The organism is Janthinobacterium sp. GW458P (assembly GCF_002127585.1).
GTDB lineage: Bacteria > Pseudomonadota > Gammaproteobacteria > Burkholderiales > Burkholderiaceae_D > Janthinobacterium.
On record NZ_NEGZ01000003.1, the window covers coordinates 171,135 to 227,547 of the forward strand.

Annotated in this window: 53 protein-coding genes (2 of these 53 only partly in view); 29 read left to right on the plus strand and 24 right to left on the minus strand. The window is 63.5% G+C overall.

Going from position 1 to position 56,413, the window contains the following annotated elements:
* Positions 1–1,277, minus strand: partial view of an AMP-binding protein gene (locus CBW50_RS04275; RefSeq protein WP_086144361.1) — the 5' portion only. 655 nt of this gene lie to the left of the window's left edge; only the first 1,277 of its 1,932 coding nucleotides appear in the window; the start codon lies at positions 1,275–1,277; its stop codon lies off the left edge, out of view.
* 180 nt (positions 1,278–1,457) lie between these two features.
* On the opposite strand from CBW50_RS04275, the gene CBW50_RS04280 reads away from it, so the two are divergent.
* The 7 genes from CBW50_RS04280 to CBW50_RS04310 are packed head-to-tail and all read left to right on the plus strand — an operon-like array spanning position 1,458 to position 8,503.
* Positions 1,458–2,156 (plus strand): Crp/Fnr family transcriptional regulator, encoded by a 699-nt coding sequence (locus CBW50_RS04280; RefSeq protein ID WP_086144362.1) that lies wholly within the window; start codon positions 1,458–1,460, stop codon positions 2,154–2,156.
* Entirely contained in the window at positions 2,143–4,203 is a 2,061-nt protein-coding gene (locus CBW50_RS04285; protein ID WP_086144363.1) for a DUF4132 domain-containing protein, read from the plus strand. The genes CBW50_RS04280 and CBW50_RS04285 overlap by 14 nt, the downstream gene beginning before the upstream one ends.
* A gap of 46 nt (positions 4,204–4,249) precedes the next feature.
* Positions 4,250–6,073: an aminopeptidase P family protein gene (locus CBW50_RS04290; protein WP_086144364.1), complete on the plus strand. Its 1,824-nt coding sequence runs from the start codon at positions 4,250–4,252 to the stop codon at positions 6,071–6,073.
* Entirely contained in the window at positions 6,073–6,321 is a 249-nt protein-coding gene (locus CBW50_RS04295) for a hypothetical protein (protein WP_086144365.1), read from the plus strand. The genes CBW50_RS04290 and CBW50_RS04295 overlap by 1 nt, the downstream gene beginning before the upstream one ends.
* Position 6,322: 1 nt before the next feature.
* Positions 6,323–7,063 (plus strand): MgtC/SapB family protein, encoded by a 741-nt coding sequence (locus CBW50_RS04300; protein ID WP_086144366.1) that lies wholly within the window; start codon positions 6,323–6,325, stop codon positions 7,061–7,063.
* 15 nt (positions 7,064–7,078) lie between these two features.
* Positions 7,079–7,666, plus strand: coding sequence for a DUF924 family protein (locus tag CBW50_RS04305; protein ID WP_086144367.1), 588 nt, complete (start codon positions 7,079–7,081; stop codon positions 7,664–7,666).
* A gap of 9 nt (positions 7,667–7,675) precedes the next feature.
* Positions 7,676–8,503, plus strand: a complete 828-nt coding sequence (locus CBW50_RS04310) for a Rossmann-like and DUF2520 domain-containing protein (RefSeq protein ID WP_086144368.1) — start codon at positions 7,676–7,678, stop codon at positions 8,501–8,503.
* A gap of 5 nt (positions 8,504–8,508) precedes the next feature.
* On the opposite strand, the gene CBW50_RS04315 is transcribed toward CBW50_RS04310, so the two are convergent.
* A complete protein-coding gene (locus CBW50_RS04315; RefSeq protein ID WP_226936142.1) occupies positions 8,509–10,011 on the minus strand; it encodes a sensor domain-containing diguanylate cyclase in 1,503 nt (500 codons plus the stop codon).
* Between the two features lie 249 nt (positions 10,012–10,260).
* Between CBW50_RS04315 and CBW50_RS04320 the strand changes: the two genes are divergently transcribed.
* Positions 10,261–10,623, plus strand: a complete 363-nt coding sequence (locus CBW50_RS04320) for a hypothetical protein (protein ID WP_086144370.1) — start codon at positions 10,261–10,263, stop codon at positions 10,621–10,623.
* Between the two features lie 129 nt (positions 10,624–10,752).
* Here the strand turns inward: CBW50_RS04320 and CBW50_RS04325 are convergent, their stop codons facing one another.
* Positions 10,753–11,334 (minus strand): molybdopterin-dependent oxidoreductase, encoded by a 582-nt coding sequence (locus tag CBW50_RS04325; protein WP_086144371.1) that lies wholly within the window; start codon positions 11,332–11,334, stop codon positions 10,753–10,755.
* 224 nt (positions 11,335–11,558) lie between these two features.
* Here CBW50_RS04325 and CBW50_RS04330 point away from each other — a divergent pair, with 224 nt between their 5' ends.
* Positions 11,559–12,140 (plus strand): porin family protein, encoded by a 582-nt coding sequence (locus CBW50_RS04330; RefSeq protein ID WP_086144372.1) that lies wholly within the window; start codon positions 11,559–11,561, stop codon positions 12,138–12,140.
* A gap of 185 nt (positions 12,141–12,325) precedes the next feature.
* Here CBW50_RS04330 and ettA read toward each other — a convergent pair whose 3' ends face one another.
* Both ettA and rarD read right to left on the minus strand, forming a co-directional pair.
* Positions 12,326–13,993: an energy-dependent translational throttle protein EttA gene (ettA, locus tag CBW50_RS04335; RefSeq protein ID WP_086144373.1), complete on the minus strand. Its 1,668-nt coding sequence runs from the start codon at positions 13,991–13,993 to the stop codon at positions 12,326–12,328.
* 97 nt (positions 13,994–14,090) lie between these two features.
* Positions 14,091–14,975, minus strand: a complete 885-nt coding sequence (gene rarD, locus CBW50_RS04340) for an EamA family transporter RarD (RefSeq protein ID WP_086144374.1) — start codon at positions 14,973–14,975, stop codon at positions 14,091–14,093.
* Between the two features lie 238 nt (positions 14,976–15,213).
* On the opposite strand from rarD, the gene CBW50_RS04345 reads away from it, so the two are divergent.
* Together CBW50_RS04345 and CBW50_RS04350 are read left to right on the plus strand one after the other, a co-directional pair.
* The gene (locus CBW50_RS04345; protein WP_086144375.1) at positions 15,214–17,091 is read left to right on the plus strand and encodes a potassium transporter Kup; all 1,878 of its coding nucleotides are present in this window, start codon (positions 15,214–15,216) and stop codon (positions 17,089–17,091) included.
* A 167-nt stretch (positions 17,092–17,258) separates the two neighbouring features.
* A complete protein-coding gene (locus tag CBW50_RS04350; protein WP_086144376.1) occupies positions 17,259–17,720 on the plus strand; it encodes an FKBP-type peptidyl-prolyl cis-trans isomerase in 462 nt (153 codons plus the stop codon).
* Between the two features lie 73 nt (positions 17,721–17,793).
* On the opposite strand, the gene CBW50_RS04355 is transcribed toward CBW50_RS04350, so the two are convergent.
* Together CBW50_RS04355 and CBW50_RS04360 are read right to left on the minus strand one after the other, a co-directional pair.
* Positions 17,794–18,465 carry a diphthine--ammonia ligase gene (locus CBW50_RS04355; RefSeq protein WP_086144377.1) on the minus strand — a complete coding sequence of 224 codons (672 nt, stop codon included), beginning with the start codon at positions 18,463–18,465 and terminating at the stop codon, positions 17,794–17,796.
* Positions 18,462–18,929: a GNAT family N-acetyltransferase gene (locus tag CBW50_RS04360; RefSeq protein ID WP_086144378.1), complete on the minus strand. Its 468-nt coding sequence runs from the start codon at positions 18,927–18,929 to the stop codon at positions 18,462–18,464. The genes CBW50_RS04355 and CBW50_RS04360 overlap by 4 nt, the downstream gene beginning before the upstream one ends.
* Positions 18,930–19,240: 311 nt before the next feature.
* On the opposite strand from CBW50_RS04360, the gene CBW50_RS04365 reads away from it, so the two are divergent.
* Positions 19,241–19,831: a PEP-CTERM sorting domain-containing protein gene (locus CBW50_RS04365; protein WP_157792408.1), complete on the plus strand. Its 591-nt coding sequence runs from the start codon at positions 19,241–19,243 to the stop codon at positions 19,829–19,831.
* A 400-nt stretch (positions 19,832–20,231) separates the two neighbouring features.
* Positions 20,232–20,819 (plus strand): PEP-CTERM sorting domain-containing protein, encoded by a 588-nt coding sequence (locus CBW50_RS04370; RefSeq protein ID WP_086144380.1) that lies wholly within the window; start codon positions 20,232–20,234, stop codon positions 20,817–20,819.
* Positions 20,820–21,011: 192 nt separating this feature from the next.
* Here CBW50_RS04370 and CBW50_RS04375 read toward each other — a convergent pair whose 3' ends face one another.
* Entirely contained in the window at positions 21,012–21,437 is a 426-nt protein-coding gene (locus CBW50_RS04375) for an organic hydroperoxide resistance protein (RefSeq protein ID WP_086144381.1), read from the minus strand.
* Between the two features lie 283 nt (positions 21,438–21,720).
* Here CBW50_RS04375 and CBW50_RS04380 point away from each other — a divergent pair, with 283 nt between their 5' ends.
* The 3 genes from CBW50_RS04380 to CBW50_RS04390 all read left to right on the plus strand — a co-directional run bounded on the left by CBW50_RS04380 (position 21,721) and on the right by CBW50_RS04390 (position 24,516).
* Positions 21,721–22,980, plus strand: a complete 1,260-nt coding sequence (locus tag CBW50_RS04380) for a histidine kinase (protein ID WP_086144382.1) — start codon at positions 21,721–21,723, stop codon at positions 22,978–22,980.
* A complete protein-coding gene (locus tag CBW50_RS04385; RefSeq protein WP_086144383.1) occupies positions 22,973–23,755 on the plus strand; it encodes a LytTR family DNA-binding domain-containing protein in 783 nt (260 codons plus the stop codon). Before CBW50_RS04380 ends, CBW50_RS04385 begins: the two co-directional genes overlap by 8 nt.
* A gap of 179 nt (positions 23,756–23,934) precedes the next feature.
* Positions 23,935–24,516 (plus strand): hypothetical protein, encoded by a 582-nt coding sequence (locus CBW50_RS04390; protein ID WP_086144384.1) that lies wholly within the window; start codon positions 23,935–23,937, stop codon positions 24,514–24,516.
* A 97-nt stretch (positions 24,517–24,613) separates the two neighbouring features.
* On the opposite strand, the gene CBW50_RS04395 is transcribed toward CBW50_RS04390, so the two are convergent.
* The 7 genes from CBW50_RS04395 to CBW50_RS04425 form a co-directional block, all read right to left on the minus strand.
* Positions 24,614–25,657: a histone deacetylase family protein gene (locus CBW50_RS04395; protein ID WP_086144385.1), complete on the minus strand. Its 1,044-nt coding sequence runs from the start codon at positions 25,655–25,657 to the stop codon at positions 24,614–24,616.
* 25 nt (positions 25,658–25,682) lie between these two features.
* Complete coding sequence (gene gshA / locus CBW50_RS04400) at positions 25,683–27,284, minus strand: glutamate--cysteine ligase (protein ID WP_086144386.1); 1,602 nt, start codon at positions 27,282–27,284, stop codon at positions 25,683–25,685.
* A gap of 214 nt (positions 27,285–27,498) precedes the next feature.
* Complete coding sequence (gene prmC / locus CBW50_RS04405) at positions 27,499–28,329, minus strand: peptide chain release factor N(5)-glutamine methyltransferase (RefSeq protein ID WP_086144387.1); 831 nt, start codon at positions 28,327–28,329, stop codon at positions 27,499–27,501.
* Between the two features lie 8 nt (positions 28,330–28,337).
* Positions 28,338–28,808, minus strand: coding sequence for a disulfide bond formation protein B (locus CBW50_RS04410; RefSeq protein ID WP_086144440.1), 471 nt, complete (start codon positions 28,806–28,808; stop codon positions 28,338–28,340).
* Positions 28,809–28,993: 185 nt separating this feature from the next.
* Entirely contained in the window at positions 28,994–30,070 is a 1,077-nt protein-coding gene (gene prfA / locus CBW50_RS04415) for a peptide chain release factor 1 (RefSeq protein ID WP_086144388.1), read from the minus strand.
* An 88-nt stretch (positions 30,071–30,158) separates the two neighbouring features.
* The gene (hemA, locus tag CBW50_RS04420) at positions 30,159–31,433 is read right to left on the minus strand and encodes a glutamyl-tRNA reductase (protein WP_086144389.1); all 1,275 of its coding nucleotides are present in this window, start codon (positions 31,431–31,433) and stop codon (positions 30,159–30,161) included.
* A 92-nt stretch (positions 31,434–31,525) separates the two neighbouring features.
* Positions 31,526–32,215, minus strand: coding sequence for a response regulator transcription factor (locus CBW50_RS04425; protein ID WP_086144390.1), 690 nt, complete (start codon positions 32,213–32,215; stop codon positions 31,526–31,528).
* A gap of 168 nt (positions 32,216–32,383) precedes the next feature.
* Between CBW50_RS04425 and CBW50_RS04430 the strand changes: the two genes are divergently transcribed.
* Complete coding sequence (locus CBW50_RS04430) at positions 32,384–32,887, plus strand: hypothetical protein (protein WP_086144391.1); 504 nt, start codon at positions 32,384–32,386, stop codon at positions 32,885–32,887.
* A gap of 3 nt (positions 32,888–32,890) precedes the next feature.
* On the opposite strand, the gene minE is transcribed toward CBW50_RS04430, so the two are convergent.
* The 4 genes from minE to metE form a co-directional block, all read right to left on the minus strand.
* Entirely contained in the window at positions 32,891–33,142 is a 252-nt protein-coding gene (gene minE / locus CBW50_RS04435; protein WP_034752886.1) for a cell division topological specificity factor MinE, read from the minus strand.
* Between the two features lies 1 nt (position 33,143).
* Complete coding sequence (minD, locus tag CBW50_RS04440) at positions 33,144–33,959, minus strand: septum site-determining protein MinD (RefSeq protein WP_034783730.1); 816 nt, start codon at positions 33,957–33,959, stop codon at positions 33,144–33,146.
* Between the two features lie 37 nt (positions 33,960–33,996).
* Positions 33,997–34,746, minus strand: a complete 750-nt coding sequence (gene minC / locus CBW50_RS04445; protein WP_086144441.1) for a septum site-determining protein MinC — start codon at positions 34,744–34,746, stop codon at positions 33,997–33,999.
* Between the two features lie 229 nt (positions 34,747–34,975).
* Positions 34,976–37,306 carry a 5-methyltetrahydropteroyltriglutamate--homocysteine S-methyltransferase gene (gene metE / locus CBW50_RS04450; protein WP_086144392.1) on the minus strand — a complete coding sequence of 777 codons (2,331 nt, stop codon included), beginning with the start codon at positions 37,304–37,306 and terminating at the stop codon, positions 34,976–34,978.
* A 118-nt stretch (positions 37,307–37,424) separates the two neighbouring features.
* On the opposite strand from metE, the gene CBW50_RS04455 reads away from it, so the two are divergent.
* The 5 genes from CBW50_RS04455 to CBW50_RS04475 all read left to right on the plus strand — a co-directional run bounded on the left by CBW50_RS04455 (position 37,425) and on the right by CBW50_RS04475 (position 42,767).
* Positions 37,425–38,333 carry a LysR family transcriptional regulator gene (locus tag CBW50_RS04455; RefSeq protein WP_086144393.1) on the plus strand — a complete coding sequence of 303 codons (909 nt, stop codon included), beginning with the start codon at positions 37,425–37,427 and terminating at the stop codon, positions 38,331–38,333.
* A gap of 129 nt (positions 38,334–38,462) precedes the next feature.
* Positions 38,463–38,948: a phasin family protein gene (locus CBW50_RS04460; protein ID WP_086144394.1), complete on the plus strand. Its 486-nt coding sequence runs from the start codon at positions 38,463–38,465 to the stop codon at positions 38,946–38,948.
* A 203-nt stretch (positions 38,949–39,151) separates the two neighbouring features.
* A complete protein-coding gene (locus CBW50_RS04465) occupies positions 39,152–40,330 on the plus strand; it encodes an acetyl-CoA C-acetyltransferase (RefSeq protein WP_034783723.1) in 1,179 nt (392 codons plus the stop codon).
* A 141-nt stretch (positions 40,331–40,471) separates the two neighbouring features.
* Positions 40,472–41,212 carry an acetoacetyl-CoA reductase gene (gene phbB / locus CBW50_RS04470; RefSeq protein ID WP_086144442.1) on the plus strand — a complete coding sequence of 247 codons (741 nt, stop codon included), beginning with the start codon at positions 40,472–40,474 and terminating at the stop codon, positions 41,210–41,212.
* Positions 41,213–41,330: 118 nt separating this feature from the next.
* Positions 41,331–42,767: a phage tail tape measure protein gene (locus tag CBW50_RS04475; protein WP_139842394.1), complete on the plus strand. Its 1,437-nt coding sequence runs from the start codon at positions 41,331–41,333 to the stop codon at positions 42,765–42,767.
* Here CBW50_RS04475 and CBW50_RS04480 read toward each other — a convergent pair.
* Positions 42,704–43,324: a LysE family translocator gene (locus tag CBW50_RS04480; RefSeq protein ID WP_226936140.1), complete on the minus strand. Its 621-nt coding sequence runs from the start codon at positions 43,322–43,324 to the stop codon at positions 42,704–42,706. The two genes, CBW50_RS04475 and CBW50_RS04480, sit on opposite strands and share 64 nt — an antisense overlap.
* A 164-nt stretch (positions 43,325–43,488) precedes the next feature.
* Between CBW50_RS04480 and CBW50_RS04485 the strand changes: the two genes are divergently transcribed.
* The 4 genes from CBW50_RS04485 (at position 43,489) to CBW50_RS04500 (ending at position 46,048) form a co-directional block, all read left to right on the plus strand.
* Positions 43,489–43,971 carry an Lrp/AsnC family transcriptional regulator gene (locus CBW50_RS04485; protein WP_086144396.1) on the plus strand — a complete coding sequence of 161 codons (483 nt, stop codon included), beginning with the start codon at positions 43,489–43,491 and terminating at the stop codon, positions 43,969–43,971.
* Positions 43,972–44,053: 82 nt separating this feature from the next.
* On the plus strand, positions 44,054–45,010 hold the full coding sequence (gene pip, locus CBW50_RS04490) for a prolyl aminopeptidase (RefSeq protein WP_086144397.1): 957 nt from the start codon (positions 44,054–44,056) through the stop codon (positions 45,008–45,010).
* Positions 45,011–45,107: 97 nt separating this feature from the next.
* Positions 45,108–45,548, plus strand: a complete 441-nt coding sequence (locus CBW50_RS04495; protein WP_086144398.1) for a DUF2721 domain-containing protein — start codon at positions 45,108–45,110, stop codon at positions 45,546–45,548.
* A gap of 44 nt (positions 45,549–45,592) precedes the next feature.
* Positions 45,593–46,048, plus strand: a complete 456-nt coding sequence (locus CBW50_RS04500) for a hypothetical protein (RefSeq protein WP_086144399.1) — start codon at positions 45,593–45,595, stop codon at positions 46,046–46,048.
* Position 46,049: 1 nt separating this feature from the next.
* On the opposite strand, the gene CBW50_RS04505 is transcribed toward CBW50_RS04500, so the two are convergent.
* Positions 46,050–46,631 (minus strand): SRPBCC family protein, encoded by a 582-nt coding sequence (locus CBW50_RS04505; protein ID WP_172404668.1) that lies wholly within the window; start codon positions 46,629–46,631, stop codon positions 46,050–46,052.
* A gap of 161 nt (positions 46,632–46,792) precedes the next feature.
* Here CBW50_RS04505 and CBW50_RS04510 point away from each other — a divergent pair, with 161 nt between their 5' ends.
* Positions 46,793–48,838, plus strand: a complete 2,046-nt coding sequence (locus tag CBW50_RS04510; RefSeq protein ID WP_086144400.1) for an NADPH-dependent 2,4-dienoyl-CoA reductase — start codon at positions 46,793–46,795, stop codon at positions 48,836–48,838.
* Positions 48,839–48,912: 74 nt separating this feature from the next.
* On the opposite strand, the gene ybaL is transcribed toward CBW50_RS04510, so the two are convergent.
* The 3 genes from ybaL to CBW50_RS04525 all read right to left on the minus strand — a co-directional run bounded on the left by ybaL (position 48,913) and on the right by CBW50_RS04525 (position 53,571).
* Positions 48,913–50,622, minus strand: a complete 1,710-nt coding sequence (ybaL, locus tag CBW50_RS04515; RefSeq protein WP_086144401.1) for a YbaL family putative K(+) efflux transporter — start codon at positions 50,620–50,622, stop codon at positions 48,913–48,915.
* Positions 50,623–50,834: 212 nt separating this feature from the next.
* Entirely contained in the window at positions 50,835–51,956 is a 1,122-nt protein-coding gene (locus CBW50_RS04520) for a beta-ketoacyl-ACP synthase III (RefSeq protein WP_086144402.1), read from the minus strand.
* Between the two features lie 175 nt (positions 51,957–52,131).
* The gene (locus tag CBW50_RS04525) at positions 52,132–53,571 is read right to left on the minus strand and encodes a S41 family peptidase (RefSeq protein WP_086144403.1); all 1,440 of its coding nucleotides are present in this window, start codon (positions 53,569–53,571) and stop codon (positions 52,132–52,134) included.
* A gap of 363 nt (positions 53,572–53,934) precedes the next feature.
* On the opposite strand from CBW50_RS04525, the gene CBW50_RS04530 reads away from it, so the two are divergent.
* Together CBW50_RS04530 and CBW50_RS04535 are read left to right on the plus strand one after the other, a co-directional pair.
* Positions 53,935–54,156 (plus strand): hypothetical protein, encoded by a 222-nt coding sequence (locus tag CBW50_RS04530; RefSeq protein ID WP_086144404.1) that lies wholly within the window; start codon positions 53,935–53,937, stop codon positions 54,154–54,156.
* Positions 54,157–54,348: 192 nt separating this feature from the next.
* Positions 54,349–56,413: the 5' portion of a M13 family metallopeptidase gene (locus CBW50_RS04535; RefSeq protein ID WP_086144405.1), read on the plus strand. It continues 20 nt past the right edge of the window; 2,065 of the gene's 2,085 nt are visible here — the first part of the coding sequence; its start codon is at positions 54,349–54,351; its stop codon lies beyond the right edge, outside the window.

The following is a 56,413-nucleotide window of genomic DNA, read 5'->3' on the forward strand; positions in this document are numbered from 1 at the left end:
AAGTAGCCGCTCATGGTGGCCGGCGACTTGACCAGCACTTCGCCGTTGTGCGCCAGCTTGACTTCCACGCCCGGCGCCGGCAAGCCTACGCTGTCGAACTTGATATTGCCATCCGGTTGCAGACATACATAGGCGCACGTTTCGGTGGAGCCATACAGCTGCTTGAGGTTGACGCCGATGGAGCGGTAGAAGCGGAACAGGTCGGGGCCGATGGCGGCGCCGGCCGTATAGGCGACGCGCACGCGCGACAGTCCGAGCACGTTTTTCAGGGGACCGTAGACCAGCAGGTCGCCCAGCTTGTAGCTGAGACGGTCAGCCAGCGAAACCGGCTTGCCATCCAGAATCTGCGCGCCGCAGCGTTTGGCGACGTCCATGAAATGCCTGAACATGTGGCGCTTGATGCTGCTCGCATCTTCCATGCGTATCATCACGCTGGTGAGCATGTTCTCGAACACGCGCGGAGGGGCAAAATAGCAGGTGGGGCCGATTTCGCGCATGTCGATCATCACCGTATCGCCCGACTCGGGGCAGTTGACGGTGAAGCCTGCCACCATGGCCTGTGCCAGCGAGAACAGGCAGTCGCCGACCCACGCCATGGGCAGGTAGGAGAGGATGTCTTCATCGTCCGTGAGCTTGTCGAAGGCGACGCAGCCAACGCCTGCGGCCAGCAGTGCGGCGTGGCTTTGGCACACGCCTTTCGGCTTGCCGGTGGTGCCCGAGGTGTACAGCATGACGGCCGAATCCTGACCGTTACCCAGCTCCACGGAAGCGTCGAAAAAGCCCGGATGTTCGCGATCGTAGACCCGGCCCAGCGCCTGCAGGCCGGCGAAGGAAATCAGCTCCGGCTGGCGGTAGTGGCGCATGCCGCGTTCATCGTCATAGGCGATGTGGGTGATGTGCGGGTACAGCGCCTTGAGTTCGAGCAGCTTGTCGACCTGTTCCTGGTCTTCGACGATGGCGTAATGGATTTCCGCATCCTGCAGCACATAGGCCATGTCGGCGGCCGGCGCATCCTGGTACAGTGGCACCGGCACGCCGCCCAGGCTTTGCGCGGCCAGCATGGCCCAGTACAGGCGCGGGCGGTTGTCGCCGATGATGGCCAGGTTCATGCCGCGCTGGAAACCGATGGCCGCCAGACCGCAGGCCAGCGCACGTACCTCGTCATTGACCTGGGACCAGCTCCAGGTTTGCCAGATGCCCAGGTGTTTTTCGCGAAATGCGGGCTTGTCAGCGCGGATTGCTCCGTGTTGCAATAAGCGCCGCGGAAAAGTTGGCATTGCTGCCGTGGTCGTTGTATGCACCAGTGTCTCCCTGTTGCGTGTCTCAGGCGCCACCTCGTCGTGTGGCGCTCTGTGTTTTTTATGTGTGCTGCGTTTGTGTAATGATAGTAGCTTGCGTTAGTTTGCCGAGTTGTCTTTTCGGGGACATTTACCCACTTTTCGATGGTGCATCGCACAATGACCAACCCTGATATCAGTCTCAAGGATGCCGTGCGCGCGGCAAACTGGGCGCAGCTGCTCGATCCCGTTCAACTGGCCCGGGTGGAGGCGGATGTGTTTGAAACCTTCGTGCCGAAAGGCGGTTTTGTCTGCCGCAAGGGCGAGCCGGTGGACAACTGGATCGGCGTCATCAGCGGCATGGTCAAGATGAATAATTTTTCCGCATCCGGCAAGGCCATGACCTTTATCGGCGTGCCGCCCGGCAGCTGGTTTGGCGAAGGCTCGCTGCTGAAGAACGAAATCCGCAAGTACGACACCATGGCCTTGCGCGACACGCGCGTGGCGCGCCTGCCCGGCGCCACCTTCCACTGGCTGCTGGAAACGAGTTTGCCATTTACGCGCTTTTTGCTGATGCAGTTGAACGAGCGCCTGGGACAGTTCATCGGCATGGTGGAAAACGAGCGCCTGCTGGACCTGAACACGCGCGTGGCGCGCTGCCTGGCGTCGATGTTCAATTCGCATTTGTACCCGGGCGTGGAAACCCTGGTGCAGCTGTCGCAGGAGGAAATCGGCCTGCTGTCCGGCTCCTCGCGCCAGCGCGCCAACCAGGCCTTGCAGGTGCTGGAAAAGAAAGGCTTGCTGCGCCTCGATTACGGCGGCATCCGCGTGCTGGATCTGGAAGGCTTGCGCCGCTACGAGGCCGATGATGCCATCTGAGTCCACTCGCGCCGCGGCGCTGCGCGCCCGCCTCGATGGCGGCTTTGTCGAGCATGCGCGCTTTACGGGGCCGCCGGTCGATTTCAGCGACTGGGCGCCAGAAGAACTGGGCGCCATCTGGGGTGCGCTGCACCGCGCGGCGCGCTTCGGCCATGACGATTATGCTCGGCGCGAACTGGCGCTGGCGCTATTGGAGCAAGCGAGCAGCATGAACCTGGCACCGGCGCTGGCAGGCGACATGTTCCTCGACGCGCTGGACGCGGCCCGCGTGCACGACTGGGACTACGCAATCGGCTGCCTGGCTTGCCTGCGCGGCACGCCACCGGAAGGCAGCGCGCAGCTGGCGCTGCGCGTCCTCGATGAACCGAAGCACTGGGGCGAACAGCATTTTGCCGCCTGGCTGCTGGCGCAGCTGGCCGGCGGCGACGCCCTGACCCAGTTCGGGCAGATGATGGACGAGCGCCATGCGCGCTACCCGATGCCCTTGACCTTGCAGGAACTTACCGTGCTGCCGCAGCTGGCGAAAACGTCGCTGCTGGCGCTGGCCGGCTCGCGCTACAGCGGCCACTGGAACCGCGACAGCATAGGCGAGGCGGACCCCGCCGAAGAGCTGGCCGATGATGCGGCGTATGTGGATTTTGCGCGTACGATACTGGAACAGGCGGCGCGCCATATCGCCGCCATTCATGATGGCAGCGTGCCGTATACGGCCGATGCCGCCTTTGCCACGGCAGACTCGCCGGTGCTGGCGCGTGCCGCGCGGGTGGCGTCCTATCGCGATGATGCATGGTTCAGGCCCGTGATCACCGTCCTGCTGCCTTTGGCATGCGTGGCACCCGGCGCGGCCAAGAGCGCGCCGTCGCAGTCGCTGGCGATGGCGCTGGGTCATGCGGTGGAAACCATCCCCACGCCCGAAAGCCTGCTGGCCCTGCGCGCGGCGCTGGCCCAGGTGCGCCATGCCGGCATCCGCAAGAAGCTGGAACGCAATCTGAAACCGGCCGAACGGGCGCTGGCCGAACGGCCCGATATCGCCTGGAGGATCGGCATGCCGGGTCCCATGGGAAAGCGGCGCCAGGCCATGCTGGCGCGACGCCTGGAGGCCGGCTACGCCAGCGAGGTGTGGTTTGGCCTGGACCAATGGCGTGCCCTGCGCGACGATGCCGATATCGACGCGGTGGCGCGCGCGCTGGTCTGGCGCACGGGCGATGGGCTGGCCTTTATGCTCGACGGGAAAGGCGCCATCGATGCGCAGGGGCAGCCAGTGGATTTGCCTGCGCAAGGCGAGATCGGCCTGTGGCACCCCTTGCATGGCAGCGGGGAGGAGCGCGCCGCCTGGCAAGCGCTGCTCGCGCAGCGGCGTCTGCGCCAGCCGCTGCGCCAGGTTTATCGCGAAATATATGCAGCGCCTGGCGACGGCAGTGCCGCATTTGCAGGCTACCAGCTGTCGCTGCGCACCTTGCTGGGGCTGGCGCGCCGCGAAGGCTGGCGCCTGGACTACGATGAAGGCCTGTCGCGCCAGTTCGGCGCCTGGCGCGTATTGCTGCGCATCCAGGGACGCGTGTATCCGGGGGCGGGCGGCGCCTGCACGTCAAACGGGCTGGCGCCCGCGCAGATGATGCCGATGGCGCCGGTGGCATATTCGGAAGCGTGCCGCGCGGTGGACCTGCTGGTCAGCGCCAGCGCGTTGGCGCTGGTGGAGGAAGAGCAAAGCGTGGAGCGCGAACAGCGCCTGTTTTACCTGGCCAACCTGGCACCGGGGCCGATGGCGGACATGCGGCGCGCCGTGCTGGAACAGGTATTCGCGGACCTGATCAAGGATGGCCGGATGACGCTCGAAGCGCGCCACCTGATGGTGGGCGGGCATGCGATCCACCTGAGCACCGGCAGGGTCACCAAGGATGGCGCCGAGGCAGTGATCGAGGTGGCAGCACAGGGGAACAAGCTGGGCGCCGTGCCGTGGCTGCCCTACGACGAGGCGCTGCTGGAAAAAATCGCGGCCGCGGCCGGGGCGCTGCTGGCGCTGCAGCGAGTGCAGCCCGGCTGCTAATCGCGGTATCATAGGCACTTCCCGGCACCGCTCCATTTTCGCTCCCATGCAGACACCAGACCAATCCACTCCCGCTTCCCGTTTATCGCAGCTGCGCGGCGCCATGCGCGCGCAGCATATCGACGCCTGCATCGTGCCCTCGGCCGACCCGCATTTGTCCGAGTACCTGCCGGCCCGCTGGCAGGGCCGCGAGTGGCTGTCGGGCTTTACGGGGTCGGTCGGCACCCTGGTCGTGACGCAGGATTTTGCCGGCGTGTGGACCGATGGCCGTTACTGGGAACAGGCTGAAGACGAACTGGCCGGCAGCGGCATCGTCCTGAAGAAAATCCCGTCCGGCGCCAGCGTGCTGTATATCGACTGGCTGGGAGAGACCATGCAGCCGGGGCAGACGGTGGCCGTCGACGGCGCCGTGCTGGGTCTGGCCAATGCGCGCCTGCTGCAGCAGGCGCTGGGCGCGCAAGTGACCCTGCGCACGGATACCGATGTGCTGCAAGCCGTGTGGCCGCAGCGCCCGGCCATGCCTGCCGCGCCCGTCTTTGAACATGTACCCGCCTATCCGGCCCTGTCGCGTAATGAAAAACTGGCGGCCCTGCGTGCCAGCATGGCGGCGCACGGCGCCAGCCACCACGTCATTTCCACCCTCGACGATATCGCGTATTTGTTCAACCTGCGCGGCGCCGACGTGAACTACAACCCGGTCTTCCTCGCCCATGCGCTGGTGGGCCCCGAGCGCGCCACCCTGTTCGTCGCCGACGGCAAGCTGCCCGCCGCCCTGCGCGCCACGCTGGAGAGCGAAGGCGTGGACGTGGCCGCGTATGACCGCGCGGCCGCCGCGCTGGCCGCCCTGCCGGCCGGCGCCACCCTGCTGCTGGACCCGCGCCGCATCACCTTCGGCACGCGCCAGGCCGTGGCCGACGGCGTGCGCGTGGTGGAGTCCATCAACCCCACCACACTGGCCAAGTCGCGCAAGACGGACAGCGAAGCGGCGCATGTGCGCGCGGCCATGGAGCAGGACGGCGCCGCCCTGTGCGAATTTTTCAGCTGGTTGGATCGCACCCTGGCCGACCCGCAGCGCGCGCCGTTGACGGAAATCGGCGTCGATGAGCACCTGACGGCCGCCCGCGCGCGCCGCGCCGGTTTCGTCAGCCCCAGTTTCGGCACCATCGCCGGCTTCAATGCGCATGGCGCCATCATGCATTACCACGCGCATGCGGATTCGGCCGCCACCATCGAAGGCGACGGCTTGCTGCTGATCGACTCGGGCGGCCAGTACTGGGGCGGCACCACGGACATCACGCGCGTGGTTCCCGTCGGCACGATCACGGCAGAACACCGGCGCGATTTCACCCTCGTCTTGCGCAGCATGATTGCGCTGTCGCGCGCGCAGTTCCCGCGCGGCGTGAAGTCGCCCATGCTTGACTCCATCGCCCGCGCGCCCCTGTGGGCCGAGGGCATCGACTTTGGCCACGGCACGGGCCATGGCGTGGGCTTTTTCCTGAACGTCCACGAAGGGCCGCAATCGATTTCGCAGTCCGCCATGCCGGAGCCGCAGACGGCCATGGAGATAGGCATGATCACCTCCATCGAACCGGGCATTTATCGCCCTGGCCAGTGGGGCATCCGCATCGAGAACCTGGTGCTGAACGTGCCGGCGGGGACGACGCCATTCGGCGAATTCCTGCGCTTCGAAACCTTGACCCTGTGCCCGATCGACACGCGCTGCGTCGAGCGCTCGCTGTTGCGCGACGACGAGGCGGCCTGGCTCAACGACTACCACGCCACCGTGCGCGCGCGCCTGGCGCCGCACCTGGCGGCGCCGGCCGATGCGCCTGCGCTGGCGTGGCTGGAACAGCGCACGGGAGCCATCTGATGCGCTCGACCCGCGCCACGTCCGCCATCGAGCGGCTCAAGGAACGCAGCGGCCACCGCCTGTACACGATGGCGCGCACGGGCGATGAACTGTTCTTCCTCACGGAAGGCCCCGGCTTGCCGCCTTTGTGCCCGCCGCTGGAACTGGACGCCTTTGTCGCCTTCGTCAATGGCCTGGGGCCGCAAAAGGCGCGCCGCGTCAGCAAGCTCGATGTGGCGTTTGAAAAGCAGCTGACGAAAAAGCCCTAGCATGCCGACCATCGACTTCCTGCGCGCCTACTGGTCGCCGGCCGAGCTGGCGACGAATGGCGTGATCCTGCTGAATTTGCTGGGTGCGCTGTTGCTGGGCTTGCTGGTGGGCTATGAGCGCTCGTATCACGGGCGCGCGGCCGGCATGCGCACCTACAGCCTGGTCTGCATGGCCTCGGCCGCGTTGACGGTGCTGGGCGGCTATCCCGAGTTCTGGTACGGCGGCCATGGCGCCATCGTCGGCAGCGACCCCACGCGCGTCATCCAGGGCATCGTCACGGGCGTGGGCTTTCTCGGCGCCGGCGTCATCATGCGCGAGGGCTTCAATATCAGCGGCCTGACGACGGCCGCCTCGATCTGGGCCTCGTCCGTGATCGGCATCATGGTCGGCATCGGCTTTTACCTGTCGGCCATGGGCCTGGCCTTCCTGTGCGCGATGGCGATGATTTTTCTGTCAAAATTGGAAAACTGGCTGCCGTCGCGCCACGCGGTGGCCATCACCATGCGTTTCAAACGCGATTTCGTGCCCCGCGAAGATGCGTTGCGGCGCATGGCCGCCAAGCGCGGCTATGACATCGCGGGCGGCTCGCTGACCATCGGCAGCACCGACGGCATGCAGGAATGGCGTTTTGTCGCCATCGCGCACGGCAAGAACACGGGCGCCAGCCTGTCGGCCATGTCGGCCGAACTGGCCGCCTTCGACGGCATCGCCGGCTTCCAGCTGTCGCATGCCCGCAATTAACCGGATGCCAACAGGATGAACATGGATGCACAGGCCCAAGACGTACTCGATTTCTGGTTTTTGCCGCCGGAACACCCTGGCTATGGCCAGTCGCGCGTGGAATGGTTCCGCAAGGATGACGCCTTCGACGCGCAGATACGCGCGCGTTTCGGCGCGCTGATCGACGCCGCCATAGCCGGCGGCTTGGGTGAATGGGATGCGACGCCGCACGGCGCGCTGGCGCGTCTCATCGTGCTCGATCAGTTCACGCGCAATGTGTACCGCGGCACGCCGCGCGCCTTTGCCGGCGACGTCGGGGCGCTGGCGCTGGCCGTTGCCTTGACGCAGCAGGGACTCGACCGGCAACTGCCGCCGATGCTGCGCGCCTTCGTGTATTTACCGTTCGAACATGCGGAAGACCTGGCCATGCAGGCACGCGCCGTCGAGCTGTTCCAGCTGCTGTCGCAGGCGCAGCCGGGTTTCGAGAGCATGCTTGATTATGCGCAGCGGCACCAGGAAGTGATCGCCCGCTTCGGCCGCTTCCCGCACCGCAACGCCATCCTCGGCCGCCCCTCCACCCCGGAAGAGGTGGAATTCCTGCGCCAGCCGGGATCGAGTTTTTAGAACATCATCATGAACGTGACATTGAATATCATCGGCGCCGGCCACGTGGGCAAGGTGCTGGGCCGCCTGTTCGCCGGCGTGGACGGCATCGCCGTGCAGGATGTGCTGACGCGCTCGATGGCGACGGCGCAGGCGGCCGTCGATTTCATGGGCGCAGGCAGCCCCGTCGCCGGCTATGCGGCCTTGCGGCGCGCCGACGTCACCATGCTGGCCGTGGCGGACGACCAGATCGGCCCGGCCTGCGCGGCGCTGGTGGCCGAGGGACGCCAGGCAGGCGCCATCGTGTTCCACTGCAGCGGCGCGCTGGCCTCGAACGTGCTGCTGGCGGCCACGCAGGCCGGTGCATCGGTGGCCAGCGCGCACCCGATCCGCAGCTTTGCCGATCCGCAGCAGGTGGCCGCCACCTTTGACGGCACGTTTTGCGGCGTCGAAGGCGATCCGCTGGCGCTGGCCTTCCTCACGCCGGCCTTGAATGCCATCGGCGCGCGTCCCGTGCCCATCGATCCGGCCGCCAAGACCCTGTATCACGCCGCCGCCGTCTTTGCCAGCAATTACCTGGTAACGGTGCTCGATGCCGCCCTGCGCGCCTACCAGGCGGCCGGCATCCCCGAGCCGGTGGCGCGCGAACTGGCGCAGCCTCTGGTGACGGAAGCGGTGGCGAACGTGTTCCGCCTGGGCGCGGCGCCAGCGCTGTCCGGCCCCATTGCACGCGGTGACGATGCCACCGTGCAACGCCAGCTGCAGGCCGTGCAAGCCTGGGATGCCGCCACGGGCGAGCTGTACCGGGCCCTGGTGGCGCCCACGCAGGACCTGGCCAGGCGCAAGCGCGGGCAATAAATCAGTCAGCTGGCGTGGACGCCATTGCGCCCGCCTTGTTTCGCCTGATACAGGGCGCTGTCGGCGCGCGAGAAGAAGGCCGATTCGCTTTCCTCCGGCCGGTATTCGGCCACGCCCAGGCTGATCGTCACGGGCAGTTGCGGCTCGGGCAAGCCGAAGTCGTGGCGTTCGACGGCGGCGCGCAGGTTTTCCGCCACTTCCACGGCTTGCGCCAGGCTGCAGTTATTCAGCAGTACCAGGTATTCCTCGCCGCCCCAGCGCGTGATGACGTCGCTTTCGCGCACGGTGGCGCGCGCCACGTCCGCCACGCCGCAAATGACCTTGTCGCCCCACAGATGGCCGTGGGTATCGTTGACGCGCTTGAAGAAGTCGATGTCGAAAAGGATGGCCGACATGGGCTGTGCATTGCGTTTGGACAATAACATGGCGCGCTGGAACAATAATTCCAGCGATTTGCGGTTCATCAAGCCCGTCAGCGCATCCGTCGAGGCGATGCGCTCGATGCGGCGCTGGTAGCGGTTTACCGTCAGCAGGGTCAGCACGAGCACCAGCAGGGTGACGCCAAAGCTGATGGCCAGGTTCAGGATGAACACGCCCTGCAGCGATCTGACCTCGTCGCTGACGTTCTGCTCGACCACCAGGTACCAGCCCAGTTCGGGAATGTAGCGCGAGTTGACGAGGATTTGCGCGCGGTCCTGCTGGTAGGACAGGTGCGTCGGCTCGCTCCGGTGATTGATGATCTGGTCGGCAATGGTGTTTACGCCGGGCAATTTGCGGATGTTGGCGTGACCATCGCGCATGGTCTTGCCAGCCAGCACCAGGGCACCGGCGCCGTCGACAAAATAAATGTTGCGGTGAAAGCGCGCCTGGTAGCGGTCGATGATGTGGCTCATGGTGTCGAGGGTCAGGCCGATGCCCGTGGCGCCGATGAACTGGCCGTCATAATCGTAGACGCGGTGGTTGATGAAGATGGTCATGCTGTCGCGGTTGGCCATGTCGATGTCGACATTGGTTTCATAGTCGCTGTTTTGCATGGCGCGCACGCGGTAGTACCAGATATCGCGCGTCGCCTCCGGGCTGACGGATTTCAAGGTGCCTTCCGCGTAATAATATTTGCTGCTCTTGTCCGAGACGAGAAAGCTGGTGATGGCGCCGTATTTCTTCTTCACTTCGGCCAGGTAGCGCACGATCTGCGCCGGGTTGCTTTCGCCGGCGAGTATCCAGTCGCGCACGAAGGTGTCATGCGCCATCAGCGAAGAGATGAAGACGGGGCGCAGCATGTCCTTCTGGATTTCGGAATAGATATTGTCGCCCGTCAAAGGCAGGGTCTGGTCGGCGATGCCATGTTCGATGGCCTGGCGCGAGGCCAGATAGCTGGCGAGGCTGGTGGCCATGAAGCCCGCCCCGAGGATCAGGGTCAGGAGTATGAGCAGGCGGTACTTGATCGACAGAAGACGCATGGGGACGAGGATAGGCTGGCCGGGACGTGCGGATGCGGGCCCAGGCATACGGGGCAGGGCGATCTTTACGCAAGCCAAAAGTATGCAGCAGGCCGAGTATTGGCGCAATGATAACTAGCTTTCCTGGCAATATGCGCTGTCTGACACGACAAGATAACCACGATTTACCAAATATAATTGCCGATTTGTCGACAAAGATGCCAATTAGCAATAAGATTTGGCGAAGGGAATCATCGCGCATTGCCCCTGTCATGTTGCCGCTTTCAGGCGCAGGACATCACGCGCAGGGAGTGTTTCATGTTATTTTTAAAGAGTACGTCTGTCAGCAAGGCGCCCGGGATCTATGAAGTCGATATCGCGGCCAAGCCGCCCGGCAAGACCTTCGGCGTTTTCCTCGCCACCGATCCCGACAATCCGCCGCATGCCCTGTTGGGGCAGTTGAGGACGCTTGGCTTCGAGAACACCTACAGTTCGCCCTATCTGCACAAGGATATGGGCAAGGTGCTGGACCTGCATTTCCAGAAAGACGGCACCGATATCTTCAAGGGCTGGAAAACCGAAGAGTGCACGCAGAACCTGGCGGCCATTACGGCCCTGTTCGAGGAGTACGGCATTACCATCGCGCCACGGGTTATGTCGATGGCGGAAGCCTACGCCTAAACGCCTGGCAAAACCTGCTGCGCGTCGCGCTTTGCGGCCGGCGATGCTCACCATGCTCAAGCACGTCTGCGCTTCTCGGCCACAAATCACTGCCGCTCGCTACGGTTTTGTCTGGCGTTGCAAGACAGCTCAACCCGCCTCCACGCCGATGTGATACAGCGCCCACGGGCAGCTGGCGAAACGTTCGGCCAGGGGCAGCGCCGCCACGGCCGCGATGCGGTCCGCATCGTGGATCGCCCATAGGGGACCCAGGCCGCCCAGCGCCATTGCCTGTCCATCGAGGTGGGTGGCGACGATGAAGCGTTGGGCGCGCGCCTGCGCCACGGTCAGCGCCGCCGCATAGCCGTCCACGCCGCGCAGCAGCAGGCGCACGGCATCATCCTGCGGCGCGCCCGCCACCATCAGCACGTCGAGCAGCAGCGGTCCGCGCAAGGCATGCGCCTTGCCGTCATATTCCAGGGTGGGGCGGATGGTGTGCGCCGGCAAGGCTGTCAGCGCCGTGAAGTCGAACGCCCGCGCCCGTTCAAAGCTGATCTTTTGCTTGTGCATCATCTGGTCGCGCACGGCGTCGAAGGGACCCCGGTTCGGCTTGGCTACGCTGCCCGTGACGGTCAGCAGGGCCGGCCCGCGCAGCGCTGGCGGCGCCGCGCGGGCCATGGCCGGCACGGTGGCAGCCGTCATGGCGGCGGCGAGAAACTGGCGTTTGTGCATGCATCTCTCCTGTTCGTCTGAAATTCGATTTTCTCTTAAGTCTATATTAAGTTCGCGCAACGGTGCGCATCTTTCATTTATTGTCAGTTTGAAATTCCCACTTACATCTTGTCACAGTTCTTACGGAATGGAGAAAGACGTAGCTTTTTTCGACTGTTATTGTGTACGCATCGCACTTCGCTGAACTGCGAATCCTGGCACGTCAACCAATTGAAAGAGAGAACATGATGAAGAAGAAAATCCTGTTTGCAATGATCGCCACTGCTACCGCATTCACCGGCATGGGCGTCGCGCACGCTGAAGGCGCTTACGTCGGCGCCGGCATTACCGGCAACCGTTATAACTTCGACATTCCTGGCGCCACCAGCGCCGATAACCACAGCGGCTACAAGGCCGGCGGCAAGGTGTTTGCCGGTTATGACTTCGACAAGACTTGGGCGGTCGAGGGCGGCTACGCCGATTTCGGCAGCAAGGATTACAGCTATGTCACGGGCGCCGGCAACGGTGCCGTGAAAAGCGACTCGCACGGCTATTACCTGGCCGGCAAGGCCACCATGCCCGTGAGCGACAAGGTGGGCGTGTTCGGCAAGCTGGGCGTGGCCAAGGTCAACAATAGCCTGAGCGGCACGGGCCTGTCGAGCGGCGTGACGGGCGAGAACAAGACGGGCGTGTATGCCTCCGTCGGTGCCCAGTACGCGATCAACGAGAAAGTCTCGCTGACGGCGGAAGTGGAACACTTCGGCAAGAGCGCCGACCAGGGCCACAAGGCCACCGGCCTGGCACTGGGCGCACGCTACAACTTCTAAAAACCTACTGCGCGGCACGCTTTGCGGCCGCCGATGCTCACTGCCTCGGCGGCCCCGTGCTATAGCACGGTTCCGTTTCCCGGCCACATGCGTTGCCGCTCGCGACGGTTTTCAATGCTTGAAATATGCTGAAAAAAAAGGCAGTTACCGCGAGGTAACTGCCTTTTTGTATTGTCGTACGTAAATTACGTCGTCAAAGGCTTGTAGCGGATACGTTTTGGTTTCGCGCCTTCTTCACCCAGGCGTTTCTTCTTGTCGGCTTCGTATTCCTGGTAGTTGCCGTCAAAGAAGGTCACTTGCGAGTTGCCTTCGAAGGCGAGGATGTGCGTGGCGATACGGTCGAGGAACCAGCGGTCATGCGAAATGACCATGACGCTGCCGGCAAATTCCAGCAGGGCGTCTTCCAGCGCGCGCAAGGTTTCCACGTCCAGATCGTTCGACGGTTCATCGAGCAGCAGGACGTTGCCGCCCATCAACAGCGTTTTTGCCAGGTGCAAACGACCGCGTTCACCGCCGGACAGGTTGCCCACCTGCTTCTGCTGGTCCGAACCCTTGAAGTTGAAGCGGCCCAGGTAGGCGCGCGACGGCATTTCGAAACGGCCCACCGTCAGCATGTCGGCGCCGCCGGACACGTCTTCAAAGACGGACTTGTTGTCGGCCAGGGAATCGCGGTTCTGGTCGACGATGGACACGCGCGCCGTCTGGCCGATGGCCACTTCGCCGCTGTCCGGCGTTTCCTTGCCGGTAATCATCTTGAACAGGGTCGATTTACCGGCGCCGTTGGGGCCGATGATGCCGACGATGGCGCCTGGCGGCACGGTAAAGCTCAGGTTGTCGATCAGCAAACGGTCGCCGAAGGCTTTCGACACGTTCTTGAATTCGATGACTTCATTGCCCAGGCGTTCGGCCACGGGAATGAAGATCTCCTGCGTCTCGTTGCGCTTCTGGTATTCATGCTCGGACAGCTCGTTGAAACGGGCCAGACGGGCTTTCGACTTGGCCTGGCGCGCTTTCGGGTTCTGGCGCGACCACTCCAGTTCCTTCTGCAGCGCCTTCTGGCGCGCCGATTCCGTCGCTTCTTCCTGCTTCAGGCGCGCTTGCTTCTGGTCCAGCCAGGTCGAGTAATTGCCCTTCCATGGGATGCCGTGGCCGCGGTCCAGCTCCAGGATCCACTCTGCCGCGTTGTCGAGGAAGTAGCGGTCATGGGTGATGGCCACCACGGTGCCGGGGAAGCGCAGCAGGAATTGTTCCAGCCAGTCGACCGATTCCGCATCCAGATGGTTGGTCGGCTCGTCGAGCAGCAGCATGTCCGGTTTCGACAGCAGCAGCTTGCACAGCGCCACGCGGCGCTTTTCACCGCCGGACAGCACGCCGATCTTGGCGTCCCAGGGCGGCAGGCGCAGGGCGTCGGCGGCCATTTCCAGCTGCAAATTCAGATTGCCGCCGTCGGAGGTCGAGATGATCGCTTCCAGGCGCGCCTGTTCCGTGGCCAGGGCGTCGAAATCGGCGTCTTCCTCGGCATACGCGGCGTACACGGCTTCCAGCTTGGCTTGCGCTTCAAACACTTCGCCCAGGCCCGACTCGACTTCCTGGCGCACGGTTTTTTCCGGATCCAGCTGCGGTTCCTGCGGCAGGTAGCCGATGTTCAGGCCCGGCATCGGCACGGCTTCGCCCTGGATGTCGGTGTCGATGCCGGCCATGATTTTCAGCAGGGTCGATTTGCCGGAGCCGTTCAGGCCCAGCACGCCGATCTTCGCGCCTGGGAAGAAGGACAGGGAAATATCTTTCAGAATCTGGCGCTTGGGCGGGACGATTTTGCCCACGCGATTCATGGTGTAGACGTAATTTGCCATTAGAAATCTCGGGTGATATACAAAGACGGACAGGATACGGTAAACGCCCGCTTCCGGCCAGCGCTGTGCGCTGCGGAAACGGACGCCTGGGGCAGGCTCAGGCGGCGGCGCGCACTTTACGCGCCGTCCACAGGCCTTCGGCCGCATACAGGGCCAGCGCCGTCCAGATGACGAGGAAGCCCAGCATGCGCTCGTGGGTGAACGATTCGTGGAAGACCCACACGCCGATCAGGAGCTGGCCCGTGGGGGCGATATATTGCAGCAAGCCCAGCACGGCCAACGGCAGGCGCCGCGCGCCGGCCGCGAACAGCAGCAGGGGAATCGCCGTGATGGGGCCGGACGCGAGCAGCAGGGCGCGCGTGGCGCCCGACTCCGTGTTGACGAAGCCGCTTTGCCCATGCCAGGCCAGCCACAGCATATAAGCCAGCGCCAGCGGGAACAGGATCAGGGTTTCAAACGACAGGCCTTCCAGCGCGCCCAGCGCGGCCGTCTTGCGCAGCAAGCCGTAACCGCCGAAGGTGGCCGCCAGCAGCAGGGCGATCCACGGCACCTGCCCCGCCTGCCAGGTGAGCCAGGCCACGCCGCAGGCGGCCAGGCCGATGGCCAGCCACTGCAGGCGGCGCAGGCGCTCGTGCAGCAGCAAAAAGCCCAGCATGACGTTGATCAAGGGCGTAATAAAGTAGCCGAGGCTGGCGTCGACCACATGGCCATTGTTGACGGCCCAGATATAGATGAACCAGTTGGCGGACAGCAAAAACGCGCTGGCGATGAAGCTGGCCACCACCTTCGGCTGGCCGCGCAGGGCGCCCAGCCAGCCCCACTGGCGGCGCACGGTCAGCACGATGCCGAGGAACAACAGCGACCAGACCATGCGGTTGGCCAGGATTTCCTGGGGGGCAATATCGTCGATGGCATGGAAATACAGGGGAAACAGGCCCCAGCACAGGAAGGCGAGGGAGGCGTACAACATGCCTGGATTCATGATGGCGTTCGCTTCAGAGTAGACAGTCTGTCATTATCGCTGAAAACACACGGGGCTGCCCGGCGCCGCTGGCGAGGCGTAGAATGGCAGCAAATCAACATCCGCACGCCCGCGCAAGCCGGCGCGGCGGCATAAAACAATGACCTTGGGGCAGCTGCGGAACCATGCAAAAATACTCTTGCTATTTGCTAATACCTATCATATTGTGCGATGCAACAAAACAGAAACGGGTGCAATCTTGACGTCGGAACACAAAAAAAGCAGCCTGGTCGGCTTGACACTGGCTGCCGTCGGCATCGTCTACGGCGATATCGGCACCAGTCCGCTGTACACGCTGAAAACGGTTTTTGACCCGACCCATGGCCTGGCCGTCACGCATAACAATCTGCTGGGTATCGTTTCGCTGATCTTCTGGGGCCTGACCCTGATCGTCTCGCTCAAGTACGTGACCCTGGTGTTGCGCGCCGACAACCGCGGCGAGGGCGGCATCATGGCCTTGATGGCGCTGGTGCTGTCGTCCGTCAGCAAGTCGTCGCGCTGGCACGTGCCGCTGATGGTGATCGGCGTGTTTGGCGCCACCCTGTTCTATGGCGACAGCGTGATCACCCCGGCCATTTCCGTGCTGTCGGCCATCGAGGGCCTGGAAGTGGCCACGCCCGCCTTCAGTCCCTACGTGGTATGGCTGACGATCGCCGTGCTGGTGGCCCTGTACTCGGTGCAGTCGCACGGCACGGCCGGCATCGGCCGTTTCTTCGCCCCTATCATGCTGATCTGGTTTGTCGCGCTCGCTTGCATGGGCGTGGTCAACATCGTCAAGTCGCCGGCCATCCTGGCCGCCGTCAACCCGCTGCATGCGGTGGCCTTCCTGCTCGACAATGGCCGCATCGCCTTCCTGTCGCTGGGCGCCGTGGTGCTGGCGCTGACCGGCGCCGAGGCGCTGTACGCGGACATGGGTCACTTCGGCAAGAAGCCGATCCGCATGGCCTGGTTCCTGATCGCCTTCCCCGCGCTGGCATTGAATTACCTGGGCCAGGGCGGCCTGCTGCTGGCGCACCCGGAAGCCATTTCGAATCCGTTCTACCAGCAGCTGGGCGCCTGGAGCGTGTACCCGCTGGTGATCCTGTCGACCATGGCCACCGTGATCGCTTCGCAGGCCACCATTTCCGGCACCTTCTCGATGACCAAGCAAGCCATCGCGCTGGGCTTTTTGCCCCGCATGCGCGTGCGCCACACGTCGGAAAGCGAAATCGGCCAGATCTATATCCCCGCCGTCAACTGGCTGCAGCTGGCCGTGGTGCTGCTGGCCGTCGTCGGTTTCGGTTCGTCGGAGAAGCTGGCCGCCGCCTACGGCATCGCCGTCACGGCCACCATGCTGGCCACCACCATCCTGACCTTCTTCGTCATCCGCTACCGCTGGAAGATGAATTTGCTGCTGTGCTGGGCCGCCACCGGTTTCTTCCTGGTCATCGACGTCAGCCTGTTCTCGGCCAGCGCCCTGAAACTGTTCCACGGCGGCTGGTTCCCGCTGCTGCTGGGCGCCATCCTGTTCATCGTCATGCTGACCTGGAAGCGGGGCCGCCAGCTGGTGTTCCAGAACCTGGAAAAGCATGCGATCCCGCTCGACGATTTCCTCTCGTCGCTGTTCATCGCGCCGCCGCTGCGCGTGCCCGGCACGGCCATCTTCCTGCGCGGCGAGACGGATGGCGTGCCGCATGCGCTGCTGCATAACTTGCTGCACAACAAAGTGCTGCACGAGCGCGTGATCTTCCTCACGGTCTTCATGCATGAAGAACCATGGGTGGCGCCGTCCGAGCAGGTGCGCGTGGTGGACCTGGGCCACCAGTGCTTCCAGGTGAACGTGCACTACGGCTTCAAGGATGAACCCGACATTCCGGCTGCGCTGGCGCGCTGCGCCGAGCAGGGACTCGACTTCGAGATGATGGAAACGTCGTTCTTCATCGCCCGCCAGACCATCATTTCGACGCCGGGCGCCGGCATGATGCCGTGGCGCGAACACCTGTTCGTCACCATGTCGCGCAATGCGCGCACGGCGGCCGACTACTACCAGATCCCGAGCAACCGGGTGATCGAACTGGGCACGCAGGTGGAAATCTAGGCGCGACGGCGCGGTGGAATGGTTATTGTGTCAACGTTGTATTGGTGCATAATCTTCCGCCGTGCTTACGTCTGCTTACAAATGCGGCTGGCGACACCTGTTAAACTGCTGCTCGCACCGGTCCGCACCGTACGGGTCGAGCCACACTCAATATTTAAAGGGAAACCATGAAATCGGTATTTCAAATGATCGCCACCATTGCCTGTGCCGTGGTCCTGACCGCCTGCGGCGCCGCCGCCAACACGGAAAAGCCGGTCGTGCTCGACCCGAATACGCAAGTGAAGGAATTCACCTTCCCCGACGTGGTGGTCGGCACCGGCACGGCCGCGGCGGCGGGCGATACCCTGGACGTGGTCTACACGGGCTGGCTGTATGACGCAAGCAAGCCGGAGAACAAGGGCGCAAAATTCGATGCGACCCTGCCAGGCGCAGGTTTCCCATTCGTCCTGGGTATCGGCCAGGTGATCCTGGGCTGGGACCGCGGCCTGGTCGGCATGAAGGTGGGCGGCACGCGCATCCTGTCCATTCCATATGACCTCGGTTATGGCAAGGTGGGCAAGCCGCCGGTGATTCCCGGCTATGCGGGCTTGCTGTTTGAAGTCAAGCTGATCGGCGTGACGAAAAAGTAAGCAGGCGCAAGGCAGCCAATACCAGGGGCGATTCCACGGAATCGCCCTTTTTGCTTTGTGGCGCCCGTTTGCGTCAGGCGGGCGCCAGTTCCTGGAAGTAATATGTGGCGCCGCCCAGATCGGCCGGCGCGTCATATTGCAGCACTTGCGTGCGGCGCAGCGCCACCGGGGCGCTGAAGGCGGGGCCGTCATAGACAAAGGTGTGGAATTCGCCGTTCTCGCCGCAGGCGTCGACGCCGGGCGGCAGGTCGGCCAAAAAGGCGGCGTCGAATTCGCGCCCGCAAAATTCCCGCGGCAGGTGCCGGCCATTGATGCAGACGACGATGGCCTTGAAGCCGGCGGCGAGGAATTCATCGACCAGCGCGCGCCGTTCTTCGCCCCACAGCGGCAGGTGCGCCGTCAGGCCGGCGACCGCGCAGACCTTTTCTTCCCAGTCGCGGTGCGGCTGCAGGTCGATGTCGCCGAAGATGGCGTGGTCTATGCCCTCGTCCTTCGCCGCGCGCAGCATGGCGATGAACCGTTCTTCATAGCTGGCCCAGCTGGCGTGATAGCGCTGCAGGCGCGCGCCCAGGCTGGCCGCTTGCGCCTCGAGCAGCTCGGGCGGCACGCCGTGCGAGCGCGACTTGCGGCCATCTTCATCCATGGCCGTGATCAGCAGCGGCACGGCCAGGCCGGCGTTGCGCGCGCGCCACAGCGCCAGGCAGGAGTCCTTGCCGCCGCTCCAGGAAATCAGCGCCGTCGTCATGCCGGTTTCTCCGCGCGCAGCATGTCGACGTGCTGTATGCCGTCTTCGTCATACGGTGCGCTGACGGTGACAAAGCCGAACGACTGGTAGAAGCGCTCCAGGTAGTGCTGCGCGCCGATGCGGATGGCGTGGCCCGGATGCTGGCGTTCCGCCCGCGCGATGCCCTCAAGCAACAACTGCCTGCCGGCGCCCGTGCTGCGCGCCTCGGGCGCCGTCAGCACGCGGCCCAGCGACATTTCCACATACTTGGCGCCGGGCGCCAGCACGCGCAGGTAGGCGGCCAGGCGGCGCTGGCCGTCGACCGTCTGCCAGCCCAGCAGATGCATGGCCTGCTGGTCATGGCCATCGAGATCCGGATAAATGCACTGCTGTTCGATGACGAACACGCGCTGGCGCAAGGCCAGCACCTGGTACAAATCGTGGGGGCCGAGTTCGTCGAACGTGTTCCATTGCCAGCTGATCATGGGTCATCCTTGATTGAGAGTGGCCGTGATTTTACCGGCTCCAGGGCGCCAGCGTTGAGCAAGGCGCGCAATTGCGCTTCGGCGCCGGCCTTGGCGGACCAGTTGTCGCTGGCGTACAAGAAAAATAGTGGTTTTGCCGCTGCTACCGAATTGCAAGTCTTTCCACACAATCTACAGCACGCCGACACCATGCCATATTTGAATGAAAATTATAATTAGGATAACATTCGCGCGGCGGCTTGCCATCGCTTGTGATTGGTGCATGCACCTGAATGACTTTTATAACGTTCTGCAAAACATACGAGGAAGCCATGAAAAAGAAACTGTTATGTGCCGCTCTATTTATTGCCGGAATCTCTTCTGCCCATGCCGATGAGAGGACCTGGAATTTTGTCTATCAAGGCTTCGTCGACGCCGCTACCGGCGTGTTCGATCCCGAGATGAAGTACTCGGGCAGTTTCACCGGCGAAGACCGTAATCTGGACGGCATTGTTGCACTTGATGAACTCAGCTATTTCGAATCCCAGGGCCATGACTATGTGCCTGGAAAAATCATTTCTGGCGGCGGGGGATGCGGCAGTTCCACTCTGCAATGTACAGTATATAGATTCAGTTATGCACTGACGGGGGCACTGTACTATTCAGTCGCCACTTTCGGCACTGACGAACTTCGCGTCCATTGGTGGAGTAGCAGCGGTGCTACCCGCAGTTCTTTCAGCGGCGAAGGCGGAAATTCGCGCACGGGTGGCGAAGGTTGGTTCTATCGCTATGAATGGTCCGACCGGACGACCTTTACCATCTCTCCGGCGCCAGTCCCGGAGCCAACGGTCGCGTTGATGCTGCCTGCGGGCTTGGCCCTCCTGTACTTGACACGGGCACGCCGCCGTAAGATTCCTGCCTGATCCCGCCGTACGGGTCTTACATTGAAGCGCCGGCATTGGCGCGCTCTCCATCTTGCGCGGCAGATGATGCAGGGCACGGCGAGCGCCAATGTCGAACTTCCCCAGACGATCGGTCTGGCCTTGCATGTACCTTGCACCTTGCAGCTCACACGTTTGCTCGACGTGGACGAGCCATGCAGTCGTGGATTGCGCAGCTGCGCAGCTGCGCAGGAAGCGCTTTTTTATGTACAGCTACCGAATTGCAAGCCTTTTCGCGCACTCTGCAGCAAGCCGAAATCAGGCCGTTTTCTGAAGATCATTGCAATTATGCTAATCTCTTCATGGCGGTTTTGCCGTCACTTGTGATTCGGGCATCCACCTGAATGACCCTTGTAACGTTCTACAAAAATATGAGGAAGCCATGAAAAAGAAACTGTTATGTGCCGCTCTATTTATTGCCGGAATCTCTTCTGCCCATGCCGATGAGAGAACCTGGAATTTTGTCTATCAAGGCTTCGTCGACGACGCTACCGGCGTGTTCGATTCCAAGATGAAGTACTCGGGCAGTTTCACCGGCGAAGACCGTAATCTGGACGGCATTGTTGCACTTGATGAACTCAGCTATTTCGAATCCCAGGGCCATGAGTATTTGCCTGAAAAGATCATTATTGGCAGCGGGGACTGCGGCAGTTCCTATCTTAAATGTACAGTACGTGAATTTAGTTATGCATTGACGGGTAAGCTAAACTTCTCAGTCGGCACTTACGGCGCTGACGAAGTTTATGTCCACTGGTGGAGTAGCTCTGCCGATACTGGCTATAACTTCGGCAGTCTAAGCGGCAATACGCATACGGGAGAAACTTGGTCAGATCAATATAATTGGTCCGACCGGACGACTCTCACCATCTCTCTGCTGCCAGTCCCTGAGCCGGCGGTCGCGCTGATGCTGCCTGCGGGCCTGGCGCTCATGTGCTTGGCACGGGTACGGCGCCGTAAGATCCCTGCTTGATCAGGCCGGTCTGGCCGCGCATGCGCCGTGCGGCGCGCGCCGTTGATCGATGTGGACGGGCCTGGCAGTCATGGATGGCGCACCAGCACCAGTATACATACCTTGCAAGATCCGTCCATTTCCATGGTAGTGCCATGCTCAACCTCCGGCAGCGTTGCGCTGCCGGAGCGGATGAAGGACGTTGCCGCCCGATTACACGATCGTCAGGGTGACGTCGATATTGCCGCGCGTGGCGTTCGAGTACGGGCAGACGATGTGGGCGGCGGCGACCAGCGCTTCGGCGGCGGCGCGCTCCATGCCCGGCAGCGAGATTTTCAATTCCACTTCGATGCCGAAGCCCGTGTCGATGGCGCCGATGCCGACGTTGCCTTCGATCGACAGGTCCGCCGGCACGGCGATCTTGTCGCGGCCGCCGACGAATTTCATGGCGCCGATGAAGCAGGCCGAGTAGCCGGCGGCGAACAGCTGTTCCGGATTGGTGCCCACGGCGCCATTGCCGCCCAGTTCTTTTGGCGTGGTCAGCTTGACGTCGAGTACCTTGTCGGACGACACGGCACGGCCTTCGCGGCCCCCGGTGGCGGTAGCTTGAGCACGGTACAGGACTTGTTTGATCGACATGATGGTTTCCTTTTGGTAGGTAAATAGTTGGCGACTAAATAGTGTACTACTTGTTTCATGGGATAGTGTCCCAGGATGCCCGTCTGAAGAAGCAATTCCGGCGTCCATGTGTGCAATATATATCGCGCACTATTTAATTGCAAGCGATTTTATTTTCAGGCGATGCGGATTTGTGCTTTATTTTCTTGCCTTTGTCGCCACTATGGGGCTTCCATCGCATAATGGCCACCGCCGCCGGCGCCGATCGCTATGCTTGGCCCACTTCAATACCCAAGGAAAAATCATGACCAGCCTGTTCTTTATCCTGCGCCTCGCCGCGGCCACGATGCTCACCTACATCATCGCCACCGCCCTCCTGGTCGAGAACTTCCTGCGCCATATTTTTGGACACACGGAAGGCTTTTTTGTCATCGTCGGCGCGCTGCTGGCCGGCACCGTCATCACGAATGCGTTTTCGCACGTGCGGCGCGTGCGCCTGATCGCCGGCGCCGTCAATGCCGGCACCCTGTCGAGCCGCCAGCGGCGCCAGATCGAGATTCCGTTCGAGGCCGGCGAAGCGTTCGACATGGTCGACGCGGCCATCCGCGAACTGCCGGGCAGCGAAGTGGTCGAGAGCGCGCGCGACAGCCTGCAGGTGCAGGCGCGCGTGCGCCGCGCGGCGCCGTACACGGACACGGGCTTGCCGCGCATGCGTTTTTTGGGTTTCCTCGAGCCGCGGCCGAACCAGATCCTCGCCACCGTCACGCCGAATGGCGAGGCAGGCAGCGTGACCCTGATCTGCGAGCCGTCGCGCAACGCCTGGACCGACTGGTTCCTCGTCGACCATGGCAGCAACCTGGAAAACGCGGAAGCGGTGACGCGGGCGATGACGCGCCGCGTGGCGCAGCGCCGCCGCGGCGAGCAGGCCGAGGCGCGCCAGACGGTGACGGAAAAGGAACTGACGGTGGCCAAACTGAGCCTGCTGCATGCGCAGGTGGAGCCGCACTTCCTGTACAACACGCTGGCCAGCGCCCAGTTGCTCACGCGCAGCGACCCCGTGCGCGCCGATGAAATGCTGGGCAATCTGATTTTATATCTGCGCCACTCGCTGCCGCGCACGGAGCAAGCCATGTCGACCCTGGGCACGGAACTGGAACGGGCGCGCGCCTACCTCGACATCCTGAAAATCCGCATGGGTGAGCGCCTGAACCTGCAGATTGAGGTACCGCAATACCTGCGCCAGGTGGAACTGCCGCCGATGATGCTGCAAACCCTGGTGGAAAACGCCATCAAGCATGGCCTGGAGCCGAAAAGCGGCGGCGGCACCATCTGGATCATGGCGCGCAGCGGCAACGGCACGGTGATCGTCACGGTGGCCGACGACGGCAAGGGGCTCAGCGACGACGGCGCCGGCACGGGCATCGGCCTGCGCAATGTGCGCGAACGCCTGCGCCTGACCTACGGCAATGCCGCCGCGTTTGCCATCGTCGCCAATTTCCCCGATGGCGTGACGGCCACCATCACGGTGCCGGACAGCTCGGCGCAAGGAGTGTCATATGGCTAACCCTGAAATGACGTGCGTCATCGCCGAAGATGAAATCCTGCTGCGCGACGCGCTGGTGGCCCTGCTGGCCGAAGAGTGGCCGGCACTGCGCATCGTTGCCGCCTGCGACGACGGCGGCACGGCGCTTGAGGCCATCGCCACGCGCCAGCCCGACGTCGCCTTCCTCGATATCCGCATGCCGGGCCTGACGGGGCTGGAAGTGGCGGCCGGCGTGCTGGAAGCGAGTCCCGCCACGCAGGTGGTGTTCGTCACGGCCTATGACCAGTACGCGATCGACGCCTTCGACAAGGGCGCCGTCGATTATTTGTTGAAACCGATCGTCCGCGAGCGCCTGCAGGCAACCCTGCAGCGCCTGCAGGCACGGGCCGGCAAGACCCGGGCGGGCGACGGCGCGCTGGCCGGCTTGCTGCAGCAGTTGACGAGCGCCTTGCCGGCGGCCGCCAAGTCGCCGCCGCTGGTGTGGCTGACGGCCAGCAGCGGCAAGGATACGCGGCTGATCATGGTGGAAGACATCGCCTATTTCCAGTCCGACACCAAATACACGGCCGTCATGACGGCGGACGGGGAGGCGCTGCTGCGCAAGCCGATCCGCGAACTGCTCGACGTGCTCGATCCGGCCATCTTCAAACAGGTCCACCGCTCCACCATCGTCAACATGAAGATGGTGGCGTCGGTGACGCGCGACGAGGTGGGACGGGGTGCCCTGCGCCTCAAATCGCGGCCGGAAACCCTGGCCGTGAGCCAGCCTTTCATGGCCTTGTTCCGCACTATGTAGCCATGATTGCGCGCCATTTCAACAATCTCGCGCCTGCTTTTTCATCTCCTCCCTGACCATTGATAATTATCATATTTATATTTAATTATGATAATATTAACATGGCGGCATGCCGTCAGATGTGATGGGTACGTCTTCCTGAAGCGCTTTTTAACGCTCTGCAAACATATGAGGAAACCATGAAAAAGAACCTGTTGTGCGCCGCATTGCTTGTCGCCGGAATATCCGCTGCCCATGCGCAGCCGACGACGTGGAATTTTACTTATCAAGGCTTTGTCGATGCGGCTACCGGCGTATTCGATTCCGGCACGAAGTTCGGGGGCAGTTTTGTCGGGGAGGACAGCAATCTGGACGGCGTGATTGCGTTGGATGAGCTGAGCTATTTCATTACCAATGGCTACCTGTTTTTTCCCGTCTGGCCAGGCCAATATGGGTGCAATACTTCTTCTTACCTCCGGTGCGACGTCAAGAATTTCAGTTATACACTGACGGGTAAACTTCACTACGAAGCCAGCACCAGCGGCAATGACGAAGGTTCCAGGTCCTGGTATAGCGATGCCGTTATCGGCAGTCACTTCCTCAGCGGTGGAGGAGATTTTATGAAGGGCACAAGTTGGGAACGGCGTTATAACTGGACCGACCAGACGACCTTCACGATTTCTCCGGCGCCCGTTCCTGAGCCAACGGTCGCGTTGATGCTGCCTGCGGGCCTGGCGCTCATGTACCTTGCGCGGGGACGCCGCCGTAACACTTCAGCATAAGCCCGCCTTGTCCGCTGCGCCGGAAAACGCATCCGGCAGCCTGGGCCGTGAGCCAGCCGCACACGGCCTTGTTGCACAAACTCATGCCGTCAGACGCTTAGTCTGCCGTCTCGAAGCCTTCCAGTACGTTCACCACATTGATGCCGATTTCCTTCACCGCATAGCCGCCTTCGAGGATGAAGGCGGTGGGCAGGTTCAGATGCGCCAGGCGCTCGCCCACGCGCAGGTAGTCGCCGCTTTGCAGGGCGAACTGCGACAGCGGGTCGCCGGCGAACGTATCGACGCCGAGCGAGACCACCAGCGCGTCGGGCGCATACATATTGATGCGCAGGCAGGCCGTTTCCAGCGCGGCGAACCAGCTGGCCGTGGAACTGCCGGCCGGCAGCGGTAAATTGACGTTGTAGCCGAGCCCCGCGCCGCTGCCCGTTTCATCCGCATGGCCCAGGTAAAACGGATATTCGCTGCGCGGGTCGGCGTGGATGGAAGCGAACAGCACGTCGTCGCGTCCGTAAAAGATGCTTTGCGTGCCGTTGCCGTGGTGGTAATCGATATCGAGGATGGCGACCTTGCGGGCGCCGTCGTCGAGCAGGTGCTGCGCGGCCAGGGCCGCGTTGTTCAGAAAACAGTAGCCGCCAAAGAAATCGCTGCCCGCGTGGTGGCCGGGCGGGCGCGTCAGGGCGAAGGTGGCCCGCTCGCCCAGGCGCAGCGCGTGGGCCGCGTTGACGGCGCAGTCGGCGCCCGTCTTGGCCGCCGTCCAGGTGCCGGCCGTCAGCGGCGTGCCGTTGTCCATCGAGTACAGCCCCAGCCTGGCCGTGAAGTTCTCCGGCTCGATATCGCTGCGCAGGGTGCGCACGGGCCACACGGATGGCAAGGCGTCCTTGCCCGCATTGTCCGGGTCGAGCGCCAGCCAGTCGTGCCAGGCGTGGCGCAGGAAATGCAGGTAGCGGGGCGTGTGGATGCGTTCGAGCGAGGTCAGCGGCACGCCGTGCGGCGTGACGATGCGGCCCAGGTTGCGCCGCCCCAGCTCGGCCACCACCATGTCGGCCCGTTCCGGCGTCTCGAAGCAGGGCACCATGGCGCCGCGAAACCATTCGAAGCGGCCCCGGTGCTGGCCGTGCAATTCATTATAGAAGGTCAGCATGGGGGCGCTTTGCGCAAGGTCAGGCTCAGGTGTGCGAACACAGGGTGCTGGCGCGGTAGGCGGCGACGAAGTCGTCGAAGCTGCCGGCGGGCGCCGCTTCCATGGCGCGCTGCTCGGCCAGCGAGCTTTCCGCCAGCTGGTCGAAATACGCGCTTTGTTCCTTTGTTGCCGGATGCGCGCGGAAAAACGCCGCATGGCGTTCGCTTTGCTGCAGGCCGAAGGCGGCAAACGAGCCGCCGTTGGCGCGCAGCTCGGCCAAGACCTTTGCCGATGGCGTCGCGTCCGCGTCGGCCAGTTTACGGGCCTGCGCCGCCAGGCTGTCCGCATGCTGCGTGCCGCCCTGGCGCGCGTCGAGCAAGGCCGCCACGGGCGCGATGCGCGCCAGCAGTTCCTCGCCCCACGCCTGCAGGGTGATTTCCTGACCGTCGCGGCGCAGGCTCAAGCCCGGCTTGCGGCCTTCCTTGACGGTGCGGGCGAAATTGTTCGTGTAGCAGGCGCTTTGCTCGGCAGAAATCGGCGCGCTGTCGTCGAGCGCGCAGAACAGCAGGAAGGCGTCGAGGAAGCGGCCCGTTTCCAGGCTGATGCCCACCGGTTCGAACGGGTCCACATCCATGCAGCGCACTTCGATGTACTGCACGCCGCGCAGGCACAGGGCCTGGATGGGGCGCTCGCCCGTGCGGATCACGCGTTTCGGGCGGATGGTCGAATAGTATTCATTTTCGATCTGCAGCACGTTGGTGGACAACTGTATCCACTCGCCATCCTTTTTCGTGCCCAGCGCCGCGTACGGCGGATACGGGTCGTTGACGGCGTGCGTGAGGGCGTTGACGTAGTCATCGAGGCTGTTTTCGTGCGGGCGCAGGCCGGACTGGGCGTCGTTCTGGTAGCCGAGGTCGCTCATGCGCAGGCTGGTGGCATAGGGCAGGAACAGGGTGTCGTCGGACAAGGTGTCGAGCTTGTGCGCGCGGCCGCGCAGGAAACCGCTGGAAAGTGCCGGCGAGGCGCCGAACAGATACATCAGCAGCCAGCTGTAGCGGCGGAAATTGCGGATCGTCGCCAGATAGCTTTCCGACTGCACGTCTTTCGGCGTGGCGGCCGCCTGCGCCGGGCTGGCGCTGGTGTCCGGATGGCTGGCCAGTACTTGCCACAGCTGCTCGTCGAGCGAATAGTTGTAGTGGATGCCGGCGATGCACTGCATGGCTTTGCCGTAGCGCAAGGCCAGGCCGCGCCGGTAGACGTGCTTGAGCATGCCCATGTTCGAGCTGCCGTAGTTGGCGATCTCGATGTCCGCTTCGGGCGGCAGCTGGCAGGGCATCGACTGGCTCCACAGCAACTCGTCGCCGAGGCGGCTGTAGGCGTGGCGGTGCACGGTATCGAGCTTGTCGAGCGTGACGGCGATATCGGCTTCGGCCGGGGTGATGAATTCGAGCAGCGCTTCGGCGTAGTCGGTGGTGATTTCAGGGTGCGTCAGCGCCGAGCCCAGGGCGGCGGGGTGGGGCGTGGAAGCCAGATGGCCGGCGTGGTCGACGCGCAGGGTTTCACGCTCGATGCCGCGCAAGCCGCCCAGCAGCGCGCGGTTGGCATCTTCAGTCAGCAATGCCAGGCGGCGAGTCAACAGGTTGGGCAATTTGAGCTTCCTTTCTTGTGCAGCAGATAAATAATTTGTGCTGAGATTAACCGAATTTTGGCAAATGCGTCGGCGCCGGCCCAAAAAACGCCGCGTCGCCAGCGTCCGTCCCGGGCAGAGGGGACGGCGCTTCGGTCAGGAATTCGCTTGATAGTTTAACAAACTGCGGGGGATCTGGCGCGCGGCCGGGTCAAGCTTTGCGCAGGCGGCAACGTCAGCCCAGGCGGGCGCCGCTGACACGCTCGATGCCGGCCAGGTCGCGCCAGCTTTGCACTTTGCTGTAGCCGGCGTCGGCCAGCAAGCCGCGCACGGACGGCGCCTGGTCATAGCCGTGCTCCATCAGCAGCCAGGCGCCGGCCGCCAGGTGGCGCGCGGCGCCGGCAACGATGGTGCGCAGGGCCGACAGGCCGTCCGCATGGTCGGTCAGGGCGCCGGCCGGCTCGAAGCGCAGGTCGCCTTCGGCCAGGTGGCGGTCGCCGCTGGCGATGTAGGGGGGATTGGAGACGATCAGGTCGAATTTTTCCGTGCCCAGCGCTTCGAACCAGTCGCTGGCCATGAAGGTGATGTTGACGCCGTTGGCGCTGGCGTTGCGGCGCGCCACGGCCAGCGCCGCGCTGCTGACATCGAGGGCCGTGACGACGGCGTCGGGCCGCGTGTACGCCAGCGCGACGGCGATGGCGCCGCTGCCCGTGCCCATGTCGAGCACCCGTCCGCCGGGCGGCAGGCGCTCGAGCGCCAGCTCCACCAGCACTTCCGTGTCGGGACGGGGAATCAGCACGGCCTCGTTCACTTCGAACGGCAGGCCGAAGAATTCGCGCCGGCCGACGATGTAGGCGATCGGCTCGCCCTGCAGGCGGCGCGCCAGCAGGCCTGACAGGCGTTCGGTCTCTTCTGAAGTGAGTACTCGCTGCGATTGCGTGATCAGCGAGACGCGCGACAGGCCCAGCGCGTGGCCCAGCAGGATGCGGTTGTCGAGCGGATCGAGCAGCGGACGGATTTGCAGGGCGCCGACAGTGCTGCCGGCGGGGATCAGTGTTTCTGGCATAGGTAAGTTTATTGTTTGCGGCGCAGCAAGGTCCACAGCAGGCCGATGGCGAAGATGGCAAACCAGATGAACGCCCATTGCGGGATCGACAGGCCGAAAAACGGCTCGCCGGCGTTTTCGCAGGCGCCATACGATTCAAACATGAACGGCATGAGCTCGGCCGTGAAAATCTTGTTCAGCGCCGTTTCCACCGGGTCGATGCCGCACGAGAAGCCGGGATGGGCCAGCACGTACAGATGCTTGGCGCCCACGCCCAGGCCGCCCAGGGCCGCCAGCAAGCCGATGCCGGCGCCGATTTTCGGGCGGTTGGCGGCGGCGCCGGCCAGGCAGGCGATGCCGATGGCGAGGAACAGGTAGCGCTGGATCACGCACAGCGGGCAGGGCGCCATGTTCATGGCGTGCTGCAAATACATGGCCACGCCCAGCATCAGGAAACACAGGGCGGCGATCAACAGGAGGACGGTGCGTGAATTTTTCATGGGCGACACGGTGAGGTGGATGGAATCGGGCTGGTCATTTTCGCACAAGGGCCGATTTTTGTTGCTTAGCCGCTACTTAAGCCCTTGATCTGGCCGGGCGCTTTAAAAAGTGTTCAGGGCAAGGCGCAGCGCCGCAGGCAGTACGCATGGTCGGCCAGGCGATGCAACGCCGCCATGGACGCTTTTTAATCGCCCAGCGCAGCCAGCAGCTCCGCTTGATGCTCTGCCGCCAGCGCATTCGTCAGCTCCGTCAAATCGCCATCCATGATGAAGTCCAGCTTGTACAAGGTCAGGTTGATGCGGTGGTCCGTCAGGCGGCCCTGCGGGAAGTTATAGGTGCGGATGCGCTCGCTGCGGTCGCCGGAGCCGATCAGGCTCTTGCGGGTGGCCGCTTCCTTCGACTGCTGTTCGCGCAGCTGCACGTCCTTGATGCGCGCGGCCAGCACTTTCATCGCCTGCGCCTTGTTCTTGTGCTGGCTGCGGTCATCCTGGCATTCGACGACGATGCCGGTGGGCAAGTGGGTGATGCGCACGGCCGAATCCGTCTTGTTGATGTGCTGTCCGCCGGCGCCCGAGGCGCGGTAGGTGTCGATGCGCAGGTCGGCCGGGTTGATGTTGACGTCTTCGACTTCATCGGCTTCCGGCATCACGGCCACCGTGCAGGCGGACGTGTGGATGCGGCCCTGCGTTTCCGTGGCCGGCACGCGCTGCACGCGGTGGCCGCCCGACTCGAACTTCAGCTTGGAATACGCGCCATTGCCGACCACGCGCACGATCACTTCGCGGTAGCCGCCCAGGTCGGAGTCCGATGACGACACCAGCTCCACCTGCCAGCGGTTGCGCTCGGCAAAGCGCGTGTACATGCGCAACAGGTCGCCGGCGAACAGGGCGGACTCGTCGCCGCCCGTGCCGGCGCGAATTTCCAGGAAGATATTGCGCTCGTCATTGACGTCCTTCGGCAGCAGCATGGTCTGCAGCTCGCGCTCGAGCTGCGCCATGGTGGCTTTCGCCGCCTCGATCTCTTCCTGGGCGAATTCCTTCATGTCCGGATCGGCCAGCATCTCTTGCGCTGTCGCAATATCGTTGCCCGCTTCCTGGTAGGAGCGGTACAGGGCCACCAGCGGGCCCAGTTCGGCGTGTTCGCGCGTCATCTTGCGGTAGCTGTCCATGTTCGACGTGGCGTCGGGATGCATCAGCAGTTCGTCGAGTTCGACCAGGCGGTTCGCCAGTTGATCGAGTTTGGCCAGCATGGATGGTTTCATAGCGGTTCGCGGTAAAAGAGGAGATAAAGGGGCGGCGCGCCCGGCGGGCGGGCAGGGGGCGGCCGCGCGGGCGGCCAGCGGGGCTGCGCTAACGGCGCGGGCGGAACAGTTTCGGCAGCAGGGTGGCCAGCTGCTTGCGCTCGTCGCCTTGCGCATGGTGCAGCGCCTGTTGCGGGCCATGCAGGAACTTCGCCGTCAAGCCTTTCGACAGCGCTTCGAGCACGGCGTCGATGTCGGCGCCCTTGGCCAGCATCTTGCGCGCCCGTTCCACTTCCAGCAGGCGCAGCGCTTCGCTGTTTTCATGCAAATGCTGGATGACGGGCACCATGGCGCGGTCGTCGACCCAGCTCATGAACGATTGCACGCGCGTCTCGATGATGGCTTCGGCTTGCGCCACGGCCGCCTGCCGGCTTTCCAGGCCCGTCTGCACGACCTTGCCCAGGTCGTCGACCGTGTACAGGAAGACGTCGTTCAAACGGCCCACTTCGGCCTCGATATCGCGCGGCACGGCCAGGTCGACCATGAACATGGGCTTGTGGCGGCGCGCCTTGATGGCGCGCTCGACCAGGCCCAGGCCCAGCAGCGGCAGGGACGACGCCGTGCACGAGATGACGATGTCGAACTGGTGCAGCTTTTCCGGCAGGTCCGCCAGGCGGATGGCCGTGCCGCTGTAGCGGTGCGCCAGCTCTTCGCCGCGTTCCATGGTGCGGTTGGCTATCGTGATGCTTTTCGGATTTTGTGCGGCAAAGTGCGTGGCGCACAATTCGATCATTTCGCCGGCGCCGATGAACAGCACATTCTGTTCGGCGATCTTGTCGAAAATGCGCTGCGACAGTCGCACGGCGGCGGCCGCCATGGAAACGCTGTGGGCGCCGATTTCCGTGCTGCTGCGCACTTCCTTGGCGACGGAAAAGCTGCGCTGGAACAACTGGTGCAGATAGGTGCCCAGGCCGCCCGCCTCGTCGGCCGTGCGGATGGCGTCCTTGATCTGCCCCAGGATCTGCGTTTCGCCCAGCACCATCGAATCGAGCCCGGAAGCGACGCGGAAAGTGTGGCGCACGGCATCGTGCTGCGGCAGCATGTACAAGTGGGGGCGCAGCTCGCTGTAGTTGAGCTGGTGGTAGTCGGCCAGGAAATGCGCGCCCGCGTCGAGCGGGTTCGGCACATGGCTGGCCGCATACAATTCCGTGCGGTTGCAGGTCGAGAGGATGGCCGCTTCGTCGTTGTCGCGCAAGTCGATGCGCTGGAACCAGGTGCGCGCCGCCATCACCGCCTGGCCCAGATGCTCAGGCGCAAACGCCAGCTGTTCGCGGAGCGACACTGGGGCGGTGGTGTGGTTGAGGCCGACGGCAAGCAGTTGCATTTCAGGACTATTGGGAATTCTTATGCCGACATTATAGCGCCTTGTGCCCTCTCTTTGAGCAGTTCGCCTGTTTTCGCCCTGGCGCCCTGGCGTCACCCCCCCAGTTTTTCCAGGCGATAACCATAACTGTAGACCGGCACCAGGCGGTAGCCGTGTTCCGGTTTCAGCTGCAGCTTGTTGCGCACGCGCGAAACATGGGTATCCATGGTGCGCGAAGGCAGGGCCGTATCGCGCTGCCATACGGCTTCGTGGATATAGGCGCGCGACAGGGGGCGGCCCAGGTTGCGGAAAAACAGCAGGGCCAGGGCGAATTCCTTGTGCGTCACGTCGAGCGCCTCGCCATCCTTGAGCAGGCGGCCGGGACGCATTTCAAACGTGTATGGTCCGAATTGCAATTGCTCGGCGCCATTCTGGCTCGGATAGGCCACGCGCAGCAGCGCCTGGGTGCGCAAGGTCAGTTCGCTGCGCCGCAAGGGCTTGATCATGTAGTCGTCGGCGCCGGCCGTCATGCCCGCCACCACGTCGTCTTCGCCGGAGCTGTTGGTCATAAACAACACAGGCGCCTTGGGCGCCAGTTTTTCCCGCGCGCGGCGCAGCACTTCGGCGCCGTCCAGGTCGCTGACATGCCAGTCGAGGATGAGCATGTCGCAACTGTCCTTGCGCAACTGGCCCAGCATTTCCTTGCCACTCTGAAACTCGTGGCAAGCGTGGCCGGCAGCGGTGAGCACCTGGCAGATCAGTTCTGCCTGACTGTGATCGCTATCGAGTACGGCAATTCGCATAATTGGCTGGAGTGTGTAGCAACAAACAGACGGTCCGCTCTGCTTATCGTAATGTTAAGGAATGCTCAAGTGAAATATAACAGAGATTGCAACTGTGTCCAGTGAAATCGGCGGCCGCATTCTTTACGTTACACTTGTTCATCTACCCCCACCAGCGGAGAAACGGGCATGGCAGACCAGAGCACCACGGATTGGACCCTGATACCGGCCAGTAGTGCGGAAATCGAGCAGGTGCGCGAGCGTTGCCGGCGCCTGGTGCAGCGGCGCGCCGTGATGTCGGCCGGCGCCTCGGCCATCCCCATTCCCGGCATCGACCTGATGTCGGACGTGGGCCTGTTTTCCATGCTGATCAATGATATCAACCACGAATTCGGCCTCACGCCCGAGCAGATCGAGCGCCTCAACCCGCAGTTCAAGCTGATGGCCTACCGCGCGGCGGTGGGCATGGGGGGCATGCTGGTAGGGAAGCTGGTGTCGCGCGAACTGATACTCCAGCTGCTCAAGCGCAGTGGCGTCAAGATTGCCACCAAGCAGGTGGCACGCTTCGTGCCGTTCGCCGGCCAGGCGGTGGCGGCGGCCATCGGCTACGCCGTGTTCCGCCAGATCGGCAACCAGCACGTGAATGCCTGCGCCGCGGTGGCGCAGGAATTGCTCACGGTCAGGCCGGAGTAGGTCTTACGCGTCCGGCAGCACCACGTTGACGTCGAGCACCTCCAGGTTGCCCTGGCGGTCCAGCGAAATCTTGATGTCGTCGGCATTGACCTTGGTGTACTTGGAAATGACGGCGATCAATTCCTTGTGCAGGGCGGGCAGGAAGTCCGGACCATCGCGTCCGCTGCGTTCGCGGGCGATGATGATCTGCAGGCGTTCCTTGGCCGCGGTGGCCGTCTTCGGCTTGGGGGGGAACAGGAAAGAAAGCAAGGCCATATCACTTCGCCCCAAAAATGCGCTGGAGTAATCCAGGCTTTTCATAGTTGGTAAAGCGCAACTCGACATCTTCGCCGAGGAAACGCGAGACCACGTCTTCATAGGCTTGCGCCACGTCCGTGCCCGTGAAATGGATGGCCGGATTGCCCTGGTTCGAGGCCGCCAGCACCTGTTCCGATTCGGGGATGATGCCCACCAGCGGGATGCGCAGGATTTCCTGCACGTCCTGGTAGGACAGCATTTCATCCGATTCCACGCGCTTCGGCGAGTAGCGGGTAATCAGCAAATGCTCCTTGACCGGCTCGCCGCCCGTCTGCGCGCGGCGCGACTTGGCTTGCAGGATGCCCAGGATGCGGTCCGAATCGCGCACCGACGACACTTCCGGGTTGGTGACGATGATGGCTTCGTCGGCAAACGTCAGCGCCATCAGCGCGCCATGCTCGATGCCGGCCGGCGAATCGCAGATGATGAATTCGAAACCCATGTTGATCAGGTCGTTCAACACGCGTTCCACGCCTTCTTCCGACAGCGCATCCTTGTCGCGCGTCTGCGACGCGGGCAGGATGAACAGGTTGTCGCAGTGCTTGTCCTTGATCAAGGCCTGGTTCAGGGTGGCCTCTTTATTGATCACATTGATCAGGTCATAGACGACGCGGCGCTCGCAACCCATGATCAGGTCGAGGTTACGCAGGCCCACGTCGAAGTCGAGCACGGCTGTCTTGTGGCCGCGCATGGCCAGGCCAGTGGAAAAACTGGCGCTAGAGGTCGTCTTGCCGACACCGCCCTTGCCGGACGTCACAACAATAATTCTTGCCACAAATAATCCTTTTCAGATATCTCTTGAATTGTGCAGCTTAAGAGCGGTTCACGGGAGTGACCGGATTGACAGAGTGTATATCGATTCTGTCGCCGGCCAAACGAATTTGCGCGGGGCCGCGCGCCATTTCTGCAGGGAAACCATCTTCAAACGTGCGGTACACGCCGGCGATCGACACCAGTTCCGGTTCCATGGACAGCGCGAAGATGCGCGCCTGGGGATTGCCCGAGGCGCCGGCCAGCGCGCGGCCATACAGCGAGGAGTACACGTGGATGCTGCCGTCGGCGATGATTTCGGCGCCATTGTTGACGACGGCCGTGATGATCAGGTCGCAGCCGCGCGCATAAATGCGCTGGCCGGCCCGCACGGGCGTGTCGACCACCATCACTTGCGCTTCGGCGCCCGACTGGGCGGCCGCCGTCGCGGCATCCCTGGGGCCATCCTTGGGCGGCGCATCATCGCGCGTCTTGCCGCTGTCGAGGCTCAGGCCCTGCGCCAGGATGGCGTCATGCATCTCGGCCGGCGCATTGCGCACGGCCACGGCATTCAAACGGTATTTTTTCAGCAGCGCCACCAGGCCGGCCCAGTCGACTGGCGTGCTGCCGGGCGGCAAGTCAGCCACGTCCAGCACGGCCAGGTCGTCCTCGAAAAAGTCCGCCACGCCTCCCGTCATGTCGCGCAAGGCGGCATCGAGTGCCTGCGTATCGGCGCTGTGGACAATGGCGGAGACGGCGACGACGGTGGAAATCTTGATTTCGATAGGCTTCTGCGACGGGCTTTTGGACATAAACATTTATCAAAGTGAAACTGCGGCAGGCCAGTTGTTCCGTACGGCAACATTGGGGAGCAGTAAATTTCTTGCATTCTACTGCAAAAAAATCAGCGTCAGGGGCCTGAAGTGTGCTATTCCGCAGGGCAACAACGACTTCTTGTCAAAAAACAAGGGCGGCGCCCCGGAAAACCGTTGCGCCGCCCCGAACGCAGCCGCCCATGCGCCCTGACGGCGTTGTCCTGGATCAAGCCGCGCGCATCTGGCGCGCCGCCTCCACCATATTGCGCAAGGCAGCCTCCGTTTCCGCCCAGCCCCGCGTCTTCAAGCCGCAGTCCGGATTCACCCATAAATTGGCCGGGGGAATCACCGTACTGGCCTTTTGCAGCAATTTCACCATGTCGGCGGTCGCGGGGATGCGCGGCGAGTGGATGTCGTACACGCCGGGGCCGATCTCGTTCGGGTACTGGAAGGCGCCAAAGCCGGCCAGCAGCTGCATGTCCGAGCGGCTCGTCTCCAACGTGATGACGTCGGCATCCATGGCGGCGATCTGCGGCAGGATGTCGTTGAACTCGGCGTAGCACATGTGCGTGTGGATCTGCGTCGCGTCCTGCGCCACGCTGGCGGCGATGCGGAAGGCGCGCGTGGCCCAGGCCAGGTAGGCATCCCACTGGCCGCGGCGCAGCGGCAAGCCTTCGCGGATGGCCGGCTCGTCGATCTGGATGATGCCGATGCCGGCCGTTTCCAGGTCTTGCACTTCGTCGCGGATGGCCAGGGCGATCTGCAGCGCCGTCGTGGCGCGCGGCTGGTCGTCGCGCACGAACGACCATTGCAGGATGGTGACGGGGCCCGTCAGCATGCCCTTCATGGGTTTGTGCGTCAGGCTTTGCGCATGCACGGTCCATGCGACGGTCATGGCGGCCGGGCGCTGCACGTCGCCGTAGATGACGGGCGGCTTGACGCAGCGCGAGCCGTACGATTGCACCCAGCCGTGGCGGGTCGACACGCAGCCGTCGAGCTGTTCGCCGAAGTATTCGACCATGTCGTTGCGCTCCGCTTCGCCATGCACGAGCACGTCCAGGCCCAGCGCTTCCTGGCGCTCCACGGCATGGGCGATTTCCGCGCGCATCTGCCGTTGGTACTCGGCCGCCGGCAAGTCGCCCCGGTGATGGCTGGCGCGGGCGGCGCGGATGGCCGGCGTTTGCGGGAAGGAGCCGATGGTCGTCGTGGGGAAGTGGGGCAGCTGCAAACGCGCGTGCTGCACGGCCTGGCGCAGCGGGAAGCCGGAATCGCGGCGGTCGGCCGTGGGCGACAGCGCCTGCAGGCGCTGCGCGACCGGCGCCCGGTGGACGCGGGGGCTGGCGCGGCGTCCGGCGATGGCCCGGCGGGAAACGGCCAATGCGGCCAGCGCGGCGTCGTCGGGATGGCCGGCCAGCACATCCTTCAGCAGCGCAAGTTCCGCGAGTTTTTCCGTGGCGAACGCCAGCCAGCTCTTGATGTCGCCATCGAGGTCCGTTTCCGCCTCCAGGCTGAACGGCACATGCAGCAGCGAGCACGACGGCGCCAGCCACAGCTGGCCATTGCGCCTGGCCGCCAGCGGCCGCAGCACGGCCAGGGCCGCGTCGAGGTCGGTGCGCCAGATATTGCGGCCATCGACGATGCCGATCGACAAGACTTTATGCGCGGGCAGCCAGTCCGTGACGCTGATCAGTTCATGCGGCGCGCGGATGCCGTCCACGTGCAGGCCGGCCACGGGCAGGCGGCAGGTCAGGCTGAGGTTTTCTTCCAGCGGTGAAAAATACGTGGCCAGCAGGATATTGATACCCACCTGGTTCAGCTGCCAGTACGTGCTTTCGAAGGCGCTGCGCCACGCGTTGGGCAGGTCCAGGCCGAGGATGGGTTCGTCGAGCTGGACCCAGGCCACGCCCTGCCGCTTGAGGCGGTCGAGCAGGGCGCCGTAGACGGGCAGCAACTGTTCCAGCAGGGCCAGGCGGTGGAATTCCGACCCGCCCGCGGTCTTTTCCTTGCCCAGCCACAGGAAGGTGAGGGGGCCGATCAGGGCCGCCTTGACCTCGTGGCCCAGTGCCTGCGCCTCGGCCACTTCGTCGAACAGGCGTTCGCAGGCCAGCGAAAACCGCGTCAGCGGTGAAAATTCCGGCACCAGGTAATGGTAATTCGTGTCAAACCACTTGCTCATTTCCAGCGCGTGGCCGCTGGCGTCGTGTGCATGGCGGCCGTGGCAGCAGCCGGCGTGGTCCGCGTCGCTGCCGGCGCCGCGCGCCATCGTGAAATAGCGCGACAGCGGCGATTGCGCCGCGTCGAAGCCGAAACGGGCCGGTTCGCAGCCGAGCAGCTGGATATGGCTGGCCACCTGGTCGTAGAAGGCGAAGTCGCCCACGGTGACGCAGGCCAGGCCGGCGTCCCTTTGCTGCGCCCAGTGGCGCGCGCGCAATTGCTGGCCGACCGCTTCCAGGGCTGCCTCGGAGACGTCCCCGCGCCAGTGGCTTTCCAGTGCCGATTTCAGTTCACGCGCGGCGCCGATACGGGGAAAGCCAAGGATGTGGGTGCGAATGGTCATGATGTCATCGAGATTTAATGTGAATGCGCTAGAGTGTGCGGCAACTTGGTCTATAATCAAAACGAAACATTTTGCCGAATAACATGAAAATAATTCACGCACAGAGCCTGTTTCCCCGATGCTAGAAATCCGCCACCTGCGCACCCTGAGTGCCCTGCGTTCGTCCGGCAGCCTGGTGCGCGCCGCGCAACTGCTCAATCTGACCCAGTCGGCGCTGTCGCACCAGATCCGTTTGCTCGAAGAGCGCTATAACGCGCCCCTGTTCGAGCGCAAGTCGATGCCGATCGCGTTTACGGCCACCGGCAGCCGCCTGCTGGAGCTGGCCGACAAGCTGCTGCCCGAGATCGAGCTGGCCGAGCGCGACGTGGCGCGTTTGTCGCAGGGCGACAAGGGGCAGCTGCGCGTGGCGCTTGAATGCCATACGTGTTTCGACTGGCTCATGCCCGTGATGGATGCGTTCCGCCAGCGCTGGCCGGAAGTGGAAATCGACCTGGTGTCGGGCTTTCACAGCGAACCGGCGGACTTGCTGCGTTCGGGCGAGGCCGATCTCGTCATCGGCTCGCCGTACGGTCCCGATTTCACCGTGTTTCCCCTGTTCCGCTTTGAAATGCTGGTGGTGATGGCGCAAAAACACCGGCTGCAGGCGCAGCGCCGGCTTGTGGCGGCCGACTTTACGGGCGAGACTTTGATTACCTATCCGGTGCCGGAAGAGCGCATCGATTTGATCCGCGAAGTGCTGAAGCCGGCCGGCATCGCCTTTGAACGGCGCACGGCCGAACTGACGGTGGCCGTGCTGCAGCTGGTGGCGAGCCGGCGCGGCATCGCCGCCTTGCCGAACTGGGCCATCAAGAATTACGTCGACTACGATTATGTGGTGGCGCGCCCCGTCGGCGAGCACGGCCTGTGGAGCGACCTGTACGTGTCCGTGCCCGAGCCGTTGCGGGACAAGGCCTATGTGCGCGACTTCGTCAGCGTGATACGGGAACAGTGCGCTGCTACGCTGGACGGTATCAAGTTGTTGTCCTGATCAACGTTGAGTTGGAAACAAACCAACAGCAAAGCTTGATAAATATCAAGGTTCAGCAATGAACCACCGCTTACAGTTGAGTACTGTGCGGCGCAACATGGCGCCGCCTACTCTTTGGGGAGGAACGACATGTTTTCATTTTCCGAGCAATGGGCACTGGCCGGCAAGGCCGTGGCGGAAGCACAATTGATCGCGGCGCAAGCGTATGCCCGGGCCGCCGTCGACAGCGGTGCCAGCGTACTGGACTTGCAGATCGATGCGGCGCGCACGGCGCTGGCTGCCGCTACGGTAGCGGGCAATCAGCTGTTGTCCGTGAAGGACCCGCAAGCGCTGCTGCAACTGTCGCGCGCGCAGTCGCAGCTGGCCATCGAACGCATCGGTGCATATGGCCGCCAGGCAAAGGATGTTGCTCAGGAAACCCAGGAGAAATTCGATACGGTGACAAAGGGTGAGTTTGCTGCATCGCGTCAAAAATTTGGCGAGCTGTTGCAGGTGGTAAAGCAAACACCCGTACCCCTGATTATTCCCTTCAATAATTTTCTAAAAACCACTTTCGGCGGCGCCGATGAAGGGTATGATAAAAATAAAAACACGCGCCCTGCACGCCGGGCGTAAGCGTATTGCAGCCCGGCAGCGGCTATCCGCCGCGCCAGGCCGCCCGCCGCCACCGCAAGCAGGCTGACGCCGCCGCCTGCGGTGTGGCGCTGGAACTGCGGCGCATGCCGCGCTAGAATGAAACACAGCCCGTCTTCCCGGATTCACTGGATTCTATTCGTACCTTGACCTTGGCCCTCGTGGCCTGCATATCGGAGAAATAAATGGATGATGTCGTAATCGTGGCCGCCGGCCGTACCGCAGTCGGCAAATTCGGTGGCAGTCTGGCCAAGATTCCTGCGTCCGAACTGGGCGCGCACGTAATCAAGGGCTTGCTGGCACAAACCGGCATCGACCCCAACCTGATCGGCGAAGCCATCCTGGGCCAGGTGCTGACGGCCGCCGTCGGCCAGAACGCCGCGCGCCAGGCCGTCATCAAGGCCGGCTTGCCGAGCAGCATACCCGCCTTCACCATCAACAAGGTGTGCGGCAGCGGCCTGAAGGCCACGCACCTGGCGGCGCAGGCGATCAAGTGCGGCGACGCCAACATCATCATCGCCGGCGGCCAGGAAAACATGAGCGCTTCGCCGCACGCGATGAACGGTTCGCGCGACGGCTTCCGCATGGGCGACTTCAAGATGATCGACACCATGATCGTCGACGGCCTGTGGGACGTGTACAACCAGTACCACATGGGCATCACGGCGGAAAACGTCGCCAAGAAATACGAAGTGACGCGCGCCGAGCAGGATGAATTCGCGCTGCAGTCGCAGCTGAAGGCGGAAGCGGCGCAAAAAGCGGGCAAGTTCAAGGATGAAATCCTGCCGCTGGAAATCGCCAACAAAAAAGGCACGGTCGTCTTCGACAGCGACGAATATATCAAGCCCGGTTCGACCCTGGAATCGCTGGCCGGCCTGCGTCCCGCGTTCGCCAAGGACGGCACCGTCACGGCCGGCAATGCCTCGGGCCTGAACGACGGCGCCGCCGCCGTCATCATGATGTCCGCCTCGCAAGCGAAGGAACTGGGCTTGAAGCCGCTGGCGCGCATCAAGGCCTACGCCTCGTCGGGCCTGGACCCTGCCGTCATGGGCATGGGCCCCGTTTCGGCCTCGCGTCTGTGCCTGAAGAAGGCCGGCTGGACGCATGAAGAACTGGACTTGATGGAGATCAATGAAGCGTTTGCGGCGCAGGCGATCGCCGTCAACAAGGAAATGGGCTGGGATACCAGCAAGATCAACGTGAACGGCGGCGCGATTGCCATCGGCCACCCGATCGGCGCCTCGGGCGCGCGCATCCTGGTCACCCTGATCCACGAAATGATACGCCGCGACGCCAAGAAAGGCCTGGCCGCATTGTGCATCGGCGGCGGCATGGGCGTCGCTTTAGCGATCGAGCGGGATTAAGCGCTAGCACGAACCCAGGCTGTTGCGCGTACCGCGCGGCGGCCTGGTTCGATGCGGTACGCCGCCGTCATGCGGCGTTTTTGGATTGTTTTATCTAAATAATTAACTTTTTAGCAACAATACGACACTGAGGGGATGAAAATGGCAAGAGTTGCATTGGTAACTGGTGGCATGGGCGGTCTGGGCGAAGCGGTGTGTTTCAAGCTGGCGGCGCTTGGCTATCGCGTGGTGACGACCTATTCCCCGGGCAATCCGAAGGTCGCTGACTGGCTGGCGACGACCAAGGACATGGGCTATGACTTCAAGGCCTATCCTTGCGACGTGGCCGACTACGATTCGGCCGCCGCCTGCGTGGCGGCCGTGGAAAAGGATATCGGTCCCGTCGACGTGCTGGTGAATAACGCCGGCATCACGCGCGACATGACGTTCAAGAAGATGGACAAGACCAACTGGGACGCCGTGATGAGCACCAACCTCGATTCCGTCTTCAACATGACCAAGCCCGTCTGCGACGGCATGGTGGAGCGCGGCTGGGGCCGCATCATCAATATCTCGTCCGTGAACGGCCAGAAGGGCGCGTTCGGCCAGACCAACTATTCGGCCGCGAAAGCGGGCATGCACGGCTTCACCAAGTCGCTGGCGCTGGAAGTGGCGCGCAAGAACGTCACCGTCAACACCATCTCGCCCGGCTACATCGGCACCAAGATGGTCATGGCGATTCCGCAGGAAGTGCTCGACAGCAAAATCATCCCGCAAATTCCGATGGCGCGCCTGGGCAAGCCGGAAGAAGTGGCCGGCCTGGTGGCCTACCTGGCTTCCGACGAGGCAGCGTTCGTCACGGGCGCCAACATCTCGATCAACGGCGGCCAGCACATGTCGTAAGCGGTATTGCGGTAAAGCAAAAAGACAGCTGCGGCTGTCTTTTTTTATGCTTGCCAGCAAAACAAGGAGATCGCCGGATTTGCCTTAGAATCATTATTTCTTTACTGCATCATCCGCCATGACCCTTGTTCCCGCCTTGCGCCGCGCCAGCGTGCTTGCCTTCCTTTTCCTGGGCGCCAGCGCGGCCCAGGCCAGCGTCGCGTTCCACGTCACGGTGACTACCGAGCGCGTCAACAAGCCCGGCGTGAAAACCAGCCTGCCCGCGCGCGAAACGCAGGACAGCGATGTGGTGCTGGGCGAACATTTCATTAGCGTCCGCGACGGCCACACCTTGTCCGTGCTCGATTTTGCCACGCGCCGCCGCTACATGATCGATACGGCGGCGTCCACCTACGACACGTATTCGCTGTTCGACGTGGCGGGTTCGCGCGCCGCTGAGCTGGGCCACCGGCAAGGGATCGCCGGCATGTTGAAGGTGAGCGGCCTTGAGCAGCACGCAACGCCGCCCGTGTATGAGGAGCAAGCTTTGTCGGTGCTGGACAACAAGCGGCGTGGACCCTTGCTGCCACAAGTGCTCGACGGCGCCGTACTGTGGTCGCTCGACGGGCAGCCCCTGCTGCGCCTGGAGATTGCTGGAAGCCCCGTCAGCGGCGACGAGGCAGACGCGTTTGCCCAGTGGTTGCGCTACACCTGGGGCGGCCACCCGGCAGTGCTGAAGATGCTGGCCGACGGCAAGCGCATACCCGCCGCATTCACCTTGCATCATCAGCAGATTGCCGGCAAAGTCGCGCGCCATTTCCGCATCAGCGCCATGACGGCGGGCGCACCGGCCACCTATGCCTTGTCCGCGTACCGGCCCCGCCCGCTGGCGGCCGATGCGCCCGTACTCGAACGCGTACTGGCGCAGGCGGCGCTGCTGCCGCCGCTGGAACCCGGGGCGCATCCGGCGCTGCGGGCCGAAGCGGAAAAGCTGTTTGCCGCAGACCAGCCCTTCGAGGCTTTCTTGACCATGCTGGAAGACCATTTTTCCACGGGGGCGCTGGTGGAAAAGCTCACGCCGCAGCAGCAGCTGGCCATGCAGGCGTGCCAGCCCATCCATGACTTGACGCGGGCACTGCTGGCCAAGGACAAGGAAGGCATGCAGGCCGCGCTGGCCACCGTGCAGGGTTTGCGCCAGCAATATGGACTGGCCCAGCCCGTGCTGGCTTTGTTCGAGGGAACTCTGCGCGCCAGGCTGGGGCAACGGCAGGCAGCGATGGCCTTGTATCTGCAAGTACTGCAGGCCAGGCCGCAGATGGCAGCCGCGTACCAGGACCTGGGCGACGCGCTCTACGCGCAATTCGATGCGCCGAACGCCTGGCGCAGCTGGGATGCGGGCCGGGCGCTGGCGCCCGGCTTGCGGCAATTTCGCAAAGTTAACGACCTGGAGCGGGACTTGCTGCGGGATTACCCCGCTTTTTTTGACGGCGGGGCGCCGCTGCCGCTGAAGGATCAGCCCAGCACCAGCCGTCCCGCCAGCAGCACGAAGACGGTCGGCAGCACGAACTTGCCGTAAGGCGAGGGCTTGCCGCGCAGGCGGCGCGCCAGGCGCGCGGCCAGCACGGCGTACAGGGCGTCGAACAGCAGGCCCACCAGCACCAGGATGGCGCCCAGGCGCAGGTATTGCAGGCCGACGCCGTCGCTGCCGGCGACGAATTGCGGCAGGAACATGCTGCAAAACAGCAAGGCTTTCGGATTGAGCAGATTCGTCAGGAAACCGCGCACGAGGCTGGCGCCGGCGCCGTGCGCCGTGGCGGGCGCGGCATCTTCCCGCGCCGTGCTGTTCGACAGGGCCGACTGCAGCAGGCGCAGCGCCAGGTACAGCAGGTAGGCGGCGCCCGCCCATTTCACCCATTGCAGGGCTTGCGGATGCGTCACCATCAGCGCCGCCAGGCCCGCGCCCGACAGTGCCACATGCACGGCGCGCGCGCCGGCGATGCCCAGCGCCGTCACCAGCGCCGTGGCCACGCCGCGCGCGGCGCCCGTCGCCAGCACCAGCGCCATGTCGGGGCCCGGCAATAAAAAGGCGCCGGCCAGTGCCAGCAGGTACATCAGGAAGGTAGAATCGGACATGGCGCGGCTTGGTCACAGGCAAAAGTAAGGGCGGGAGCAACGGCAGCTTGCCGCCTGCTCGCCGGACTCCATTATCTTCTTGCTGTGATGAAATGTGCTTGCTTTTCCTGCCCGCCATGCCCTAGTATTCGGGTAGATTCCACTCCCGCAGCGATAATAATTAGATGAAAATTTCAGAAGTTAGCCTTGACGCCACCGATTTGCAGATTCTGCGCCTGTTGCAGGATGAAGGACGGCTGTCCAACGCGCGCCTGGCCGAGCGCTTGAAACTGAGCGAAACGCCCGTCTGGCGCCGCCTGCGCCGCCTGGAAGACGAGGGTTTTATTACCGGCTACCAGGCTTTGCTCAACCGCAAGAAGCTGGGCATCGGCCTGGTGGCGTTCGTGCGCGTGGTGTTTGCCAACCATGGCGGCGAGCAGCCGTCGCAGTTCGAGCAAGCCATCGCGACGATACCCGAGATCTTGTCCTGCCACAATGTGGCGGGCGAAGCCGATTATTTCCTGCAAGTGGTGGCGCGCGACCTGGAAGCGTACGGCGAATTCGTCTCGACCGTGCTGCGCCGCCTGCCGGGCGTGGCGGAAATCCAGTCCAGCCTGTCCATGCGCGAAATCAAGTCGTCGAACCGCCTGCCCTTGCCGCTGGCCTGAGCCACCGGGGCCGCACTATAATTGGACCGGTTGCCAGCAATTGTGCCTGGCAGCCTGACCGCCATTCCAAGGACCGCTCGCCATGCCCGATTCCCTCACTCCCCTGTTCCCCGTCCTGTCGCCGAACCGGCACGGCATGCTGGCCGTCGATGACGTGCACACCATTTACTGGGAAGAGTGCGGCAACCCCGACGGCATCCCCGTGCTGTTCCTGCATGGCGGCCCCGGTGCGGGCCTGTCGCCGCAGCACCGCCGCTTTTTCGACCCGCAGCGCTACCGCGTGATCCTGTTCGACCAGCGCGGCGCCGGCAAGTCCACGCCGCTGGGCGAGTGGCGCAACAATACGACGCAGCTGCTGATCGACGACATCGAAACGCTGCGCGCCCGGTTCGGCATCGCGCAATGGCTGGTGTTTGGCGGTTCCTGGGGCTCGACCCTGGCGCTGGCCTACGGCCAGGCGCATCCGGAGGCTTGCCTCGGTTTCGTGCTGCGCGGCATTTTCCTGTGCACGCAGGCGGAAATCGACTGGTTCATCGACGGCGTGCGCTGGTTTTATCCGGACCTGTATGAGGAATTCGCCGCGCCCATACCGCTCGAGGAACGGGGCGACCTGCTGGCGGCCTACGTGAAACGCATCCTCAGCAGCGATCCGGACGTGTACTGGCCGGCCGCGCGGGCCTGGAGCCGCTTCGAAGGGCGGCGCGTGTATCTGCTGCCGCAAGCGGAAGATGCGCCGAACGACGCGCTGGACCTGGGCGTGGGCCGGCTCGAATCGCATTACATGGCCAACCTGGGTTTCATGGAAGAAGACCAGCTGATCCGCGACATGGGCCGCATCGCGCATTTACCGGCCGTCATCGTGCAGGGCCGCTACGACGCCATCTGCCCGCCGCTGTCGGCCTACCGCCTGCACCAGGCCTGGCCCGGTTCCCAGCTGGAAATGATTCCGGATGCCGGCCATGGCGCCCTGGAGCATGGCATCGCCTCGGCGCTGGTGCGCGCCACCGGGCGTTTCGCGCCGGGGCGCGGCTTCGCATGAGGCCGCAAAGCGCCCGGCCGGCGCGCGCCACCTGCTACACTATGGCCTGTACAGGCGCCACGGTCGGGCGCCGGTGTGAACCCACGACTTTTTATCCATGAACATACAGATCGGCGACATCGGCCATATCATCCAGCTGGCCATCGCGCCGGTTTTTCTGTTGACCGGCATCGGCACCATGCTGGTGGTGCTGACCAACCGCCTGGGCCGCATCATCGACCGCACGCGCGTGCTGGAAGACCGGCTCGACATCGGCTACAACGATTTTTATATGGATGAGCTGGATACGCTCTATAAGCGTACCCATCTGATCAATTATTCGATTTCCCTCAGCACGGCGTGCGGTTTCTTCGTCTGCGTCATCATCGCCATGCTGTTTTTGGGCGATATTCTGAACCTGACCCTGGACAAATACATCGCCGCCTTCTTCGTGCTGGCCGTGGTTTGCCTGATCGGCTGTTTTATTTATTTACTGCGCGAAATTTACCTGGCCGCCAGGGCCCAGCGCATCCGGCGCCATATCCGTCCGCCCCGTTAAGCGGCCGCGCCGGTTTTACCCTACTATTGAAGAACGAGTCCCGTATGCACGATTACAAACGCCCCCCCACCCTGCACCGCTACGGCCAGCGCAGCGAACTCGAACTGGCGCTGAGCCAGGGCCAGTTCCGCCTGACGCCGGCGGGCAATTGTTTGACCCTCAGCTTTTCGCAGGTATGGGACAAGAAACTGTTCGATTTGTTCGCCCCGGCCGACGCTTGTTTGATCATCCACAATACGGAAGAATTCGGCGAACGCCTGCACCGCGCCGTGCAGCGCACCTTGCCCAGCTGGGCCGGCATTGACGGCATCGTCGAATACGGCCAGCGCGCCGCCCTGGGCGCCGCCTTCACCAAGACGCGCGCCGAAGCCCTGGAACAGGAATGGCTGTTCGCCTGGCGCTCGATGCAGCCGCAGGCCAGCCTCAACCCTGTCACCGTGAAGCTGGGCAGCCTGGAAAACTTCGCGGAAATCCGCGACCGCGACACCTATCTGGCTTGATTTATCCGGATTTATCGGCGTGCTGGCTGTCGATGCGGGTGAGCACGGCCGCCATCATGCGCTCGATATCGCCGCGTATCATGGTCGTGCCCAGCATGCCGGGCACATAGAAGCCCGGCATCAGCCGGCTGGAAAAGACGATGCGCGTGCCGCCCGTCTCGGGCACCGGATACAGATTCCAGCGCGATTCGTAGTGCCGCATGTCGCCCGAAATGAGGGCGATGTCGATGGCCGTGAACGGCGTTTCCGTGGCCCGCACCACCAGGTGGATGCCGTGGTTCATGAACAGGAAGCGGGCCACGCCCTGCTGCTCGATGATCACTTCATTGCCGTTGCGCGACAGCACGCGGCAGGAACTGAGGTCGGGCACGAATTCGCTCATGCGCTCGTAGGTGGTCAGGGTCTTCCACACGGAGGCCGGCGGCGCCAGCACGCTGCCGCTGGCATCGACTTCATACATGCGCTGCCCGTCGACCTCGATGCGCTTGACGTCGACCTTCAGCCGCTCCAGGCGTGGCGCCTGCGCCAGTGCGCTAGCGGGGACGGCGCACAGCAGCAGCAGGCAGAGGAAGAGTCGCTTCATGCTACCTAGCCTACGGGAAAGTACCGCCCGGCACAAGCTGCGCGTGCCGCCCGCGGCGGCGCCGGCGTGGTTTTAGAACTCCCGGTCTAGAGAAAGTCGCTGCGGTGATCGTCAATGCTTGTTACCGTACGGCCTGCTGACCTATCTCTATCGGACCGACCATGACTGCCTATCCCCATCTGCTGGCCCCGCTCGACCTGGGCTTCACCACCTTGCGCAACCGCGTCATCATGGGTTCCATGCACACGGGCCTGGAAGACCGTTTTTATCATTATGGCAAGCTCGCCGCGTTTTACCGCGAACGGGCGCGCGGCGGCGTGGGGCTGATCGTCACGGGCGGCATCTCGCCGAACCGGCAAGGCTGGCTGCTGCCGTTCGGCGGCACCTTGAATTTCCTCGGCGACGTGCCGAACCACCGCAAGGTGACGCGCGCCGTGCACGAGGAGGGCGGCAAGATCGTCATGCAGATCCTGCATGCGGGCCGCTATGGCTACCAGCCCTTCGTCGTCTCGGCATCGGCAAAAAAGTCGCCGATTTCGCCGTTCCGCCCCCGTCCCCTGACGGAACGGGGCATCGAGCGCACCATCTGCGACTACGTGCGCTGCGCGCGCCTGGCGCAAAAGGCCGGCTATGACGGCATCGAAGTGATGGGCAGCGAGGGCTATCTGCTGAACCAGTTCCTGTGCGCGCGCACGAATCTGCGCCAGGACCGCTGGGGCGGCACGATCGGGAACCGCATGCGCCTGCCCGTGGAGATCGTGCGCCGCATCCGCGCCGCCGTCGGCCCCAATTTCATCATCATGTACCGCCATTCGCTGCTCGACCTGGTCGAGGGCGGCAATAGCTGGGACGACGTGGTGACGGTGGCCAAGGCGCTGGAGCAGGCCGGCGTAAGCATTCTCAATACGGGCTTCGGCTGGCATGAGGCAAGAGTCCCCACCATCGTCACCTCGGTGCCGCGCGCCGCGTTTGCCTCCGTGGCGGGCCGGCTGCGCCGCGAAGTGACCATTCCCGTGGTGGCGTCGAACCGCATCAACATGCCGCACGAGGCCAACGCCATCCTGGAACGGGGCGACTGCGACCTGGTGTCGATGGCGCGCCCCTTCCTGGCCGACCCTGACTTTGTCGCCAAGGCCGCTTCGGGCCGCGCCGACGAGATCAACACCTGCATCGGCTGCAACCAGGCCTGCCTCGACCACACCTTTGCCAACAAGCGCGCCAGCTGCCTCGTCAACCCGCGCGCCTGCCATGAAACGGAACTCGTCTACGCGAAAAAGGCCGTGCCGCGCCGGGTGGCCGTCGTCGGCGCCGGTCCCGCCGGCCTGTCGGCCGCCACCGTGGCCGATGAATGCGGGCACGAGGTAACCCTGTTCGACAGCAGCGACAGCGTGGGCGGCCAGTTCAAGGTGGCCATGCAGATACCGGGCAAGGAAGAATTCACGGAAACCATCCGCTATTTTGCGCGCCGCATCGCCTTGTCGAAGATCAAGCTGCGCCTGGGCCAGCGCGTCACGCGCGAGCAGTTGCTGGCCGGCGGCTATGACGACGTCATCATCGCCACCGGCATCAAGGTGCGCCTGCCCGCCATTCCCGGCATCGACCACCCGAAAGTGCTGTCCTACCTGGACGTGCTGCAAAGCAAGAAGCCTGTCGGGGCGCGCGTGGCCATCATCGGCGCGGGGGGCATCGGCTTCGATGTGGGCGAGTATCTGCTGCACGACCCGGCGCACCCGCTGCCCCAGCCAGTCGCCACGTGGGCCGGCGAGTGGGGCGTGGACCTGGATGCGGCCAGCGGCGGCGGACTGGTGCCGCCCGTCGCGTCCACCCCCGTGCGGCAAATCTTCCTGTTGCAGCGCAAGACGTCGAAAGTGGGCGCGGGCCTGGGCAAGACCTCGGGCTGGGTGCACCGCGCGGCGCTGGCCCGCAACGGCGTGGCCATGCTGGCCGGCGTCACCTACGACAAGATCGACGGGCAGGGCTTGCACATCACCGTGGGCGGCGAGCAGCGCCTGCTGGCGGTCGATAACGTGGTCATCTGCGCCGGCCAGGACAGCCTGACGGAACTCATGCCGCCAGTCGGCAAGGACGGCAAGCCGCTTGCGTCGGGCGGCCCCCGCTTCCATAAAATCGGCGGCGCCGCGCTGGCGGCGGAGCTCGACGCCAAGCGGGCGATACGCGAAGGGGCGGAGCTGGCCGCGAGTTTATAAATCGAAGGCCGGGGTCAGACGGGGACGCCGAGTCCCGCCGGGTCTGACCCCAAATAGCGCTGCACGTGCCGTTATTAATGGCCATGCCCCTTCTTCGCCGCATCAAAACTCTGCAGCACGTGCTCGGCCATGCCATTGGCCAGTTCGTGTTCGCCGATGAACACCTTGCCCGCGTTTTCCGCGCGCAGCAATTCCGCCTCTTCCTCGCTGTGCGTGCGCACCACCGTCATGATGGACGGGTTCAGCGCGCGCGCCGTCTCGATCATGGCGCGCACGTGGAAGGTGTCGGGCGTGGCGATGACGAGCATGGTGGCGTGCGTGATGTGCGCCTGGATCAGCACGGCCGGTTCGCCCGCATTGCCGGCCACGGCCGGAATGCCCTGCTTGCGCAACTGGTCGACGATGTCGCGGTTTTCCTCGGCCACGACAAAATGGATGCCCCGCTCCATCAGGGCGGCGGCGATGCGCCGGCCCACGCGGCCGTAACCGACGAGGACGATCTGGCCCGAGAGCTTTTCCTGCGGCACCGTCATCGGCAGTTCGGCCAGCGGGTCCGTCGTGCGTTCGAACTTGCGGGCGAAATCGCTGTTGCCGATCACGCGCAGCAGCGGCTTGGCCATGCTGAACACGAGCGGGTTAAGGGCGATCGACAGGATGGCGCCGGCCAGGATCAGGCTTTGCCCTTCCTGCGGCATCAGGCCCAGGGACAGGCCCAGGGCGGCCAGGATGAACGAGAATTCGCCGATCTGCGCCAGGCTGGCCGAGACGATGATGGCCGTTTTCGGCGGATAGCGCAGGGCCATCACGAGCAGGAAGGCGGCGATCGACTTGCCGAAGATGATGATGGCGCACACGGCCAGCACCTGCAGCGGCTTGTCGATGAGGATGGTCGGCTCGAACAGCATGCCGACGGAGACGAAGAACAGCACGGCGAACGCGTCGCGCAGGGGCAGGGATTCTTCCGCGGCGCGGTGGCTCAGTTCAGACTCGCGCAGCACCATGCCGGCGAAGAAGGCGCCCAGCGCGAACGACACGCCGAACAGCTTGGTCGAAGCGTAGGCGATGCCGACGGCGGCGGCAATCACGCACAGGGTGAACAGCTCGCGCGAGCCGGTGCGCGCCACTTGCCACAAGATCCACGGGAACAGCTTGCGGCCGACGACCAGCATGAAGATGATGAAACCGGCCACCTGCCCCAAGGTAACTGCCAGGGTTTGCCACAGGCTGGCCGCCTCGGCGCCCGGCGCGACCTTGCCGCCCAGCGCGCCGGCGAAGGCCGGCAGCAGCACGAGGACCAGGACGGTGACGAGGTCTTCCACCACCAGCCAGCCGACGGCGATGCGCCCATTGAGCGAATCGAGGATGCCCCGTTCTTCCAGCGCGCGCAGCAGCACCACGGTACTGGCCACGGACAGGGCCAGGCCGAAGATCAGCCCGCCGCCGAGACTCCAGCCCCACCAGTGGGCCAGGCCCATGCCCATCGCCGTGGCGACGCCGATCTGCAGGATGGCGCCAGGCAGCGCGATCTTGCGTACATCCCATAAATCTTCGACGGAAAAATGCAGGCCGACACCGAACATCATCAGCATCACCCCGATTTCCGCCAATTGTCCCGCTATTTCCGCATCCGCCACAAAACCGGGCGTGGCCGGTCCGATGATGATGCCGGCGGCCAGATAGCCGACCAGGGCCGGCAGTTTCAGGCGCGCGGCGATGAAGCCGAAGATGAGGCCGAACCCGAGGGCGGCGGCGATGGTGGTGATCAGGCTGATGTCATGGGGCATGCGTGTGGGGTTCCTTCATGGAGAGGTGCGGATGGAAAAAGATGTTGCTCAGCGGCCAAGTATAAACGCATCAAAGGCCGTGCCGGAAAATTTCCTGCGGCTTTATTGCAAAAAACCCGTGCTATATCTTCGTCCAGCTGGCCGCGAACGCCCGCCTATCCACCGCGAACAGCGCCCAATTCAAGCAATCAGGCGCTTCGCCCCCCAGGCGCCTACACCTTGCGCACGACCACGCAGCCGATGGAATAGCCGGCGCCGAACGAGCAGATGACGCCGGTGCTGCCCGCCGCCATATCATCTTGATATTTATGGAAGGCAATGATCGAACCAGCCGACGAGGTGTTAGCATAGGTGTCGAGGATGACGGGCGCCTCGTTCTCCTGCGCGTCGCGGCCCAGGATCAGGCGCGCGATCAGCAAGTTCATGTTCAGGTTGGCCTGGTGCAGCCAGTAGCGGGAGACTTGCGCCACTTCCACGCCGGCCTTGGCCAGCGTCGCCTTGATCATCTCGGCCGCCATCGGGCACACTTCCTTGAAGACCTTGCGCCCTTGCTGGCGGAACAATTTGTCGGCCTTGCCCACGCCGGACTCGTCAAAACGGTTGAGGAAGCCGAAATTGTTGCGGATGGCGTTAGAAAAGCGCGTTTTGAGTTCCGTGCCGATGATTTCGAACTGGTGCGTAGAGACGGCCGTGTCTTTCGCTTCGACGATGATGGCCGTGCAGGCGTCGCCGAAAATGAAATGGCTGTCGCGGTCGCGCCAGTTCAGGTGGCCGCTGGTGATTTCGGGATTGAGGACCAGCACGGCGCGCGCCTGGCCGCTTTGCACGGCGGCCACGGCTTGCTGGATGCCGAAGGTGGCCGACGAACATGCCACGTTCATATCAAAACCATAACCATCGATGCCGAGCGCATCCTGCACTTCCACGGCCATGGCCGGGTAGGCGCGCTGCATATTGCTGCACGCCACCAGCACCATGTCGATGTCGGCCGGCGCGCGGCCGGCGCGCGCCAGGGCGTCTTTGGCGGCGGCGACCGCCATTTCCGCCTGCAAGGACAATTCGTCGTCGCCCCGTTCCGCAATGCGCGAGACCATGCGCGCCGGGTCGAGGATGCCATCCTTTTCCATCACGAAGCGCGACTTGATGCCGGACGCCTTTTCGATGAAGGCCACGCTCGACAGGTCCAGCGCCGTCACCGTGCCCGCGGCGATCGCGTCGGCGTGATCGGCATTGAATTTTTCTGCGTAGGCATTGAAGCAGGTGACCAGCTCTTCGTTGGAGATCGAAAATGGCGGCGTGTACAGTCCGGTCCCGCTGATGACGACTTGTTTCATGGTTAAACTTTCAAATTTGGCAATCGGCGCGGCGCCGATAAGTGAAGCAAATTTTACACAAACGGGCTCGACTGTAGAGAGTTTCGTGTTGCGGGGCAGGGGGAAGTGTGGCGGAAGATTGATTTTTGTCGCGTGGACGGCTGATCGGGGGGCATGGCGCCCCCCGTGGGACGGCTTACTTCTGCTGTTCTTTCTTGACGTCGGCCTGCACCACCACCGGTTCCGCCTTGGCCAGCTGCACCGGTAAACCTTTCAGGTGGTTCAGCGCCTGGTGCAATTGAAAATCGTCCTTGCTGCCGAATTCCAGCGGCTTGCGGGTCTTTTCCAGGGCGATGATGCGCAATTGCTCTTCCATTTCGTCGTTGACGGGGGCGGCCTTGGCGCTTTCCTTGTCGCGGTCGTTGCTCAGGTGCTTGGTCAGGTCCGCTTCGCGGATGCGCAAGCCATTCAAGCCGTCGCCGTCCGCATTTTCATCGACGAGCAGGTCGGGCACGATGCCCTTGGCCTGGATCGAGCGGCCGTTCGGCGTGTAGTAGCGGGCCGTCGTCAGCTTGACGGCCGTGTCGGCCGTCAGCTGGCGGATGGTTTGCACGGAACCCTTGCCGAAGGTTTGCGTGCCGATGATGGTGGCCCGTTTGTAGTCCTGCAGGGCGCCGGCGACGATCTCCGAGGCCGAGGCCGACCCCGTGTTGACGAGCACCACCAGCGGCACTTTCTTGATGGCGGCCGGCAATTTTGCCAGCGCGTCGCCTTCCGAGCGGAAGGTATAGTATTCGGCGCGGCCGTAGAACACCTGTTTCGAGTCCGGCAACTGGCCGTTGGTCGAGACGATGGCCGCGTCCTTCGGCAGGAAGGCGGCCGAGACGCCGATGGCGCCCTGCAGCACGCCGCCCGGGTCGTTGCGCAGGTCCAGCACCATGCCCTTGAGGTTCGGGTCTTGCTGGTACAGGGCCGTGATCTGCGCGGCCATGTCGTCGACGGTCGGTTCCTGGAACTGCGATACGCGCAGCCAGGCGTAGCCCGGCTCGACCATCTTCGCCTTCACGCTCTTTTGATGGATTTCCTCGCGCGTGATGGTGAAGGCCAGCGGCTGCGGTTCATCCTTGCGGGCAATGGTCAGCGACACCTTGGTGCCCGGCTCGCCGCGCATGCGCTTGACATTGTCGTCCAGGCTGATGCCCTTGACGGGCTGGCCATCGAGGCGCGTGATCAAATCGCCGGCCTTGATGCCGGCGCGGTAGGCGGGCGAATCCTCGATGGGCGAGACGATCCGGATGTAGCCGTCTTCGCTCAGGCCGATTTCGATGCCCAGGCCGACGAACTTGCCTTCGGAGCCTTCGCGCAGCTCGGCGTAGGCTTTCTTGTCCAGGTAGGCGGAATGGGGGTCGAGCGAGGCGACCATGCCGGCAATGGCGTCTTCCAGCAGCTTCTTGTCTTCGACGGGCTCGACGTAATCGGACTTGATCAGGCCAAACACGTCGGCCAGCTGGCGCAACTCTTCCAGGGGCAGGGGCGGTTCGACGGTTTTTTGCGCCATCGCCGAAAATTGCAGCGAGACGGCGACGCCGGCCACCACGCCCAGGCCGATCAAGCCGGTATTTTTGAGTTTGCCCATATTTCCACCTGTGAATGTCGTGCACAAGCGCCAGTCCCCGTGGAGCGGCGCTTTCCTGAAAGTATAGACCTGAATCTCTGCCCATGTGGGCCGGCCGTGGAAAATCCGTGCCTGGAGCCAGTCTACGCGTGAAAACGGGGCTGCCGGCTTGCCATATGTTGCGGTTTTGTATGCGATGTATAGTTACTCTTGAGGGGAGTAAGCATTTGTAAGAGTCGAAAAAAAGCATGTGCGGCGGGCCTATAGTGAATTCGCATTCTCGACCCGAAGTGGTTTTGCCTGCGTCCGCGGACGCAGGCTTTTTTTTATCGGCGGGCGCAGTCTCATTTAGACTGGCGCTTCCTCCTTGGCAGCAGATAAAAAATGTTAACTGATTTGCAGGCACGTGCCGCGCTCACAGCGCTGATTGAAAAGTATCTGCAGGGGCGGTATCCCGATGCCGGCCTGCTGATCGACATCGTTCAGGATCCGTCACGGCAAGTGCCGATTCGGGGTGTGCTCGAAGATATCGGACAGGTCAGCGACACGCAGTTCACGCAACAGGAGCGGGCGCTGATCGACGACCTGCTGTATCTGTATGGATAAGCTCCAGCCCGCCCCATGCTCGCCGGCCTGGACAATGAAAGTCCCTTGAGTCTGGCCGAACTGAGCGGCGATTCCCGGGTAGTTCCCGGGGCAAGGATGGTCAAATGGCATGGCCGCGTGCTACATTCCCGTAGCGCCTGGCGCGGCGGGCTATCCGCCCGATCTCTTTGACATGCCCCATAAGGACAATCCGTGAACCGATATCTCTTAAGCAGCCTGACCCTGACCCTGTTGGCTGCGTTTGCCCATGCCGCTGAACCCGTCTCCGCCGCATCCGCCGTTGCCGCGCCAACCGTGGCGCCCGGCGCCGCGCCTGCCGCCGCCGGCGTCGTTTCCGGCATCGATGTGCAGTACATCGACCCCGCTGTACGCGTGCAAGACGATTTCTTTACCCATTTGAACGGCAAGTGGCTGGCCACGGCCGAGATTCCTGCGGATAAGTCGAGCTGGGGCTCGTTTGCCAAGCTGCGCGACGACACGACGCCGCAATTGCGCGGCATCATCGAAGCCACGCAAAAGGACAAGAACAAGAAGGCCGGTTCCGAAGCGCAGAAAATCGGCGACCTGTACGCCAGCTACATGGATGAAGCCAGGCTGGAGTCGCTGGGCACGAAGCCGCTGGCAGGCGAACTGAACCGTATCCGCTCGCTGCGCGACAAGAAGGGCGTGCCGGCCCTGATCGCCCACCTGAGCCAGACGGGCGTGTCGACGCCATACGCCGTCTACGTGGGCCAGGATGCGCGCGCCTCGACGAAGTATGCGGCGTATGTGAGCCAGAGCGGCCTGGGCATGCCTGACCGCGACTACTACCTGGAAGCCAAGCAGGCGGGCGTGAAGGAAAAATACCAGGCGCACGTGGAAAAGATGCTGGCCATGGCCGGCGACAAGAACGCCGCCGCCCGCGCCAAGGCAGTTGTCGCACTGGAAACATCGCTGGCCGAAGCGCAATGGACCAAGGTCGAGAACCGCGACCCCGTCAAGCGCTACAACAAGACCGACATCAACAAGCTGAACGACCTGACCCCCGGCTACGACCTGAAATCCGGCCTGGCCGCCCTGGGCATCGCCAACAAGGTCGATTACGTCATCGTCAACCAGCCGAGCTACCTGGCCGGCTACAACAAGGTGCTGGCGTCCGCCGACCTGGACACCCTGAAAGCGTATTTTGAATGGCAGTTGCTGCGCAGCTACGCCAGCTACCTGTCGAAAAACTTCGTCGACGAGAGCTTTGCCTTCTACGGCACGGTGCTGAGCGGCGTGACGGAAAACCAGCCGCGCTGGAAGCGTGGCGTGGGCGCCGTCGAAGGCGTGCTGGGCGAAGCCGTCGGTAAACTGTATGTGGCGCAATATTTCCCGGCTGAACGCAAGGCGCACATGCAGGAACTGGTGAAAAACGTGCTGGCCGCCTACAAGGACAGCATCGACACGCTGGATTGGATGAGTCCGGAAACCAAGAAGGAAGCGCAAGCCAAGCTGGCCAAGTTCACGCCGAAGATCGCGTATCCGAACAAATGGCGCGATTATTCGAAGCTGCAGATCGTGCAGGGCGACCTGGTGGGCAACGTGATGCGCGCCGCCAACTTCGGTTCCGCGCGCCAGGTGGCCAAGCTGGGCAAACCGATCGACCGCGAAGAGTGGGGCATGACGCCGCAGACGGTGAATGCCTATTACAGCTCGACGATGAATGAAATCGTCTTCCCCGCCTCCATCCTGCAGCCGCCGTTTTTTGACGCCAACGCGGACGACGCCGTCAACTATGGCGCCATCGGCGCCGTCATCGGCCATGAAATCAGCCACGGCTTTGACGACAAGGGCAGCCAGTCCGATGGCGACGGCAACCTGCGCGACTGGTGGACCCCGGCCGACCGCAAGAACTTCGCGGCCAAGGCCGACGCGCTGACCAGGCAGTACGACGGCTACAGCCCATTGCCGGGCTACCACGTCAACGGCGCGCTGACCCTGGGCGAGAACATCGCCGACAACTCGGGCGTGGCGATCGCGTATAAAGCGTACAAGATCTCGCTGGGCGGCAAGCCGGCGCCCGTGCTGGACGGCCTGACGGGCGACCAGCGCTTCTACATGGGCTTTGGCCAGGTGTGGCGCAGCAAAATGCGCGAAGCGCAGCAGATCGTGCAGATCAAGACCGACCCGCATTCGCCGGGCCAGTACCGCGCCAATGGCACCATGGTCAACCAGCCTGGCTTCTATGAAGCGTTTGACGTGAAACCGGGCGACAAGATGTATGTTGCCCCGGAAA

Coding starts and splice junctions, on each gene's coding strand:
- CBW50_RS04280 (WP_086144362.1), top strand. CDS start 1,458: ATGACCAACCCTGATATCAGTCTCAAGGATGCCGTGCGCGCGGCAAAC.
- prfA (WP_086144388.1), bottom strand. CDS start 30,070: ATGAAACCATCCATGCTGGCCAAACTCGATCAACTGGCGAACCGCCTG.
- CBW50_RS04305 (WP_086144367.1), top strand. CDS start 7,079: ATGAACATGGATGCACAGGCCCAAGACGTACTCGATTTCTGGTTTTTG.
- CBW50_RS04395 (WP_086144385.1), bottom strand. CDS start 25,657: ATGCTGACCTTCTATAATGAATTGCACGGCCAGCACCGGGGCCGCTTC.
- CBW50_RS04380 (WP_086144382.1), top strand. CDS start 21,721: ATGACCAGCCTGTTCTTTATCCTGCGCCTCGCCGCGGCCACGATGCTC.
- CBW50_RS04425 (WP_086144390.1), bottom strand. CDS start 32,215: ATGCGAATTGCCGTACTCGATAGCGATCACAGTCAGGCAGAACTGATC.
- CBW50_RS04355 (WP_086144377.1), bottom strand. CDS start 18,465: ATGACGACGGCGCTGATTTCCTGGAGCGGCGGCAAGGACTCCTGCCTG.
- CBW50_RS04310 (WP_086144368.1), top strand. CDS start 7,676: ATGAACGTGACATTGAATATCATCGGCGCCGGCCACGTGGGCAAGGTG.
- CBW50_RS04300 (WP_086144366.1), top strand. CDS start 6,323: ATGCCGACCATCGACTTCCTGCGCGCCTACTGGTCGCCGGCCGAGCTG.
- CBW50_RS04330 (WP_086144372.1), top strand. CDS start 11,559: ATGATGAAGAAGAAAATCCTGTTTGCAATGATCGCCACTGCTACCGCA.
- pip (WP_086144397.1), top strand. CDS start 44,054: ATGCCCGATTCCCTCACTCCCCTGTTCCCCGTCCTGTCGCCGAACCGG.
- CBW50_RS04525 (WP_086144403.1), bottom strand. CDS start 53,571: ATGGGCAAACTCAAAAATACCGGCTTGATCGGCCTGGGCGTGGTGGCC.
- CBW50_RS04480 (WP_226936140.1), bottom strand. CDS start 43,324: ATGTCCGATTCTACCTTCCTGATGTACCTGCTGGCACTGGCCGGCGCC.
- prmC (WP_086144387.1), bottom strand. CDS start 28,329: ATGCCAGAAACACTGATCCCCGCCGGCAGCACTGTCGGCGCCCTGCAA.
- CBW50_RS04290 (WP_086144364.1), top strand. CDS start 4,250: ATGCAGACACCAGACCAATCCACTCCCGCTTCCCGTTTATCGCAGCTG.
- hemA (WP_086144389.1), bottom strand. CDS start 31,433: ATGCAACTGCTTGCCGTCGGCCTCAACCACACCACCGCCCCAGTGTCG.
- CBW50_RS04460 (WP_086144394.1), top strand. CDS start 38,463: ATGTTTTCATTTTCCGAGCAATGGGCACTGGCCGGCAAGGCCGTGGCG.
- CBW50_RS04285 (WP_086144363.1), top strand. CDS start 2,143: ATGATGCCATCTGAGTCCACTCGCGCCGCGGCGCTGCGCGCCCGCCTC.
- CBW50_RS04465 (WP_034783723.1), top strand. CDS start 39,152: ATGGATGATGTCGTAATCGTGGCCGCCGGCCGTACCGCAGTCGGCAAA.
- metE (WP_086144392.1), bottom strand. CDS start 37,306: ATGACCATTCGCACCCACATCCTTGGCTTTCCCCGTATCGGCGCCGCG.
- CBW50_RS04365 (WP_157792408.1), top strand. CDS start 19,241: ATGAAAAAGAAACTGTTATGTGCCGCTCTATTTATTGCCGGAATCTCT.
- CBW50_RS04520 (WP_086144402.1), bottom strand. CDS start 51,956: ATGAAACAAGTCGTCATCAGCGGGACCGGACTGTACACGCCGCCATTT.
- CBW50_RS04315 (WP_226936142.1), bottom strand. CDS start 10,011: ATGCCTGGGCCCGCATCCGCACGTCCCGGCCAGCCTATCCTCGTCCCC.
- ybaL (WP_086144401.1), bottom strand. CDS start 50,622: ATGCCCCATGACATCAGCCTGATCACCACCATCGCCGCCGCCCTCGGG.
- CBW50_RS04475 (WP_139842394.1), top strand. CDS start 41,331: ATGACCCTTGTTCCCGCCTTGCGCCGCGCCAGCGTGCTTGCCTTCCTT.
- CBW50_RS04500 (WP_086144399.1), top strand. CDS start 45,593: ATGCACGATTACAAACGCCCCCCCACCCTGCACCGCTACGGCCAGCGC.
- CBW50_RS04320 (WP_086144370.1), top strand. CDS start 10,261: ATGTTATTTTTAAAGAGTACGTCTGTCAGCAAGGCGCCCGGGATCTAT.
- CBW50_RS04430 (WP_086144391.1), top strand. CDS start 32,384: ATGGCAGACCAGAGCACCACGGATTGGACCCTGATACCGGCCAGTAGT.
- CBW50_RS04455 (WP_086144393.1), top strand. CDS start 37,425: ATGCTAGAAATCCGCCACCTGCGCACCCTGAGTGCCCTGCGTTCGTCC.
- CBW50_RS04360 (WP_086144378.1), bottom strand. CDS start 18,929: ATGATCAGCTGGCAATGGAACACGTTCGACGAACTCGGCCCCCACGAT.
- CBW50_RS04370 (WP_086144380.1), top strand. CDS start 20,232: ATGAAAAAGAAACTGTTATGTGCCGCTCTATTTATTGCCGGAATCTCT.
- CBW50_RS04325 (WP_086144371.1), bottom strand. CDS start 11,334: ATGCACAAACGCCAGTTTCTCGCCGCCGCCATGACGGCTGCCACCGTG.
- CBW50_RS04350 (WP_086144376.1), top strand. CDS start 17,259: ATGAAATCGGTATTTCAAATGATCGCCACCATTGCCTGTGCCGTGGTC.
- rarD (WP_086144374.1), bottom strand. CDS start 14,975: ATGAATCCAGGCATGTTGTACGCCTCCCTCGCCTTCCTGTGCTGGGGC.
- CBW50_RS04410 (WP_086144440.1), bottom strand. CDS start 28,808: ATGAAAAATTCACGCACCGTCCTCCTGTTGATCGCCGCCCTGTGTTTC.
- CBW50_RS04510 (WP_086144400.1), top strand. CDS start 46,793: ATGACTGCCTATCCCCATCTGCTGGCCCCGCTCGACCTGGGCTTCACC.
- minC (WP_086144441.1), bottom strand. CDS start 34,746: ATGTCCAAAAGCCCGTCGCAGAAGCCTATCGAAATCAAGATTTCCACC.
- CBW50_RS04485 (WP_086144396.1), top strand. CDS start 43,489: ATGAAAATTTCAGAAGTTAGCCTTGACGCCACCGATTTGCAGATTCTG.
- CBW50_RS04530 (WP_086144404.1), top strand. CDS start 53,935: ATGTTAACTGATTTGCAGGCACGTGCCGCGCTCACAGCGCTGATTGAA.
- phbB (WP_086144442.1), top strand. CDS start 40,472: ATGGCAAGAGTTGCATTGGTAACTGGTGGCATGGGCGGTCTGGGCGAA.
- CBW50_RS04375 (WP_086144381.1), bottom strand. CDS start 21,437: ATGTCGATCAAACAAGTCCTGTACCGTGCTCAAGCTACCGCCACCGGG.
- CBW50_RS04385 (WP_086144383.1), top strand. CDS start 22,973: ATGGCTAACCCTGAAATGACGTGCGTCATCGCCGAAGATGAAATCCTG.
- CBW50_RS04505 (WP_172404668.1), bottom strand. CDS start 46,631: ATGAAGCGACTCTTCCTCTGCCTGCTGCTGCTGTGCGCCGTCCCCGCT.
- ettA (WP_086144373.1), bottom strand. CDS start 13,993: ATGGCAAATTACGTCTACACCATGAATCGCGTGGGCAAAATCGTCCCG.
- CBW50_RS04390 (WP_086144384.1), top strand. CDS start 23,935: ATGAAAAAGAACCTGTTGTGCGCCGCATTGCTTGTCGCCGGAATATCC.
- CBW50_RS04495 (WP_086144398.1), top strand. CDS start 45,108: ATGAACATACAGATCGGCGACATCGGCCATATCATCCAGCTGGCCATC.
- CBW50_RS04295 (WP_086144365.1), top strand. CDS start 6,073: ATGCGCTCGACCCGCGCCACGTCCGCCATCGAGCGGCTCAAGGAACGC.
- minE (WP_034752886.1), bottom strand. CDS start 33,142: ATGGCCTTGCTTTCTTTCCTGTTCCCCCCCAAGCCGAAGACGGCCACC.